The 48,087-nt window shown below is 69.1% G+C and carries 44 protein-coding genes, 1 tRNA gene and 1 other RNA gene; 16 read left to right on the top strand and 30 right to left on the bottom strand.

Annotation, left to right across the window (positions count from 1 at the left end; translation table 11 throughout):
- Positions 1 to 99: 99 nt before the first annotated feature.
- Complete coding sequence (locus ABZV91_RS22625; RefSeq protein WP_355245006.1) at positions 100 to 279, bottom strand: hypothetical protein; 180 nt, start codon at positions 277 to 279, stop codon at positions 100 to 102.
- Positions 280 to 806: 527 nt separating this feature from the next.
- On the opposite strand from ABZV91_RS22625, the gene ABZV91_RS22620 reads away from it, so the two are divergent.
- Entirely contained in the window at positions 807 to 1,538 is a 732-nt protein-coding gene (locus tag ABZV91_RS22620; RefSeq protein WP_355245003.1) for a TetR/AcrR family transcriptional regulator, read from the top strand.
- A 54-nt stretch (positions 1,539 to 1,592) separates the two neighbouring features.
- On the opposite strand, the gene ABZV91_RS22615 is transcribed toward ABZV91_RS22620, so the two are convergent.
- Positions 1,593 to 2,594, bottom strand: a complete 1,002-nt coding sequence (locus ABZV91_RS22615; RefSeq protein ID WP_355245000.1) for a diiron oxygenase — start codon at positions 2,592 to 2,594, stop codon at positions 1,593 to 1,595.
- Positions 2,595 to 2,781: 187 nt separating this feature from the next.
- Positions 2,782 to 3,597: a nuclear transport factor 2 family protein gene (locus ABZV91_RS22610; protein ID WP_355244997.1), complete on the bottom strand. Its 816-nt coding sequence runs from the start codon at positions 3,595 to 3,597 to the stop codon at positions 2,782 to 2,784.
- A 162-nt stretch (positions 3,598 to 3,759) separates the two neighbouring features.
- On the opposite strand from ABZV91_RS22610, the gene ABZV91_RS22605 reads away from it, so the two are divergent.
- Positions 3,760 to 4,512 carry a DUF6319 family protein gene (locus tag ABZV91_RS22605; RefSeq protein ID WP_355244994.1) on the top strand — a complete coding sequence of 251 codons (753 nt, stop codon included), beginning with the start codon at positions 3,760 to 3,762 and terminating at the stop codon, positions 4,510 to 4,512.
- Between the two features lie 186 nt (positions 4,513 to 4,698).
- Here ABZV91_RS22605 and ABZV91_RS22600 read toward each other — a convergent pair whose 3' ends face one another.
- The gene (locus tag ABZV91_RS22600) at positions 4,699 to 6,219 is read right to left on the bottom strand and encodes a GGDEF domain-containing protein (RefSeq protein WP_355244991.1); all 1,521 of its coding nucleotides are present in this window, start codon (positions 6,217 to 6,219) and stop codon (positions 4,699 to 4,701) included.
- Positions 6,220 to 6,524: 305 nt separating this feature from the next.
- Here ABZV91_RS22600 and galK point away from each other — a divergent pair, with 305 nt between their 5' ends.
- Positions 6,525 to 7,670 (top strand): galactokinase, encoded by a 1,146-nt coding sequence (galK, locus tag ABZV91_RS22595; RefSeq protein WP_355244988.1) that lies wholly within the window; start codon positions 6,525 to 6,527, stop codon positions 7,668 to 7,670.
- A gap of 45 nt (positions 7,671 to 7,715) precedes the next feature.
- On the opposite strand, the gene ABZV91_RS22590 is transcribed toward galK, so the two are convergent.
- The 6 genes from ABZV91_RS22590 to ABZV91_RS22565 form a co-directional block, all read right to left on the bottom strand.
- Complete coding sequence (locus tag ABZV91_RS22590) at positions 7,716 to 9,158, bottom strand: PepSY domain-containing protein (protein WP_355244986.1); 1,443 nt, start codon at positions 9,156 to 9,158, stop codon at positions 7,716 to 7,718.
- A 184-nt stretch (positions 9,159 to 9,342) separates the two neighbouring features.
- Complete coding sequence (locus tag ABZV91_RS22585; RefSeq protein WP_355244983.1) at positions 9,343 to 9,906, bottom strand: hypothetical protein; 564 nt, start codon at positions 9,904 to 9,906, stop codon at positions 9,343 to 9,345.
- Positions 9,907 to 9,959: 53 nt separating this feature from the next.
- Complete coding sequence (locus ABZV91_RS22580) at positions 9,960 to 11,606, bottom strand: acyl-CoA synthetase (RefSeq protein ID WP_355244981.1); 1,647 nt, start codon at positions 11,604 to 11,606, stop codon at positions 9,960 to 9,962.
- A gap of 170 nt (positions 11,607 to 11,776) precedes the next feature.
- Positions 11,777 to 13,396 (bottom strand): acyl-CoA synthetase, encoded by a 1,620-nt coding sequence (locus ABZV91_RS22575; protein WP_355244978.1) that lies wholly within the window; start codon positions 13,394 to 13,396, stop codon positions 11,777 to 11,779.
- A gap of 201 nt (positions 13,397 to 13,597) precedes the next feature.
- Positions 13,598 to 14,233, bottom strand: a complete 636-nt coding sequence (locus ABZV91_RS22570; RefSeq protein WP_355244975.1) for a hypothetical protein — start codon at positions 14,231 to 14,233, stop codon at positions 13,598 to 13,600.
- A 224-nt stretch (positions 14,234 to 14,457) separates the two neighbouring features.
- On the bottom strand, positions 14,458 to 14,898 hold the full coding sequence (locus ABZV91_RS22565) for a MarR family transcriptional regulator (protein ID WP_355244972.1): 441 nt from the start codon (positions 14,896 to 14,898) through the stop codon (positions 14,458 to 14,460).
- 116 nt (positions 14,899 to 15,014) lie between these two features.
- On the opposite strand from ABZV91_RS22565, the gene ABZV91_RS22560 reads away from it, so the two are divergent.
- On the top strand, positions 15,015 to 15,947 hold the full coding sequence (locus ABZV91_RS22560; RefSeq protein ID WP_355244969.1) for an MBL fold metallo-hydrolase: 933 nt from the start codon (positions 15,015 to 15,017) through the stop codon (positions 15,945 to 15,947).
- Positions 15,948 to 16,029: 82 nt separating this feature from the next.
- Here ABZV91_RS22560 and ABZV91_RS22555 read toward each other — a convergent pair whose 3' ends face one another.
- The 8 genes from ABZV91_RS22555 to ABZV91_RS22520 form a co-directional block, all read right to left on the bottom strand.
- A complete protein-coding gene (locus tag ABZV91_RS22555; RefSeq protein ID WP_355244966.1) occupies positions 16,030 to 17,250 on the bottom strand; it encodes an acyl-CoA dehydrogenase family protein in 1,221 nt (406 codons plus the stop codon).
- A 40-nt stretch (positions 17,251 to 17,290) separates the two neighbouring features.
- Positions 17,291 to 18,697 (bottom strand): acyl-CoA dehydrogenase family protein, encoded by a 1,407-nt coding sequence (locus ABZV91_RS22550; RefSeq protein WP_355244964.1) that lies wholly within the window; start codon positions 18,695 to 18,697, stop codon positions 17,291 to 17,293.
- Positions 18,698 to 18,939: 242 nt separating this feature from the next.
- Positions 18,940 to 19,845: a permease-like cell division protein FtsX gene (gene ftsX, locus ABZV91_RS22545; protein ID WP_355244961.1), complete on the bottom strand. Its 906-nt coding sequence runs from the start codon at positions 19,843 to 19,845 to the stop codon at positions 18,940 to 18,942.
- Entirely contained in the window at positions 19,845 to 20,534 is a 690-nt protein-coding gene (gene ftsE, locus ABZV91_RS22540) for a cell division ATP-binding protein FtsE (protein ID WP_355244959.1), read from the bottom strand. Before ftsE ends, ftsX begins: the two co-directional genes overlap by 1 nt.
- A 56-nt stretch (positions 20,535 to 20,590) precedes the next feature.
- A complete protein-coding gene (locus ABZV91_RS22535) occupies positions 20,591 to 20,746 on the bottom strand; it encodes a hypothetical protein (protein WP_157181814.1) in 156 nt (51 codons plus the stop codon).
- Entirely contained in the window at positions 20,733 to 21,608 is an 876-nt protein-coding gene (locus ABZV91_RS22530; protein WP_355244955.1) for a mechanosensitive ion channel family protein, read from the bottom strand. The genes ABZV91_RS22535 and ABZV91_RS22530 overlap by 14 nt, the downstream gene beginning before the upstream one ends.
- 58 nt (positions 21,609 to 21,666) lie before the next feature.
- A complete protein-coding gene (prfB, locus tag ABZV91_RS22525; protein ID WP_355244952.1) occupies positions 21,667 to 22,788 on the bottom strand; it encodes a peptide chain release factor 2 in 1,122 nt (373 codons plus the stop codon).
- Between the two features lie 75 nt (positions 22,789 to 22,863).
- The gene (locus ABZV91_RS22520; protein WP_355244949.1) at positions 22,864 to 23,718 is read right to left on the bottom strand and encodes a helix-turn-helix domain-containing protein; all 855 of its coding nucleotides are present in this window, start codon (positions 23,716 to 23,718) and stop codon (positions 22,864 to 22,866) included.
- Positions 23,719 to 23,858: 140 nt separating this feature from the next.
- On the opposite strand from ABZV91_RS22520, the gene ABZV91_RS22515 reads away from it, so the two are divergent.
- From ABZV91_RS22515 to sigJ, 3 genes are all read left to right on the top strand, one after another.
- Positions 23,859 to 24,449 carry an NAD(P)H-dependent oxidoreductase gene (locus ABZV91_RS22515; protein WP_355244946.1) on the top strand — a complete coding sequence of 197 codons (591 nt, stop codon included), beginning with the start codon at positions 23,859 to 23,861 and terminating at the stop codon, positions 24,447 to 24,449.
- A 71-nt stretch (positions 24,450 to 24,520) separates the two neighbouring features.
- Complete coding sequence (hisN, locus tag ABZV91_RS22510; protein WP_355244943.1) at positions 24,521 to 25,306, top strand: histidinol-phosphatase; 786 nt, start codon at positions 24,521 to 24,523, stop codon at positions 25,304 to 25,306.
- Positions 25,307 to 25,402: 96 nt separating this feature from the next.
- Complete coding sequence (gene sigJ / locus ABZV91_RS22505; RefSeq protein ID WP_355244940.1) at positions 25,403 to 26,362, top strand: RNA polymerase sigma factor SigJ; 960 nt, start codon at positions 25,403 to 25,405, stop codon at positions 26,360 to 26,362.
- Positions 26,363 to 26,585: 223 nt separating this feature from the next.
- Here sigJ and ABZV91_RS22500 read toward each other — a convergent pair whose 3' ends face one another.
- Together ABZV91_RS22500 and ABZV91_RS22495 are read right to left on the bottom strand one after the other, a co-directional pair.
- Positions 26,586 to 27,137, bottom strand: coding sequence for a DinB family protein (locus ABZV91_RS22500; protein WP_355244937.1), 552 nt, complete (start codon positions 27,135 to 27,137; stop codon positions 26,586 to 26,588).
- Between the two features lie 133 nt (positions 27,138 to 27,270).
- The gene (locus ABZV91_RS22495; RefSeq protein WP_355244934.1) at positions 27,271 to 28,242 is read right to left on the bottom strand and encodes an SMP-30/gluconolactonase/LRE family protein; all 972 of its coding nucleotides are present in this window, start codon (positions 28,240 to 28,242) and stop codon (positions 27,271 to 27,273) included.
- Between the two features lie 175 nt (positions 28,243 to 28,417).
- Here ABZV91_RS22495 and recQ point away from each other — a divergent pair, with 175 nt between their 5' ends.
- The 3 genes from recQ to ABZV91_RS22480 all read left to right on the top strand — a co-directional run bounded on the left by recQ (position 28,418) and on the right by ABZV91_RS22480 (position 32,475).
- Complete coding sequence (gene recQ / locus ABZV91_RS22490; protein WP_355244931.1) at positions 28,418 to 30,286, top strand: DNA helicase RecQ; 1,869 nt, start codon at positions 28,418 to 28,420, stop codon at positions 30,284 to 30,286.
- Positions 30,287 to 30,387: 101 nt separating this feature from the next.
- Positions 30,388 to 31,383: a hypothetical protein gene (locus ABZV91_RS22485; protein ID WP_355244929.1), complete on the top strand. Its 996-nt coding sequence runs from the start codon at positions 30,388 to 30,390 to the stop codon at positions 31,381 to 31,383.
- Between the two features lie 102 nt (positions 31,384 to 31,485).
- Positions 31,486 to 32,475 carry a YafY family protein gene (locus ABZV91_RS22480; RefSeq protein WP_355244926.1) on the top strand — a complete coding sequence of 330 codons (990 nt, stop codon included), beginning with the start codon at positions 31,486 to 31,488 and terminating at the stop codon, positions 32,473 to 32,475.
- A gap of 15 nt (positions 32,476 to 32,490) precedes the next feature.
- Here ABZV91_RS22480 and ABZV91_RS22475 read toward each other — a convergent pair whose 3' ends face one another.
- The 4 genes from ABZV91_RS22475 to ABZV91_RS22460 all read right to left on the bottom strand — a co-directional run bounded on the left by ABZV91_RS22475 (position 32,491) and on the right by ABZV91_RS22460 (position 36,019).
- Positions 32,491 to 33,489, bottom strand: a complete 999-nt coding sequence (locus ABZV91_RS22475) for an alpha/beta fold hydrolase (protein ID WP_355244924.1) — start codon at positions 33,487 to 33,489, stop codon at positions 32,491 to 32,493.
- 25 nt (positions 33,490 to 33,514) lie between these two features.
- Complete coding sequence (locus tag ABZV91_RS22470) at positions 33,515 to 34,513, bottom strand: PDR/VanB family oxidoreductase (protein WP_355245012.1); 999 nt, start codon at positions 34,511 to 34,513, stop codon at positions 33,515 to 33,517.
- Between the two features lie 110 nt (positions 34,514 to 34,623).
- Entirely contained in the window at positions 34,624 to 35,526 is a 903-nt protein-coding gene (locus ABZV91_RS22465; protein WP_355244921.1) for a metal-dependent hydrolase, read from the bottom strand.
- A gap of 133 nt (positions 35,527 to 35,659) precedes the next feature.
- Positions 35,660 to 36,019, bottom strand: coding sequence for a helix-turn-helix domain-containing protein (locus ABZV91_RS22460; RefSeq protein WP_355244918.1), 360 nt, complete (start codon positions 36,017 to 36,019; stop codon positions 35,660 to 35,662).
- Between the two features lie 108 nt (positions 36,020 to 36,127).
- Between ABZV91_RS22460 and ABZV91_RS22455 the strand changes: the two genes are divergently transcribed.
- Positions 36,128 to 37,345: an MFS transporter gene (locus ABZV91_RS22455; protein WP_355244915.1), complete on the top strand. Its 1,218-nt coding sequence runs from the start codon at positions 36,128 to 36,130 to the stop codon at positions 37,343 to 37,345.
- Positions 37,346 to 37,439: 94 nt separating this feature from the next.
- On the opposite strand, the gene ssrA is transcribed toward ABZV91_RS22455, so the two are convergent.
- The 4 genes from ssrA to ABZV91_RS22435 all read right to left on the bottom strand — a co-directional run bounded on the left by ssrA (position 37,440) and on the right by ABZV91_RS22435 (position 38,904).
- Positions 37,440 to 37,808, bottom strand: a transfer-messenger RNA (tmRNA) gene (gene ssrA, locus ABZV91_RS22450).
- Between the two features lie 86 nt (positions 37,809 to 37,894).
- A complete protein-coding gene (smpB, locus tag ABZV91_RS22445) occupies positions 37,895 to 38,368 on the bottom strand; it encodes an SsrA-binding protein SmpB (protein ID WP_280399546.1) in 474 nt (157 codons plus the stop codon).
- 49 nt (positions 38,369 to 38,417) lie between these two features.
- Entirely contained in the window at positions 38,418 to 38,651 is a 234-nt protein-coding gene (locus ABZV91_RS22440) for a hypothetical protein (protein ID WP_355244911.1), read from the bottom strand.
- Positions 38,652 to 38,715: 64 nt separating this feature from the next.
- The gene (locus ABZV91_RS22435) at positions 38,716 to 38,904 is read right to left on the bottom strand and encodes a hypothetical protein (protein WP_355244908.1); all 189 of its coding nucleotides are present in this window, start codon (positions 38,902 to 38,904) and stop codon (positions 38,716 to 38,718) included.
- Positions 38,905 to 39,404: 500 nt separating this feature from the next.
- Between ABZV91_RS22435 and ABZV91_RS22430 the strand changes: the two genes are divergently transcribed.
- A complete protein-coding gene (locus ABZV91_RS22430; RefSeq protein WP_355244905.1) occupies positions 39,405 to 40,148 on the top strand; it encodes a Sir2 family NAD-dependent protein deacetylase in 744 nt (247 codons plus the stop codon).
- On the opposite strand, the gene ABZV91_RS22425 is transcribed toward ABZV91_RS22430, so the two are convergent.
- Together ABZV91_RS22425 and ABZV91_RS22420 are read right to left on the bottom strand one after the other, a co-directional pair.
- On the bottom strand, positions 40,113 to 41,441 hold the full coding sequence (locus ABZV91_RS22425; protein ID WP_355244902.1) for a D-arabinono-1,4-lactone oxidase: 1,329 nt from the start codon (positions 41,439 to 41,441) through the stop codon (positions 40,113 to 40,115). The genes ABZV91_RS22430 and ABZV91_RS22425 overlap by 36 nt on opposite strands.
- Positions 41,442 to 41,506: 65 nt before the next feature.
- Positions 41,507 to 41,995 carry a TetR family transcriptional regulator gene (locus ABZV91_RS22420; RefSeq protein WP_355244899.1) on the bottom strand — a complete coding sequence of 163 codons (489 nt, stop codon included), beginning with the start codon at positions 41,993 to 41,995 and terminating at the stop codon, positions 41,507 to 41,509.
- A gap of 1,331 nt (positions 41,996 to 43,326) precedes the next feature.
- Here ABZV91_RS22420 and pgm point away from each other — a divergent pair.
- From pgm to ABZV91_RS22400, 4 genes are all read left to right on the top strand, one after another.
- Positions 43,327 to 44,964 (top strand): phosphoglucomutase (alpha-D-glucose-1,6-bisphosphate-dependent), encoded by a 1,638-nt coding sequence (pgm, locus tag ABZV91_RS22415; RefSeq protein WP_355244896.1) that lies wholly within the window; start codon positions 43,327 to 43,329, stop codon positions 44,962 to 44,964.
- Between the two features lie 532 nt (positions 44,965 to 45,496).
- Complete coding sequence (locus ABZV91_RS22410) at positions 45,497 to 46,855, top strand: MFS transporter (protein ID WP_355245009.1); 1,359 nt, start codon at positions 45,497 to 45,499, stop codon at positions 46,853 to 46,855.
- An 80-nt stretch (positions 46,856 to 46,935) separates the two neighbouring features.
- The gene (locus tag ABZV91_RS22405) at positions 46,936 to 47,673 is read left to right on the top strand and encodes a thioredoxin domain-containing protein (protein ID WP_355244893.1); all 738 of its coding nucleotides are present in this window, start codon (positions 46,936 to 46,938) and stop codon (positions 47,671 to 47,673) included.
- A gap of 94 nt (positions 47,674 to 47,767) precedes the next feature.
- Positions 47,768 to 47,840 (top strand) — tRNA-Ala (locus tag ABZV91_RS22400).
- The last annotated feature ends 247 nt before the right edge of the window (positions 47,841 to 48,087 follow it).

Genomic DNA, 48,087 nt, shown 5'->3' with positions numbered 1-48,087 from the left:
CCCCTGATCCTTGCGTCAGCGTGCCCGAACACACTGTTGTTCGCGTGCGGATCCAGCCGCCTTCCGGCGCCGGGTCCCGGCCGGTGGCCGGTAGGCGGATCAGCCGTTGCGGGTGAGGCTCGGCGGCACCGGTTCGGCGTCCGCGGCCGGGGCGACGGCCGGATCGGTCATGATGTCGCGCCACCAGGAGTCCAACCGGCTGGGCTCCGGCCAGATCACGGGTGCGTGCTCGGCGGTCGATTCCACGTCGTTCTCCTCGGGGCCGGTGTTGTCGGGCATCCTTGCCTCCTGTACGCGTGGTGCGCCGGCGGGTCGCTGCGCGTATTCGTACGCTGCTCCAATTGCGCCGCCCCCGTCACCGCTGTCGCCGGAATTCCCGCGACCGAGCAACGTAGTGACAGCAGATCGCCGGACCCGCCCGGTACCAATGTGCCGCAATTCTAGCGTTTTTCGTTCCGACTGCCCACGGATTGGAATCCGGGGGCTGCCGGGGACTTATTCGTGGTGGAACCCACTGTTCGCGCGGTATTCTGGATGTGTCTGTGCGAGAACATCTTCCGATGCTACGCGACGCCGCGGCGCACCCGGGTCGACAAAACGACCGGTTTGTAATATATGGCGAATGTATTGCGCAATGTACGGGCGCAATCCCGAATTAATGCCGGTGTAAATGTACTTTCATTTGATCGTGCAGAACGGGTCGGCATATGAAATCTCGGTGAAGAAATCCCCGGTCGGACGGCCGGTGGAGCGGAACGGCGCGGGAGTGAGCGCTCCCGGCGGCGGTGCTGAGTACACTGCCAGGCATGTCGGTGGCGTCGTCGCGATCGCGGATTCCGGGGGAGATCAACGGATACGAGGCGCGCTGGGAGCAGCACAATACCGAGCGCCAGTTGCGCATCCTGCGGGCCGCGGTCGAACTGCTGGAGGAAAAACCCCTGGGCGCCGATGTGCCCGTGCGGCAGATCGCCGAGCGGGCGGGGGTGGCCAAATCCGTGGTGTATCGGCAGTTCAGCGGCCGCGAGGATCTGGACCGGCGCATCCGCTCGTACCTGATCGACGAGCTGGGGGCCGTGCTGGACGCGCAGCTGGACGTGTCGTCCGGCTCGGTGCGCGAGATCATCACCCGAACGGTCCGCGCGGTCGCGGACTGGATGGGCGACCACCCCAATCTCGCCGCGTTCGCGCGGACCGGCCCGCCGGTCGGCGGGCCCGACAGTGTGGACGCGATCTCCAGTCTGAAGATCCGGATCACCGAGCGGTCACGCGAGCTGATCGAGGCGATCGCCCGCATCGTCGAGGTCGACTCGGCCGCGCTGGAGCCGGTGCCCTTCGCCGTGGTGACCATGGTCGAAGGGGTACTGGCCGCATGGGTCGCCGACCCGGAGCCGAGCCGGACGCGGGCGGAGATGGTCGCGGATCTCTCCGGCTACGCCTGGTACATCCTCGACGGAGCGGCCCGGAGGGTCGGTGTGACGGTGGACCCGGACCGTGAGCTGGCGCAGGTGGTCGCCGGACTGCATAGTTCGGCCCACTGAGGGTGCGGGTAGCCGACCGGGCCGAACGTCATCGGTCGGCCCGGCCGTCCGGGGTCAGGCCACGGAGGCCCGGACCCGGCGTTCCGGTTCGCTGCGGTAGCGCGAGCGGTCGCCGTCGATTCCGAGTGCCCGCCACAGCCGCGAGGTGACCGGGTTCATCAGGCCGAGCTCGTCGGCGAGGGCGCGCATATCGCCGAAGTAGCCGGACAGGATCCGCCGCGAGTGCGGGCTCCGCCAGAACGCTTCCTCGATGACCTCGCGTGGCACGTCGAAACGGCGGGCGAACTCCGGCGGCGGCGCCATGATCTCCCCGGCCAGCCAGCGCAGCGCCAGTGGGAAGGACAGCCCGCACAGCGCGGTCGAGACCGGTCCGAGTTTCGCGATATGTGCGCGCAGGAATTCGCCCGCGAAGGAGATGTGCCGCGCTTCCTCGGCGATATGGATCTCCATCGTCCGCACCACCAGCGGCGGCAGATTCGCGCCGTTGCGGATCATCGCCTTCTGGTAGTGGTCGATCGGCTCCTCACCGCCGAGGATGCCCAGGAACAGCACCACATGCGCATAGCCCCCGGCGACACCGATGAACGGGGAGAGCGCCCGGAAGATCGGGCGCATGCCGGGGACATCGTCGCCGATCCGGTTCACCAGCTCCTGGAACATCTGGATGTGGTTGCACTCTTCGGTCATCTCGTGCAGGCAGTAGCGGAACTCCGGTGACCCGTTGGGCAGTTTCGCGATGTACTGCATCATCCCGCGGATGAGGACGGTCTCGAAGGCGGCTCCGACCTTGATGGCATTGGCGATCCGCCACCGGCCGATCTCGATCTGCTTCGCCTGCGGCAGTTCGCGATACCAGCGGGTGGCGCCGAGCGGATCGTATTCGGGGGAGAGGATCCAGCGGGGGTCGTCGCGATCGAGGGCGAGTTCGGGCGAATCCCAGTCGATATCCAGGTACGGGTCGAACCGGCGGTGCACCGAGCCCTCCGACAGTGTTTCCAGCGTCTCGCGATACCGGGCGTCCAGCTCGGGAACCCGCGGCAGAGTCGACGGCGTCATCGGTGCCTCCTCGTGCGTATGGCGTACATCTCTCTACGGACGAATTTACCGGGACTCCGCGTCTCAGTAAATAGAGTGTGCGGAGCCGGTGCGCGATCGTGCCCTGCGAAGAGATCTGTCCCGGGCCGCGAGACGGAGGCCGCCTACCGGATTCCGCGACTACGCCCGGGTCGGGGCGGTGCGGCCGCTATCGGGCGGTGACGGTATGCGTGTGCACCCGCAGCGTTTCGATCCGGTCCCGGGTGGGGTGGAAGTCCAGGATCAGCAGTGCCGGACCCGACGGCAGATCAGCGCTGATCGTGACCGAACGACCCGCCGCCAACGTCTTGCCCTGCCGCAGGCCGCGCGCCCGTACGGCCAGCTCCGCGCTGCTGATCGACTCGCCCGACCACAACCGCACGGTGTCACGGTCGCCGGTCAGCGCCGTGACCGCCGCGGTATCGCCGGCGGCCGCCGCCGCACACAACCGTCGCGCGATCCGTTTCCCGGCGGCACCGATTCCGGTGCACGCCCGGGCCATGCCCGTGAGGCCGCGCAGGCCCTGGTTTCGCACCAGCAGGCCGCCGAGCCGGGCACCGGCCCGCCATCCTTTCGGGCCGGTGCCCATGAGCTGCCCCACCATGGGCACGAGTTCCCAGTAGGCGGCCAGGTGTCCGATCCGAAGTGCGCCGTCCTGCTCGACCACTTCGTAGCGCAGATGCATCGGTACCCGGACGCGCGCGCCGGTCGACATCGTGATGGTGATGGTGAGATCGCGCAATACGGTCGCCGGACCGGCGAAATCGTGGGCCACATCGAACACGATGTGGTTGGGGGCGATGAAGGTGTCGTAGAACCGGCCGATCGCGTCGTATCCGGTGTGCGGGTCCGAGCCGACCGGATCGTTGACCACCGCACCGGTCGCGAACAGGCCCACCCACGCAGCCCGGTCGTGGGCCGCGACGGCGCGGGGGGAAGCGAGCACCGCCTCGCGCAGATCCGCGGCGGTCGGGTCCAGCGGCACGGTGACTCCCTTCGGATGGCCGGAATTCGCTCCCACAATAGAACACGTTCTATGGGTGGCGGAGTGACGTAGCCGTCCCTGCTTGTGAAAATGTCGGTGCGGTGCGGCATCATCTGTGCACGCAGCTATTCGACGAACAAGTGAGATTGTCCGGAGTGCCCCATGCCGTCGCGAACACCATCGAGCGCGAAACCGAAACCCCTGTCCGACAACGACCTCGAGGAGATCGCCGCGGAGATCGACGCGGGGCGCCCGCCGATGGTCTGGTTCACCGCCGCGGCGGTGGGGGTCACCGAGGGACGGTCGGGCAAGGTGGTCTCGCTCGGCGACCCCGCCGACGGCGACTTCCTGCAGATCCGGCCCACCGGGTCCAAGGATGTGCTGTCCTTCGGTCCCACCGAGGTCACGCTGGTGAAACCCCAGCGTGACAAGCCGGCCGCCGCGCCGCCGGCACCACAACCCGCCCCCGAGAAGAAGGAACCGCCCGTGACTCCCGCCGCGTCCCCGACCACCTCCGCCCCCTCGGCCGCGGATCGGAAACCGGCGCCCGCCCCCGCGAAGAGCGCTGCCGCCGAGTCGAAGCCGGCCGCGGCGCCGCGAACCCCGTCCCCGGCCAAGGCGGCCAAGGCACCGGCCGCGCGTAAGGCCAAGGCGCCGGAGGTCACCGTCACCATCAACGGCACCGCCGACGGTGAGTGGACCGTCGATGTCATCGCGGGCAAGAAGCGGACCGCGCGCGCGGTCCCGGTGACCGGTACCGCCGTGGCCCAGGCGGCGAAACTGTTCCCGCCCGAGGTGTCCGAGGTGGTGGACGGTCTGCTGGATTCGGTGCGGGGCGCCCAGGAGGCCAAGGTCCAGCAGCTGCAGGCCGAACTCGAGCAGGCACGCAAACTCCTCGAAGAGCTGACGGACTGAGCCGCGTCCGCGAGTGTGTTCCCCCGAGCCGTCTCGGCGGTCGGGGGTCGCGCCCATCGTGGAACAACGGTGTGACCGGGCTGCGGCCGAGACGTCGGCACTTGTCGCGCGTCAGGGCCGTTGCGAACCCACCGGGGCGCGTGGCCGCGTAGGAATTCTGGGTTCTTTCCGAGTGTTCGGACGTGCTCAGACAGCTGTTTCCCGCGGCCGCCAGCCATGGCGGCTCGGTTCGGCCGGGGTGTACCGGATCGAGTCGTGGAACATGTAGCCGAAGCCGCGTCGTTTCGCCTGGTACATGGCGGCGTCCGCATCGCGGATGAGGTCGTAGATACTGGCGTCGATATCGCGGGGGCCGCCGCAGGCCAGCCCGATACTGGCCGTCAGTGGTACTTCGCCGGTACTGAGCTGGAACGGCTTCATGAACACCCCGAGTAGGCGTTCGGCCATTTTGGTCGCTTCCATCCGCTCCAGCGGAGCCAGGACGACGAATTCGTCCCCGCCGTAGCGTGCCACCACGTCGTCGCGGCGTACGGTGGAGCGGATCCGGGTGGCGGCCTCGGCGATCAGCTCGTCGCCGACGGTGTGCCCGTAGCTGTCGTTGATCGCCTTGAACTCGTCGAGATCGATGAACAGCAGACAGAGCGCGCGTTCGGCCCAATCCCGGTGCTCCCGGTGCAGGACCCGCAGCAGTGCGGAGCGGTTGAGCAACCCGGTGAGGGGATCGTGATCGGCCTGGTACTGGGCGCGTCGTTCGCTGCGGGTGCTGTGGCCGATCGCGCGTTCGCTGCGGATCAGCAATCCGATGAGCAGCAGAGCGAGCACCGAGGACACGATGACCTGGTCGAGCGGGCTCAGCGGGGCCCGGGCCACCGGCACCAGCGAGGAAAGCACCAGGGCGACGGCGATGACGCTGGCCCGCTGGCGGGAATGGTTGATCCGGATCGCCCGCGGCGCACCCAGTGTCGCCATGGTGGGGTGCAGGGCCGCCGCCCCGGCCGCCATGTACGCGCCGATCAACGGAAGCACCAGCACATCCGGCGCCGTGTTCAGGGTGCCGGCCGCGACCAGACGGAACCCGAGATCGGCCGCCAGCACACCCGCCAGGGCGGTGTGCAACAGGCGCAGCGATGTTTCCGAGCGGCTCGAGGTGGCCAGCGAATGCGCCAGCAAGGTGAGCAGCAGCGCATCGCAGACCGGCAGAGCCACCGCCGTGACCGTATTCACGCCCGGAGTCTCGGAGTGCAGGACGGGAGCGATCAGAAAGATCCAGGACGCCAGCAGCGCGCCCAGCCCGATCAGTCCCGAGTCCAGGACGATGTCGGGGTGCGCCCGGGCCTGGCGCGGCCGCAGCCACATCAGGGCCGCCAGGCCGGAACCGATATAACCGGCGAGCGTGCAGATCTCGTCGAGAGGGGTGGACGCGTAGCCGGTGAGCTCCCGCAGCACGGTTCCGGTCGCGAAGGGGAGTGCCGACCCGGCCAGCAGATACCACGGCAGCGGATGTGACGGACGGTGCCGGCGCAGGCCGAAGCCGATCATGACAACGGTGCCGACGGCCGCGAACAGAGTGACAGCCACCGCCAGCGGACGGGACCCGAGTATCAGATGCACCACGAGTGGCGCGCCCACCATCACGGAAAACGCTGCGCCGTAACGCATCCGGTGGAGACCGTGCCGCCCTGCTCCCTGTGGTTCGCTGATGATCATCAGCCCCCCTTTGATCGCTCCGATCCCGGTGAAATCGAGCCGCGTCGCAGGCCTGGGTCCTTATCTGTCTGTCGTGCGCTACCTGTCCATCGAGCGGCGGCTGACGTAAACCGAGTGTTCCTGTACGAGGGGATGTCCGAGCCGTCCGCGGTGCGTCCGGCCCACCAAACCTGGACTATGGATCCGATGATGACACGCAGTGTCGAATTTGTCGCTCTCTTGACACAACAACGTCGTAACAGGTGGCGCGATGGTGGCGGCGCGGCGGATCTCGGTCACCGGCGGGCGGCTCGTACGGTGGTTCGGTGACAGAACGTGAGGAGAGCACCGGCGGGCGTGGTCGATGGTCGGCGCCGGGCCGAGTCAACCTGATCGGTGAGCACACCGACTACAACGACGGCCTCGTGCTGCCGATAGCGATACCCCTGGTGGTCACCTGCGAAGGTGTTCGGCACGGTGACGATCTGGTCCGGGTGGGCTCGCGTCAGCGGCCGGGAGAACCGGTACGGCTGCCGGCCGCGGCGCTGACCACCGAACGGGACCTGCTGCCGGGCTGGGCGCGGTACCCGCTGGGCGTCGTCGCGGAATTCGGGCGCCGGGGGTACGGGATCGAGGGTCTGGAGCTGGATTTCGACGGCGCGGTGCCCGCCGGGGCCGGGCTGTCCTCGTCCGCGGCGCTGTGCTGCGCCGCCGCGGTGGCGGTCCGCGATCTGTGCGCGCCCGAAGTCGGCGACCGGGAACTGATCGATATCGCCCGGGCCGCCGAAAACGATTACGTGGGGGCGCCGACCGGGATCCTGGACCAGGCGGCGTCCATCCTGTGCACCGCGGGACACGCCCTGTACCTGGATGTTCGTGCCTTCGGTGCGTCCGGATCAGGCGGTTTCGAACAGATACCGTTCGATCTCGCGGCCACCGGCCTGCGGCTGCTGGTGATCGATACGGGGCAGACCCATGAGCACGCGGCGGGCGGGTACGGCGCCCGCCGCGCCGAATGCGCCGCCGCCGCGGCCGCTCTCGGGGTCGATTCGCTGCGCGATATCGACGATGCCGGGCAGCTGGCGGGGCTCACCGATCCGGTGCTGTACCGGCGGGCGCGACATGTACTCGGCGAGAACGATCGGGTGCGCGGGGTCGCGGACCTGCTGCGCTCGGGCGCCGATCCGCGCGAGATCGGCCCCCTTCTCGATGCGGGACACGATTCGTTGCGTGACGATTTCGAAGTATCCACCGAGGTGCTGGACGCGGCGGTGGACGCGGCCCGCACGGCCGGCGCCCACGGGTCGCGGATGGTCGGTGGTGGGTTCGGCGGCAGCATCATCGCCCTGGTCGATACCGGCGCCGCCGGCCGAGTCGAGGGAGCGGTCCGAGAACGACTCGCGGACAAGGGTTTTCCCGACGCACGGGCCATCGAGGCCGTGGCCGGTCCAGGAGCCGGCCCGGTCGGGTGAGGAGATCCGGTGCCGTGGCCGCCACGGCGCCGGACCTCCCTCCCCTCAGGTCGCCGGGCGAACGCGGCGCACCGCGCCGACGGCGAGGTCGACCAGGAGGAAGCCCAGCAGACTCAGGCCGAATACCGGAGCGAACCAGCCGATCAGCGCTGCCGCGCCCAACACCGGCACCGCCAGGAGGGCCGACCGCCGCAGGGCGCCGCGGCGCGGCGGCCTACCCACTGCGAAGCGGTGTGCGGTTCCGGTCGGCCGCCGCTGCCACCACATGAGGTATCCGCGCACGATCACCGTGACCAGCCCGATCGCCGCCGCCAGCAGCAGCAACTGGTTGAGCGGGCCGAACATCAGGCCCATATGCAGCTGGATGCCCCAGTTCGCCATCTTGGCCATGAACGGCCACTCGGAGTAGGGGAGCCACTCGGTCACGGTGCCGGTGAACCCGTCGACGGCCGCGGCGTCGGCGGTCAAGGTGCCCGGTAACCGCCGTTCTTTCACTGTGAACGCGGTCGCGTCGGTCGCGGGGATCGTGATCTCCGCCGGGCGGGTGACTCCGGCAGCACGTGCCGCGGCGAGGACCCTGTCCAGTTGCCGGATCCGCTCCACCGGAACGGCGTGGCCGGCCGGATGACCGCTGTGATGGTCGCCGTGCCCGGTGTCGGCGGGCGCCGCGTTCCCGGGCAAAGCGGTCGCGACGGCGGGGGTGGTCCAGCGGAGATTCTCGCGGAGTGTCTCGATATTGGCGCCCGCGTAGGTCGACCAGGTCAGACCGGTGGCCGAGAGCAGCAGCGCCAGCGGGAGAATCCACACCCCGACCACCGCATGCCAATTCAGCCGGCGTTCCCGCATGTTCGCGAGATTCGGGACGAACAGCCACCGCGCGGTATCGCGCCGGCGTCGGTTGCGTACGCGGCGGAACCACAGGACGAGACCGGCGAGAGCGATCAGCCACAGCCAGGAGGCCGCCAGTTCGGAATACAACCGGCCGGGTTCGCCGAGATGCAGGTGGCGGTGTACCTGCGACACCCACGCCCGGAACGGCAGCGCGCCGGAACTGCCGTACACCACCGATTCGCCCACCGGACGCGCGGTCACCGGATCGACGAAGACGGCGCGGCGCTCGGATTCGCCGAGGGCGGGATCGCTGAACAGGACCCGGGTGGTCTCGCCCGGTGCCGGCGCGGGCGCGACTGCCACCAGGGTGAGGTCCGGACGGACCGCGGTTCCGGCGGCCACCTGTTCGGCCAGCGGCCGTTCGGGTCCGCGGGAATCCACGGAGAGCAGATCCCGGTTCACGAAGGATTCGATACCGGGCGCGACGGCGTAGAGACCGCCGGTGACCGCCGCTATCAGGAGAAACGGCCCCACGAAGAGGCCGGCGTAGAAATGCAGCCGCAGCGCGAGCGCGCGGAACGCGCCCCTGCCCGGACTGGGTGAACCGGTCGCCGGGGCGGCGCTGTCGGGCGCCGCGGGGACCTCGGTGGTACTCATCGGTATTACCTGCGTCCTGTGCTGGCCCGGCACCCGCCGGAGACGGGCGGGTGCACGGGGACGCGGCGCGCACTGTGGGGGCGGGCCGCCGCGTTGAGGGAAACCGGCAGGGCGCGGGCGCGAGGCGCGTGCGGGAGTCACCGCAGCACGAGACAGCGCCCGGCCGGGACAGCCGGGTGGGAGGTCAGAGCAGGACGGTTCGGGGCGGTGCTCGGGTGCGGCCGGTATCGGCCGCGAGAATCCAGGCGACGACGCGGTCACGATGGAGGAGCCGCAGCGGGGGCGGGTCCGGGAGGACCGGCGGCCGGGGTGCGACCGGTACCAGGCGCGCCAGAGCGGTCGCGGCGGCCCGGTAGGCGAATTCCGCGCCCCGTACGACCACCGCCGCGGCGCAGGCGACGACGAAGTGGGCCGCGAGCATGGTGGGGGTGAGCTGGAGGTCGCCGTGGTGCAGATGGCCGGAACCCCAGCCGAGGCTGAGATGGCCGAGCAGCTGCCCGGCGGTCAAGGCCACGGCGAGTCCGGCGGTTCCGGTGCGCAGCGGGCGTACGCCGGCGACCAGGGCCCCGACCGCCGCCGACGCCAGCGCCAGCAGTACTACCGCCGTCCCGCCGGGCCGGCTCGTCTCGGCCGCCCACCCGTGCGCGGCCACCGAGACGGCCCCGGAGATCAGGCCGGCCGCCGCACCGCGAAAGCGAGCGGCGCCGAGATGGCCCACCACATGGGTGGAACCGAACCTGATACGCACCAGAGGATGATATCCGACCACCCCGCCTGCCCGGGGCGGACCGGGCCCGGGGCTCAGTCGCCGGGTTCGAGTTCCGTCAGTGGCTTGCGCAGCAGTTTCCCGGTGGCGTTGCGTGGCAGTTCGTCGAGGAACAGCACTTCGCGCGGAACTTTGTAGCGGGCCAGATTCGCCTTCACGTAGTCCTTGATCTCCTGGGCATCCCGGGACGAATCCGGCCCCGGGACCACGACGGCGCGCAGTCGTTTGCCGAACTCGCGATCGTCCACGCCCACCACCGCGGCCTCGAGCACATCGGGCCGCTCGGCGATGAGGTGTTCGACCTCCTGCGGGAACACGTTCTCGCCACCCGAGACGATCATGTCGTCGTCGCGGCCGTCGATGAACAGCAGGCCGTCGGAATCGAAATGCCCGACATCGCCGCTGGACATCATGCCGTCGACGGTCTCCTTGGTACGCCCGTCGGTGTAGGCCTTGAAGGCGTGCGGGTTGTCGATGAAGATCGTCCCGGTGACATTCGGCGCGGTGATCCGCTGACGGTTCTCGTCGTAGAGGGCGATCCGCACCCCGACCGGTGCCCGGCCCGCGGTGGTCGGCGACTTCTTCAGTTCCTGCGGTGTCGCCACGGTGATCACCGCGCATTCGGTGGAGCCGTACAGGTTGTACAGCACATCGCCGAAGTGTTCGCCCGTGCGCACCACCACATCGGGCTGGATGGCCGAACCCGCCGCGAAGATCACCCGGAGCGAGGAGACGTCGTAGCGGTCGAGCACCTCTTTCGGCTGGTCCAGGATTCGTTGCAGCATGGTGGGCACCACGACCAGCGAATCCGCCCGGTAACGGGCGATATTGGCCAGAGTGAGTTCGGGGTCGAAGCGGCGCTGCTGGAACACCACCCGGTTGCCCAGCGCCAGGCCGAGAGAGAACTGGGACAGTCCGGTGCCGTGGAAGATGGGCGCGGCCATCACCATGGTGCCGTCGGTCGGCAGCGGTACGCGGTCGATGAACTGGGCGGTGATGAACGGGCTGACCTTGTCGCGTGGAGCGCCCTTGGGTGTGCCGGTGGTACCGCTGGTGAGGATGACCGTCCCACCCGGTTTGCCGGGGGCCGCCAGCGGTGCGGTGGACTGCCCGGCCGAGACGGATTCGACCGTCGGGATCGCGGGGTCGGCATCGTCGGATTCGTCGACCCAGGTGAGGATTCGCGGGATCTCGGCGGGGATGGCGCTCATCAGGTCGAAGAACTCGCTGTCGTGCAGCACCGCTTTGATCTTCTCGCGTTCGGCCACGTCGGCGAACTGCGGTGTGGCGAAGCCGGTGTTCATCAGGACCGCGCGCAGGCCGAGTTTTCCTGCGGTCAGCATGCTCAGCACCATGCCGCGGTGGTCGCGGGCCAGGACCGCGACCACGTCACCGGGCCGGAGCCCGTGTTCGGTGAGGCCGCGGCCGAAGGCGTTCGAGCGGTCGTCGAGTTCGCGGAAGGTGAGTTCGCCCTTCTCGTCGACGATGGCCGGGGAGTCGGGGCGGGTCTGCACGGCGTGCATGACCACACCGGCGAACGGGCCGTATCTGGTCGCGTTGCTCATCGACCGGACGGCGTGGTCGAGCCGCAGCGGATCGAAGAGGCCGCGTTTGCGCATCACGTTCACGGCCAGGGCGATATCACCGGCTCTACGAACCGGGCCGGGCAGCGACAATGTCATCGGCGACAACCTTCCGCGGTGTACCGCCGGGAACCGGCGGTTACCTCCTCGAACTCCTGTGCACCGTCAACCCTAGCAACCGCCGCGGGGACTTCCATCCGATTGTCTCGGACAGTAGGGAAACCGGGACATTACTGTGAGAATTCCCGGTTTCCCGTCGAGAAAGGTTGTCAGACCTCGTATTCCACCAGCACCCGGCGCAGCAGTTTGCCGGTGGGGTTGCGGGGCAGATCGTCGAGGAATACGACCTCGCGCGGCACCTTGTATCGGGCCAGGTTCTCCTTGACGTAGGTCTTGATCTCGGCCTCGTCCGGGGTGTGGCCGGGTTCGGGGACGACGAACGCGCGCAGCCGCTTTCCGAACTCCACATCGTCCACGCCGACCACTGCGGCGTCGAAGATGTCGTCGCGTTCGAGCAGCAGGTTCTCGACCTCCTGCGGGAACACGTTCTCCCCGCCGGAGACGATCATGTCGTCGTCGCGGCCGTCCACCATGAGCAGGCCGTCCTCGGTGAAATGGCCGACGTCGCCGCTGGACATGTAGCCGTCGATGATCTGCTTGTGCCGGCCGTCGGTGTAGCCCTCGAAGGGCGCGCCGCTGCGGACGAAGATCCGGGCGGTGACGTTGTCGGCGGTCACGGCCTTGTCGTTGTCGTCGTAGAGGCGGACATCGCAGGTGAGTGGCGGGCGGCCGACCGTACCGGGGGCCTTGGCCAGGTCGGCGGGCTGGGCCACGGTGGCGATGGCGACCTCGGTGGAGCCGTAGAGGTTGTACAGCACGTGCCCGAATGCCTCGGTCGCCTTGACGCACAATTCGGGGGACAGCGCCGAACCCGCGAGGATGATCCCCTTCAGCGAGGACGTGTCGTACTTCGCCCGGACCTCGGCGGGCAGTTCCACCATCCGGTGCAGCATGGTCGGCACCGCGACCAGCAGTTCGGCCTTGTGATCGGAGATCATCTTCAGGGTGGCCTCGGCATCGAACCGGCGCCGCATGACGATCTTGTTGGTGAGGCCGATGCTCACCAGGTACGTACCCAGACCCGTGCTGTGGAAGATCGGCGAGACGATGACGACGGTGCCGCGCTTGGGGAACGGCATCCGGTCCAGGAACTGGGCGGTCGCCACCGGGCTGGCCTTCTCGCGCGGCGCGCCCTTCGGGAGACCGGTGGTGCCGCTGGTGAGGATGATGAAACCGCCGGGCTTGGCCGGGACGGGCAATGCCCCGGTGCCGTTCTCGGCGATCAGATCGTCCAGCGTCCGGGCGCCCGCGGGGATTTCGGTGCCCTCATCCACCCAGGTGAGGAAGCGCGGCATATCCGCGGGCAGGGCGTCGAGCAGGCCGAGGAATTCGCTGTCGTGCAGGACCGCCTTGACCTTCTCCCGTTCGCACACCTCGGCGAACTGCGGTTTGGCGAACCCGGTATTCATCAGCGCGATCTTCACGCCGAGCTTGCCCGCGGCGGCCATGGATAGGATCAGTCCGCGATGGTCCCGGGCGAGGATGCCGATCACGGTGCCCTCGGTGATTCCCGCGTCGCGCAGCCCGTGCGCGATCTTGGTGGATTGCTCGTCCAGTTCGCGGTAGGTCAGTTCGCCGCGTTCGTCGGCCAGACCGGGCGCGTCCGGCGCGATGCGCGCGGAGTGCATGATCAGGGTGGCCTGTGGGATGTAGGTCTTGGAATCCTTCAGTGTCCGCAGCGTTTCCCCCGGATTCTTCAGATCGATGAATCCGCTGGACTGCAGCAGCCCGTATGCCTTGACGACTTCCAGCGTGTGCGCCAGGTTCACCTTCGAACACCTCCACAGATCCTCGCGTCGGCACTCGACCTAGCGATTCCGAACGGCATATCGGTCGCCACCGTAGCAGTGAAAGTGTAATCGCTCACAACGTACGCACCGGACAAAAAAGACATCCGTGAGCGCCCCCCGAGGTGGCCGGTGCGCACGGGTGTCGGATATTCGACGCACTCGCGCACACCGGCTCGCGGGTCAGTGGTACACCGAGCCCATCGACGGGAAGGTGATGTCGCCGCGCACGTACTGGAAGCCGTCCGGGTGCTCCGGGCTCACCGGCACCGGCCAGCGGTGCCACAGGTTGCCGTACACCGCGGCGACGATCATGCCCGGGCCGGGATCGATCGTCCGGGTGCGGATGGTGGTGTCGGCGATGATGTCGCGGTGCTCGGTCAGCTGCTCGATACCGCTGCGGCCGTTGTTGAGATTGAGCCATACCACGTCCAGCCGGGCGCCCGTCTGGTTCGGGGCGATCGTGCCCGGTCCGCCGAAGAACGCGAACCGGAAGCCGTCGATGTTCAGCGACAGGCCCGAGCCGTACATGCCGGGGCCGCCGCCGCGGCCCACGGTGGATTCGGCCGGGATCTGGAACGGTTGTGCGGGCAGCGCGGCGTCCCGGGAGGCGGCGGCGACCCGCGCGTCGCCGAGCAGCCGGGACACCGCCTGTTCGGCGGCCGGATCTCCCGCCGCGGCGGTGTGCAGGGCCTGGGTGGCCGAAGCCCAATCGACCTGGGCGGGTTCGGCGGTCGCGTGCCCGGTGAACAGAACCGTGGCTGCGGCGGTCCCCACGGCGGAGGTGAGGAGCCGACGGGTCAAGGCCGATATACGCATAACCAGTCTCCTTGCAGAGGCGATGTCCGGGGTGCTGCTCAGTGACTCGGTAGTGGTGTAGCGGGTGGAACCCGTCCGGGCGCGGGTCCGGAACCGGAAGCGGTCCGGCGTCGCCGATCGGACGGTTCGATCGAACAAACCCTGTCACTCGCTTCCGACGGTGTCCAGGACCGCCGCGCGGCCGGTCGGTCGCGGTTTCGTATCCGGCGCGACGGCGGCCCGGGTCAGCCGGCGGTGACCGCGCGCTGGAGCAGCTGCCGCAGCGTTCGCTGTTCCTGCTGGGTGAGGGGTTGTAAAGGGGAATCGGCAGCGAGCAGGTCGAGCAGGCGCGCGCGCAGTTCGCTACCCGCCGTCGTGAGGACGAGTTGTTTGGCGCGCCGGTCCGTGGGGTGGGCGCGGCGTTCGACATAGCCGTTCGCCTCGAGTCGGTCGACGATGAACGTCGCGTTCGAGGGTTCGCAGCTCATGCGCTCGGCCAGTTCGCGCATGGTCATCGGCCCGGTCAGCTCGCGCAGCGCGACCGCCTGCGGCGCACTGAGGCCCAGCGGGGTGGCCCGCAGGCGCACATGGTTCTCGATGCGGTGGTTGAGCGCGTTGACCAGCCCGCACAGTTCGCGCTCCGCGGCTGCGAGGCTTTCGGCGTGCGTCCTGGGTGAATCGCTCATGGTCACGATCCTAGCGAAGTTCATTCAACTTCAATAGTTGCAACTAGAACCATTCTAACTTTAATCTTATGGCGAGTGGCCGACAGCCACGCCGCACCCGAGCCAGGAGTCCCACCATGACCACAGTCCATCCGGCCACCGAACTCATCGATCCGTTTGCCGGAACCACCGGCCCCGATGCCGGGCAACGCCTGCGCCGCCCGGGACTCCTCCGGTCGATCCGATTGGGTGAGCTGACCGTCACCTACGTCCCCGACGGGGCGGTGGGCCTGGCACCGCGCGGCTGGCTGCCCGACACCACCGCCGAGGACTGGGTGGCGCACGCCGATCACCTCGACGAGAAGGGGTACCTGGTAGCCGCTATCGGCGGCCTGCTCGTCGAGCTCGGGGACCGCGCGCTGCTGATCGATAGCGGCGTCGGGCCGGTTACGGTGCCGGACGACCCGGGCAACCCGCTGATCGGCGCTCTCGGTGGCGGCGCGCTGCTGGACAATCTGGCCCGGGCCGGCCGGGCGCCGCACACCATCGAGGCGGTGGCATTCACTCATCTGCACGGCGACCACATCGGCTGGGCAGCACATCCGGCCGACACCGGCGGCCCGGTGTTCACCGCAGCCGACTACCTGGTCGCCGAAACCGAATGGGCGCACCGGCACCCGTCGCCCGAACATGCGGTGACGCCGGGCATGCTCGAGGTGATGAGCTCCAAGGTCCGCACGATCGCCGACGGCGAAGAGATCTTCCCCGGCGTGCGGGCGATGGTGGCGGCGGGTCATACCGCCGGGCATACGAGCTATTCGATAACTTCCGGCGGCCGGCGTCTGCTCGCCTTCGGCGACGCGCTGCACACGCCGCTACAGGTCCGATATCCGCACTGGTCCTCGGGTGTGGACCACGATCGGGTCGCGTCGGCACAGGCGAGAAACCGGCTGGTCGACGAACTCGCCGCCACCGGCGACCTGGCCTTCGGCAATCATTTCGCCGACGTCGTGTTCGGTACGGTCGCCCGCGACGACGCCGGCCGTACCTCCTGGGTGCCGTTGCCCTGACGTCCGGACGCCCCCGGCGTCGCCCGGACGCGGGGGACCGGTGCGGGTCCGCTGGGCGAGCCCGCACCGGTCCGTCCGTCGCCTACTTCAGTTCGGCGCTGGTCTTGCCCAGGACCCGGCGGGCGACAATGAGCTGCTGGATCTGCTGGGTGCCCTCGAAGATGTCCAGGATCTTCGAGTCCCGGCCCCACTTCTCCAGCAGCAGCCGCTGCGAGTAGCCGACCGCGCCGGCCAGTTCCACCGACTTCAGCGTCACATCGGTGCCGGTGCGGCCCGCCTTCGCCTTGGACATCGATGCCTCGAGCGAATTGGGTTTCTTGTTGTCGGCCATCCAGGCCGCTCGCAAGGCCAGCAGATAGGCGGATTCGTAGTCGGCTTCCATCCGCAGGAATTCGGCCGCCGCCGCGTGCTGATTGTTGGGCGGGGTGTCGTAGGAGATCTCGATACCCGCGTCGGTGAGGATGGCGCGCAATTCCTCCAGCGCGGCGCGGGTGACACCGATGGCCATGGCGGCGACCAGCGGGCGGGTGTTGTCGAAGGTCTGCATGACCCCCGCGAATCCCTTCTCCGCGTGTACTTCCGGGCTGCCGAGGATATTGTCCTTCGGGATCCGGCAGTCCTGCAGCAGCAAGACCGCGGTATCGGAGGCCTTGATACCGAGCTTGTGCTCGAGCCGGGCCACCGACAGCCCGGGAGCGTCGCGCGGGACCACGAACGATTTGATGGCGGCGCGGCCGAGACTGCGGTCCACCGACGCCCACACCACGATATGGGTGGACCGCTGGCCCGCGGTGACGAAGATCTTCTCGCCGTTGAGCACCCACTCGTCGCCGTCGAGGACGGCGGTGGTGGTGACCGCGGCCGAATCGGAGCCGAAGCTCGGCTCGGTGATCGCCATCGAGGCCCACACCTTGCCGAATCGTTCCAGCTGTTCGTCGGTGGCCACGGCGGCGATCGCGGCGTTGCCCAGCCCCTGATAGGGGATGGAGAGCATCAGCCCGACATCGCCCCACGAGGTTTCCAGGGCGTTGAGCAGCGCCGACATATTGCCGCCGTTGGCGTTGACGAGCACATCGGTGGAGGGCGGCTCGTCATCGGAGCGGCCGCCGCTGGCCCCGCTGATCTTCTGCGTGCCCGAATCGCTGAGCCCGTCGACCATGGCGGCCATGGTGTCGAGTTCCACCGGATATTCGTGTTCGCCGAGATCGTATTTGCGCGAGATGGGCCGGAAGATCTGCGCGGCGACCTGATGCGCCTGGTTGGCGCTGGCCCGCAGCTTCTTGGGAAGTTCGAGATTGATCATGAAAGTCTCCTGGGAAAAGAGCTGTGACGACGCCGCGAACTCAGACCAACACCACGCCCTCGGCGACCGCGATACCCCTCAGATCGCGGTACCAGCGTTCGACCGGGTGCTCCTTGGTGAAACCGTGGCCGCCGAGCAACTGGACGCCGTCCAGCCCGAAGCGCATCCCCTTGTCCGCCGCCAGCTTCTTGGCCAGCGCCGCTTCGCGGGCGAAGGTGAGGCCCTGTTCGGCGCGGGCGGCGCCGCGCAGCGTGACCAGCCGCAGTCCGTCGAGTTCGATGGCGATATCGGCGACCATGAACGCGACCGCCTGCCGGTGGCTGATCGGTTCGCCGAAGGCTTCCCGCTCGTTGACGTAGGGGATCACGTAGTCCAGGACGGCCTGTCCGGTGCCGGTGGCCAGCGCGGCCCAGCCGAGGCGGGCGAGCTGGACGGCGTCGCGGTAGTCGGCCGCGTGCTGTGCGGCGTCGCCTTCGCCGAGGATCGCGTCGGCGGCTACAGCGACATTGTCCAAGACCAGCCGGCCCAACCCGGCCGCGCGCAGGCCCATGCTCGGATCGGCTTCCACCGACAGGCCCTTGGCATCGGATTCCACCACGAACAGGGCCGGGCGTCCGTCCAGTTCGGCGCCCACGACGAAGATCTCCGCGTCGGCGGCCGCGGGGACCAGGCTCTTGACGCCGTTCAACCGGTACCCGCTGGGTGAACGCACGGCCTTGGTCTGCAACACGAACGGATCGAACAGCGCGCGCGGCTCGCTGATCACCACCGAGGCCTGGGGCACGTTCTCCCCGGTGAAGGCCGGCAGGTAGGTCTGCTGCTGGGCGTCGGTACCCCACTGGGACAGCGCGACCGCGACACCGCTCGGCGCGAGCAGCGGTAGCGCGAGCCCCATATCGCCGTGCGCGAGGGCCTCGGCGACCATCGTGTTGGTGACGGCGCCGCGTTCGGTGGCCGCGCCCTCGAGTTCCTCGGGGACGTTGATGAGGGTGATACCCAGTTCCGCGGCCCGGCCGAGCAGATCCGCCGGCGCGGCGGCCGCCTCGTCGGCGTCGTGCGCGGCCGGGCGCAGGATCTCGGCCGCGAACTCGCGCACCGTCTCGACGATCATCTGCTGTTCGTCGGTGGGGGTGAGGTCGAAGTAGTCCTTGGTCTTCGACTCGTTGTCCGGTAGTCGCTTGGGCGCTCCGCCACCGGCGACCTTGTTGAAGGCCCGGGTGGCGGCGCCGAGGGTGCGGAATCCGGTTTTGGTGCTCTGGTAGGTGACCCGGTCGATCGGCTTGCGCAGGTTGTACTTCTCGGCCAGCTCCGATCCGGTGATGGTCGACATGACCCGCATGGCGGCGCCCATCCAGTCCCGTTTGGGTTGGTGCAGGCCCACCCCGTTCTCCTGGCGGGCGCCGTGGTGCGACCGCCGCTCGGTAGCGCTGTCTCGAATGCTCATCATCACCTGTTTCTCGCGCGGGGGTGAGGGTCGGACCCCGGGGATCTTACTGCGGAGTAAGGCTATCTTACTGCGGAGTAAGAAAGGCGTCGAGTGGTCGCTACGTCCTGCTGAACGGACGCGCGCGCAGAACGGTGGCCGATGAACCCCAGAACGCCCGCCCCAGGGCCGGGGCGGGCGTTCTCGGTCGCCGGAGCTGCCGCGGGTGGGAATTGTCGTCACCCGGGGCCGCGGCCTCCGGCCGGCTATTCCCGCACGTACCAGCGCAGGGTCGCGTAGGCGGTGAGACCGGCGAACAGTACGCCGACCGGCATCACCATGAGCGCGGTGGTGAAGATGTCGTCGAAGGTGATCTGCGGGAAGACATTGCTGGCGAACAGATCGCCCAGGGCCCGGTCGATGACCAGTGGGCGGGCCACGAACAGGCCCACCGTGGCCAGCAGCCCACCCGCCAGCGCGGCGGCCACCGCTTCCAGCAGGAACGGCAGCTGGGTGTACCAGCGAGTGGCGCCCACCAGGCGCATGATGCTCACCTCCGTACGCCGAGTGAAGGCCGCGATCTGCACCATGTTCGCGATCAGCAGCAGAGCCGCCACCGCCTGCAGCAGCGCCATACCGAACGCCGCGTTGCGCAGGCCGTCGAACAGGCTGACCAGCCGGTCCACGATGTCCTTGTCGTTGCGGACCATGCCGACGCCGGGCCGCTCGTAGAACTGCTCGTAGATCGTCGGGTACAACGACGCGTCGGTCATCTTCACCCGCAGCGAGGCCGGCAGCGGTGTCTCGCTCACATATTCGGCGAGTTCGGGCTGGTCCTTGAAGGTCTTTTCCTTCGCCTCCCGGATCGCCGCGTCCCGGTTGAGATACTGCACGTTCTCCACGCCGTCGACGGCCTCGAGATCGGCCATCAGCGTCCGGCACGGATCGTTCACACAATCCGGATCGGTCGCGGACACGTCCTCGGTGAGGTATAGCCGCACCTCGAGCCGGTCCAGGAAATACTGCTCGGTCTTGTCGGCGATCCGCACCGCCAGCAGGCCGCCGCCGAGCATGGTCAGCGAGACCGCGGTGGTCAGGATCATCGCGATGGTCATGGTGACATTGCGGCGCAGCCCCTCGGAGACCTCGCCGAACAGGAATCCCGCCCGCATTACCGGCGCACCTCGTAACCGCCGTCGGCCTGATCGCGGACCAGATGGCCCTCGTAGAGTTCCACCACTCGCCGGCGCATACCGTCCACGATCAGCGGATCATGGGTGGCCATGAGCACGGTGGTGCCCATCCGGTTGATGTGTTCGAGCAGCAGCATGATCTCGTAACTCGTCTCGGGGTCGAGGTTGCCGGTGGGTTCGTCGGCCAGCAGCACCAGCGGCCGGTTGACGAAGGCCCGCGCGATCGCGACCCGCTGCTGTTCGCCGCCGGACAGTTCGGTGGGGAGCCGGTCGGCTTTACCGCCCAGCCCGACCAGTTCCAGCACTTCGGGCACCGTCCGGTCGATGAACTGTCGTCGCTTGCCGATCACCTCCAGCGCGAAGGCCACGTTCTGGGCGACGGTGCGCTGCTGCAGCAGCCGGAAATCCTGGAAAACACACCCGATCCGCTGCCGCAGTCGCGGCACCCTCCGCCCCGGCAGCCGGTCGACCCGGAAGTCCGCGACCGAGATCTCGCCCGCGGTCGGCGTCTCCTCTTTGAGCAGCAACCGCATGAAGGTCGATTTACCCGAACCCGACGGACCGATGAGGAAGACGAACTCACCCTTGTCGATATGGACGGTGATGTTTTCCAGCGCTGGCCGCGTAGCGGTCGGATACGACTTGCTGACGTTGCGCAGGGTGATCACGAGGAGACAGTGTAACCATTCGATAACGAAGCGGCCCGCGGGCCGTGTCGTACCCGCTACCGGACGGGAATCACCTGGACAGGGACCTGATGGACGGCGGGGGCGGGCGCCGGTTTCGCGGGTGCGATCTGATCCGGTTTGACGAACAGGTACAGCACGAACGTCGCCACCCAGCCGCCCGCCAGGATCAGGGTCGATCTACGGGCGCGCATTCAAGCCCTCCCGGCGCATGGCCGCGGCCACGCGTACCCGTAGCTCGCGACTCACCTCGAACTGTTTACCCGGCAGCGTCCGGGCGACCATCCGGATGTTCATCTGGTCCACGGTCAGGTCCTCCACACCCATCACCGTCGGCTCGTCGAGCAGTAGCGGTTCGAGGCGGGGGTCCTGGTAGGCCTGGCCACCCACCTCGTGCAGCACTTCGTTGATCCGGGTGATATCGGCACTGGCCGAGACCGGGACATCGATCGCCGCGCGGGCCCAATCCTTGGACAGATTGGTGACTTTCACGATCTGGCCGTTCGGGACGGTGATCACCTCACCGTCCGGGTTACGCAATTTGGTGACCCGCAGCGTCACATCCTCGACGGTGCCCTCGGCCGGATCCTGGATACCGGTCACCGCGATCCGCACCACATCACCGAACCCGTACTGCCGTTCGGTGATGAGGAAGAAGCCGGCCAGGATGTCCTGCACGATGCGCTGCGCGCCGAAACCGAGCGCGGCACCCAGCACCGCGGCCGGTGCGACCAGGCCCGACATCGAGAATCCGATCCGCCCCAGGACCTCCATGGCGACGAGCACGTAGGCCACGGTGAGCACCACCCAGGTGAGCACCTGCGCCAGCGCGTGCCGGTGCTTGGCCTCCTCGGAGCGGACCAGGGCGTCACCGCCGCGGAAGCCGGAATCGATCTTCTGGGTGACCCGGTCGCGAACGTAGGTGGCGAAGCGGGCGAACAGCATCGCCCCGAGGATCAGCAGCACGATCTCCAGGCCGGACGACCGCAGCCACGACGTGACCTCCGAAGACGCCGCCAGCGACAGCGCCAGGGCCTCGGACCCGTCCGAATGCATCAGACCACCTGCTCTCGCACCACCGAAACAGCCTGCGGAGCCCCGGATCCCGGGACCGCTAGCTCTCCTGCAGCACTGTACTCATCCGCCAGCGGATCCCGGATTCGATGAATCCGTCGATATCGCCGTCGAGTACCGCCGAGGGATTGTTGACCTCGAAGTTCGTGCGCAGGTCCTTGACCATCTGGTACGGGTGCAGCACGTAGGACCGCATCTGGTTGCCCCAGGACGCGCCCTCGTTGGTCTTGAGCGCATCCATCTGGGCGCGCTCCTCCTGCCGTTTGCGTTCGAGCAGCTTGGCCTGCAATACGCGCATGGCCGACACCTTGTTCTGCAGCTGCGATTTCTCGTTCTGGCAGGTGACGACGATCCCGGTGGGGATATGGGTGATCCGCACCGCCGAGTCGGTGGTGTTGACGCTCTGGCCACCGGGGCCCGAGGACCGATAGACATCGACCCGGATATCGGTTTCCGGAACCTCGATATGGTCGGTGGTCTCCACCACCGGCAGCACCTCGACCTCGGCGAAGGAGGTCTGGCGGCGGCCCTGGTTGTCGAACGGGCTGATCCGGACCAGCCGGTGCGTGCCCATCTCCACCGAGAGGGTGCCGTAGGCGTAGGGCGTCTTCACCGCGAAGGTGGCGCTCTTGATACCGGCTTCTTCGGCGTAGGAGGTGTCGTAGACCTCGACCGAGTACTTGTGCCGGTCGGCCCAGCGGATGTACATGCGCATGAGCATCTCGGCCCAGTCGGCCGCGTCCACGCCGCCGGCACCGGAGCGGATATTGACCAGCGCGTCACGTTTGTCGTACTCGCCCGAGAGCAGGGTGCGGACCTCGAGCGCCTCCACATCGCTGTGCAGCGCGGCCCGCTCGGCGTCGGCGTCGGCCAGCGCGCTGGTCTTCGCCTCGCCTTCTTCCTCCTCGGCCAGCTCGTAGAGCACCGGCAGATCCTCGAGCCGCTGCCGTAACTCCTCGACCCGGCGCAGTTCACCCTGGGCGTGCGAGAGCTCGCTGGTGACCCGCTGCGCGTGATCCTGGTCGTTCCAGAGCTCGGGATCGGCGGCCTGGTGCTCCAACTCGTCGATACGGCGGCGCAGCTCCTCGATATCGAGGACCGATTCGACGGTCTCGAGGGTCGCGTCGAGTTCGGCGAGGTCGGCGGTCACGTCTGGATGCACGGTGTTCAAGGCTACTAGGAGTGTCCATCGCGGTGCACCGCGCGGCCCGCGGAGGGCACCGGCGGTGGCCGCGGGTCAGCTCGGGACGGCCCGCAGGTTGCCGGGGCGGTGGCCGGCGAGCCGGTCCAGGGCAGCGGCTGTCGCCGGGTCGGCGGGGAGATGGACGATCAGCTGCTGATCGTCGTCGGCGAAAAGGTCCAGGGTCTCGAAGGCCAGCCGCAAGGTCCCGGCCGTGGGGTGCGCCATCCGGGTCACCCCGGTGGCGGCGGGCAGATTGGGCACCGTGGCGACCCGGTCGGTGAACGCCGCACCCGCGGTGATGGTGAGCTGGTCGGCCAGCGCCGCGATCTCCGGATCGGCGCGGAAGGGGCCTTGTTTGAGGGTGGCGACGAGGTGGTCGGCCAGATGACCCCAATCCGGGTAGATCTCGCGGGCCCGCGGATCGGTGAAAGCGAAATGAGCGAGATTCGACCAGTGCTCACCGTCGAGCGCCCCGGTCGGCTCCATCAACCTGCGGTAGCCCTCGGTGCAGGCCAGCACCTCGGTGAGCCGGTTGACCACGACCGCCGCTGCGGGTTCGAGCTGGTCGAGCAACGCCCGGATCGTCGGCCGGATCTCCCGACCCGGCCGGGCCCGGCCCATGCAGTTGAACCCGGTATCGGCCTTGGTCAGCCGGTACAGGTGCACCCGTTCGGCGGAGGTGAGGCCCAGCGCGTCGGCCAGCGCGGCGAGGACCTGGGGCGAGGGGTTGCGGTCCCGGCCCTGCTCGAGCCGGGTGATGTACTCCACGCTGACCCCCGCCAGCGTGGCCAGTTCCGCCCGCCGCAGTCCGGGCGCCCGGCGGCGCGCCCCGGTGGGCAGCCCCACCTGGGCCGGTGTCACCGCGTCGCGCCTGCTGCGCAGGAACAGGCCCATCTCGTTCTCGCTCACGGTCCCACGGTAGCGGCGGACCGCACGCTCAGGGTGGCCGTGGCAGTACCACTCTCGGCGCGGTCTCCCACCGCGGCACCCGGCGCGGCAGATTCGATCTCGGGCAGCCACCGGGCCGCCCGAGCAGAACGGAGCACACCATGACCACAACGCCCCTCCGTCTCGCGGTGATCGTCGGCAGCGTCCGCGAGGGCCGCTTCGGACCGGTCGTCGCCTCGTGGATCGCCGCGCAGGCCGCCCGTCACGACGGATTCGAGATCGACGTGATCGATCTGGCCGAGGCCGAGATCCCGCTGGCGCTGCCGGCCGTCCCGCCGGCGCTGGAACCGAACCCGCCCCGCCCCGCCGGTATGCGGGACCTCTCCGAGCGGCTCGGCGCCGCCGACGCGTTCATCATCGTGACCCCCGACTACAACCGCAGCTTCCCGGCCTCGCTGAAGGCCGTGATCGACTGGCATTTCACCCAGTGGCAGGGCAAGGCCATCGCGTTCGTCGGTTACAGCGGGGCCAGCGGCGGCCTGCTGGCCATCGAACAACTGCGCCAGGTGTTCAACGAACTCGACGCGCACACGGTGCGCGAGTACGTGTCGTTCCCCCGCTACTACCTGCTGTTCGGGGAGGACGGACAGCTGCACGCGCCCGCGGAACCCGAAGCGCAGGCACAGGCGATGCTCGGCCGGCTGCGGTGGTGGGCCGAGGCGCTGACGGCGGCCCGGGCGGTGGTGGCCTGAGCCGGGTGCGCCCGGCGAGTGGGACGGCACGGCGCGCGGGCGCACCCGGACCGACTCGATAGTGTTCGGGTGTGGCTGCTCACTCCTCTGACCTCGAACTCGCATTGCGGCTGGCCGACGAAGCGGACGCGATCACCCGGGACCGGTTCCGCGCGCTGGATCTGAAGGTCGACGCAAAACCGGACCTCACGCCGGTATCGGATGCCGATCTGGCCGTGGAGGAGGCGATCCGCCGGATGCTGCGGCACGGCCGCCCCGAGGACGCGGTCCTCGGCGAGGAGTTCGGTGGCACGGCCGAGTTCACCGGCCGGCAATGGGTGGTCGATCCGATCGACGGCACCAAGAATTTCGTGCGCGGCGTCCCGGTGTGGGCCACTCTCATCGCCCTGCTGGAAGACGGTGTGCCGGTGGTCGGTGTGGTGAGCGCCCCGGCGCTGGCCCGCCGCTGGTGGGCCGCGGTCGGGCAGGGCGCGTGGTCGAGTTTCCATCCCGGCGCGCCCCAGCCGATCACGGTCAGCGCCGTCTCCGATCTCGGTTCGGCCAGCCTCGCGTTCTCCAGTCTGTCCGGCTGGCGGGACCGGGGCCTGCGTGAGCAGTTCGTCGACCTCACCGACGATGTCTGGCGGGTCCGCGGTTACGGCGACTTCTTCAGTTACTGCCTGGTCGCCGAGGGGGCGGTGGATATCGCGGCCGAACCCGAAGTCTCGCTGTGGGATCTGGCCGCGCTGGACATCCTGATCCGTGAGGCCGGCGGCACCTTCACCTCCCTGGACGGCCGCGACGGTCCGCACGGTGGGGACGCGGTGGCCTCCAACGGGCGGCTGCATCAACAGGTCCTGCTCCGTCTCCGTGGCTGACCCGGGGGCGGCGCCGTCGCGGCCGGCTGGCGGCGCGGTCACGGCGGTCACCGCCTTCCCCGCTGCGACCGGTGCCGGTGGACGCACCCTGCGCGGATGGCCGACTATGGGCTGATGACGCTCAGCACGCACGAGGCCGATCTCTTCGAGGGCGCCCGCGGCCGTCTGCAGGCGATCGCCTACCGGCTGCTGGGGTCGGCCGGTGACGCCGAGGACGCGGTACAGGAAACCTTCCTGCGGTGGCACGCAGCGGATCGGGAGCGGATCGAGACGCCCGAGGCCTGGTTGACGAAGGTGCTCACCAACCTGTGCCTCAACCAGCTCACCTCGGCGCGGGCCCGGCGGGAGACCTATGTCGGGGAGTGGCTTCCGGAGCCGGTCCTCGCCGGCGACCCGATGCTGGGTCCCGCCGAGACCGCCGAGCAGCGTGAGTCGGTCTCGCTCGCCATGCTCACCGTGATGGAGCGGCTCACGCCCAACGAGCGCGCGGTGTATGTGCTGCGCGAGGCGTTCGGGTATCCGCATCGGGAGATCGCGGAGATCCTCGAGCTCAGCGAAGCGAACTGCCAGCAGATCTACCGCCGGGCTGCACAGCATCTCGGCGGCCGGTCCCGGATCGAGGTCGACGCGGCGGCCGCGCGCCGGATCGCCGAAGAGTTCATCGCCGCCGCCCTCAGCGGCGAGACCGACCCGCTGATCCGGCTGCTCACCGGCGATGTGGTCAGCGTGGCCGACGGCGGCGGCGTGGTCCGGGCCCGCAGGACCCCGGTGGTGGGGGCGGACGCGGTGGCCCGCTACCTGCGCCACCTGTTCCGGCCGACGGCCGCCAAACGCGCCTTCGTCGGTGCCGACCTCACGTTCTACGCGGCCGTGCTGAACGGCGATCCCGCGGTCGTGATCGAGGCCGGCGGACGGGTCCACGGCGCGCTCGTCCTCGAGCTGTCTCCCGCGGGTATCGCGGCGCTGCACGTGCAGGTGGCGCCCGACAAACTGGCCCGTCTCACCCGCGAGTGGGCGGCCGAGGGCCCCCATCGCCCGCTCGACGCGCAGTGGTGACCCACGTCATACGTTCGTCTGCGCGGGCGCGGGCCGGAGTGTCGCCCACCCCACCGTGCTGTTGCCGAGCCGACGACGGCGCCTCACGGTGCAGGAGCCGGTGGTACCCGGGCTGGTCGCCTCCTGATACCGGGTCCGTCCGCCGATCGCGACGCACCGGAACGCGGGCACACCTTCGGCGCGGCGGCGGATGAATCGCGCACGGGCGCCGGAGTCCGGGCTGTCAGCCCATGGTCTTGGCGCCGTCGATCGCCTCGCGGATGATGTCCGCGTGACCGGCGTGCTGCGTGGTCTCGGCGATGATGTGCAGCAGTACCCGGCGCGTGGACCAGTGGCTCTCCTGGAACCAGGGCGCCTTCGGCAACGGCCACTTCGCATCCAGGTCGGGCAGCGATACGACCATCTCGTCGGTGCGCCGTGCCACCTCGTCATAGGCCGCGAGCACCCCGGCCAGCGTCTCGCCGGGCAGCATCCGGAACTCGTTCTCCCGGGCGGCGAAGTCCTCGGCGGTCAGCTCGTCGAAATCCTTCGAGGTCGAGGTTCCGTCGACGATGAAATCCACCCAGCCGCGCTCGACACCGGTCACATGTTTGATCAGGCCGCCCAGGCACAGCTCGCTGGGCGTCGGGCGCGCCGCCGCCTGTTCTTCGGTCAGTTCGCGGGTGGTGAAACGCAGGAAGAACCGCGCCGCGCGCAGCTCGGCCAGCAGGTCGGCCCGTTCGCCGGAGAGGGCCGCGCCGGTGTCGGTCCGGGGGAGGGTGGAGTTGTCGCTCAAGGTCATCGCCTTCCGTCAGGGTCCGGTGGATTCCGTGTTCAGAAGCACCGTATGACCCCTAGCGGCCACTTTCCGACCTCAATCGGCCGAAGCCCGGAAATTTCCGGAACAATCCCCGACCAGCCGTTATGACTCAGCGTCGGGTCGCGTCGGCCGGTGTCAGATCGATACCCGGCGGCGGGCGCAGCCGCCGCAGCGCCCCGTCCATCCCGGTCACGAACAGGGCCCACGACTCGCCGTCACGGGCGATCCGGACCGAGGTGGTGCCGTCGGGCACTGTCCGGACCGGGTCGGGCCGTTTGATCAGGCCCGTGACGATCGCGCAGCCGGCCCCCGTGGCCGGGTCCACCCGGTAGATCGCGCCGACTCCGTGATCGGCGACATACAGGTCGCCGGCGCGGGTGGCCTCCATATCGTCGGGAACGGTCAGCAGGTTCGGTGGCCCCGCGACCACCTGGGCATCGGCGGGCGAACGCAGGGGAACACGGAAGATCCGCATGGTCAGATTGTCCGTGTAGATCGACTCCCCGTCGGGAGCCAGGGCCAGGCCGTTGGTCAGCGGAAGCGGCGACCACGATTCGGTGAACTCGCCGGTCGACGGCCGGTACCGGGCGATTCCGGTGGGCGGCCGGGACAGTCCGATCGTGCTGATCAGCAGGTCCCCGTCGGGGAGCAGTAGCAGGCCGTTCGGTCCGTTGAGCCCGGTGCGGAGCACGGTCACCGCGCCGGTGTCGAGGTCGTAGCGTCGCAGCGTACCCGGCGGGTCGGTGACACCGTCGCCGGTCAGGAAGTACACCGAGCGACCGGCCACCCGGACGCCCGCCGGATGTTCCAGACCGGTGACCAGCTTCTCGAACGCTCCGTCGGCCGATACGTGGGCGAGGTAGCCGTCGACGATCCCGGTGACATAGAAACCACCGGCGCCGTCGGAATCCAGGTTCTCCAGATTGCCGACCCCCTCGACGATCGTGGTCGCCTGCCAGCCGTCGGCACACATGGCCGGGAAGCTCTGTGCCTGCGCGGGCGCCGCGCTCACACAGGCCGCCGCTGCCGTAGCGGCGATGACCATCGCCCATCGCGCCCGCGATCGTGTCCTGGATGCCATATCGGACAACCTAAGTGATCCGTCGCGGTACCGCGGGATGCGCGCGGCCCGCGGTCACGGTGTCGGCGGCCGCACCGGTTCCGGTTCATCCACCTGTGCGCAATACGTGGGGGACCTCGGCGATCCACGCCGGACGCCCCGCCGGCTGTCCGGCGGTGCTCGTAGGATGGGCCGCGTGGAAGCCCCCGAAGCCCCGACCGTGCCCGCTGTCGAGTCCGGTGCCGGTTCCGATGCGGCACAGCGGATTCTGAATCGGGTCTTCGGTTACGACAGTTTCCGGGGTGAACAGCGCGCGATCGTCGACCAGGTGATCAACGGCGGCGACGCACTGGTCCTCATGCCCACCGGGGGCGGTAAATCGCTGTGCTACCAGATTCCCGCGCTGGTCCGCGAGGGCGTGGGGGTGGTGGTCTCCCCGCTGATCGCGCTCATGCAGGACCAGGTGGACGCACTCAGCGCGCTCGGAGTCCGGGCCGGCTTCCTGAACTCCACCCAGTTCCCGGACGAGCGCCGCACCGTGGAAGCCCGGTTCGCGGCCGGCGAACTCGATCTGCTGTATCTCGCCCCGGAGCGGTTGCGGATGGAATCCACCGCCCAGCTGCTCGACCGGGGCCGGATCGCGCTGTTCGCGATCGACGAGGCGCACTGCGTCTCGCAGTGGGGTCACGACTTCCGCCCCGACTATCTGGCGCTGTCGGTGCTGCACGAACGCTGGCCCGACGTGCCCCGGATCGCGCTCACCGCGACGGCTACCGAGAAGACCCGCGACGAGATCATCACCCGGCTCGACCTCGGGGGTGCCCGGCGTTTCGTGGCCAGTTTCGATCGGCCCAATATCCAGTACCGCATCGAACCGAAGAACCGGCCCGATCGGCAGCTGCTCGAGTTCCTACGCGCCGAGCATCCCGGCGACGCCGGCATCGTCTACTGCCTGTCCCGCAACTCCGTCGAGAAGACCTCCGCGTTCCTCACCGAGAACGGTATCCGGGCGGTCCCGTACCACGCGGGCCTGGACAATCGCACCCGAGCCGAGAACCAGGCGCGCTTCCTGCGGGAGGAAGGGCTGGTGGTCGTCGCGACCATCGCCTTCGGGATGGGTATCGACAAACCCGATGTGCGTTTCGTCGCACACCTCGATCTGCCCAAATCCGTCGAGGGCTACTACCAGGAGACCGGGCGGGCCGGGCGGGACGGGCTGCCGTCCACGGCGTGGATGGTCTACGGCCTGCAGGACGTGGTGCAGCAGCGCAAACTCATCGACACCTCCGAGGGCGATGCCGCGCACCGCCGTCAGCTCCAGCTGCATCTGGACGCGATGCTCGCCCTGTGCGAGACGGTCGACTGCCGCCGGGCCCAGCTGCTGGCCTACTTCGGTCAGTCGCCGCAGCCATGCGGGAACTGCGACACCTGCCTGAACCCACCCGAATCGTGGGACGGCACCGTCGCCGCGCAGAAACTGCTCTCCACGGTACTGCGCCTGAAACGGGAGCGCGGGCAGAGTTTCGGCGCGGGTCATCTCATCGACATCCTGCTCGGCAAGAAGAACCAGAAGGTCCAGCAGTACGACCACCACGAACTCAGCGTGTTCGGTGTGGGCACCGATCTGCGGGACACCCAATGGCGCGGGGTGGTCCGGCAGCTGCTGGCGCAGGGGTTGCTCGCGGTCCACGGCGACTACGGGGTACTCACCCTGACCGAGGCCAGCGAAGCTGTCCTCTTCGACGGCCGCACCGTCGCGCTGCGCCGGGAACCGGAACGGCCCACTCCCGCGCGGGCGGCGCGCAGCGCGAAATCCGGACGGGCCGCGCCCGTCGATCTCGACACCGCCGACGTCGCGCTGTTCGAGAAGCTGCGGCAGTGGCGGGCCGATACCGCCAAGGAGCAGGGTGTCCCCGCGTATGTGGTGTTCCACGACGCCACCCTCCGCGATATCGCCGCCCGTAAGCCCACCGATCTGCGAGAACTGGGCACGGTGAACGGTGTCGGGGAGAACAAGCTGGCACGTTACGGAGAGCAGGTCCTGGAGGTACTGGCGAACGGATGAGCCATGGACGGACGGAAGCGCCTGGGCCAGAACTGCTTTCATCCGATGATTCCTCCCGCCAGTGACGATAGAGGCATGAACGGAGGGCCTAGCCTGGCAGTATGTCCAACAAGCGCACTCCGTGGTCGCGGTCACGCCACCGCGCGGGCTTGTCCGCCGAACAGTTCGGCGGCGTGGATCCGAGGATCATCCGGCCCGCGACCGTCCGCCGGCCGGAGGATCGCCCGGAGGTTGCGGGGTCCCTCGAATCGGTTCGGCTACTCGGAACCGCCGCGTACGACGCGGGCCTCGGGGCCGATATGTGGTCCGAGGGAATCGTGTCGGACAGCGAGGGCGATTTCTCCGAGGGGGCGCCCGGCCGTGTGCAGGTCCCCGGGCCGAGCGGATCACCCCCGGTACCCGCGCGGCCGGAACCGGATACGGAAGAATATGGGTTCACGGATCTTCCCGCCGGGCCCCCGCCGCAGGGATATCAGCCCGCGGAACCCATTGTCGACGACGGCGGGCGGCGGTGGGTGGCGCCCGATCCGCCGGTGGTGCGCCCGGCCCGCACCCCGGTCACTCCGGTGGCGAGCGCGCAGGGCGCCGCATACGCGGGCCCGCCTCCCGAGCCCGCGAATCCGGCGTGGACCGTACCGGAGACCGAAGCGCTGGAATTGCTTCCCGGCGGTGGTCATGCGCTGCTGGGCCTGTGTCTCGGGCTGGCTGTGCTGCTCGTGATCGGGTACTTCTACACCGGCCGGGTGACCGATTCCAACCAGGCCGCCGCCCCGACCGCGGCCATCGCCGCGTCGACCATGGCGCCCCGCGAGAGCGAACCGCCGGCCGCCGAATCCCCCGATATCGGAGTCGGTTTCGTATGGGGGAAGGTGCTGACCAACGACGGCACCACTCTCACTGTGAAGAGCGAGATCAACCATGCCGAGATCGTGGTGCACACCGACGACCACACCAAGATCTACGTGTTGATCGCCACCACCATCGCGGCGATCGCCGAGGGTGCCCCGATCATCGTCTACGGCCGTAAGCACGCCGACGGCTCGGTTTTCGCCGACACCATCACCGGCGTCTCACTGCGGGCGCTGGGAACGCATTAGCCGGTGCGCGGGCGGCCGGAACCACGGCGCCTCCGAATCCTCCGGCCGATCACCCGGGGCCAGCGGTCACATATCGACCGCAATTCGAGAACAATCGACGGTATGGCCGATACGAGCATGCGGACGTTGCGCCTGCTGTCACTCTTGCAGACCCACAAATACTGGCCCGGTACCGAGCTGGCACAGCGGCTGGAGGTCTCGCCGCGGACGCTGCGGCGCGATATCGACCGGTTGCGCGGCCTGGGATACCCGGTGGAAGCGCAACGCGGTGTCGACGGTGGCTATCAGCTCGCCGCCGGGGCGGCCCTGCCGCCGCTGATGGTCGACGACGACGAGGCCGTGGCGCTGGTGGTCGGACTCCAATTCGCGATGCAGGGCATGGTGGAGGACGTCGCGGAGTCCTCGGTCCGCGCCCTGGCGAAAGTGGTGCAGGTGATGCCGCCCCGGCTGCGCAAGCGGGTCGAGGCGATCCGGGCCATGACCGTGCCCGCGGACTGGGGCGGCGGCCGCTCGGCGGCCGCCCCCGATCCGGCGGCCCTCGCCGCGGTGGCCCTGACCTGCCGCGACAGCGAGCGGTTGCGTTTCACCTACACCGCCGCCGACGGCCGGCAAAGCGTTCGGCACGTCGAACCGCACCGCCTGGTCGCCCTGGGCCGGCGCTGGTATCTGGTGGCGTTCGACCTGACCCGCCACGATTGGCGCAGCTTCCGGGTCGATCGCCTCACCGATCCCGCGGGTGACGGCTCACGTTTCCGTTCCCGGGAACTGCCCACCGCGGACGCCGCGGAATTCGTCCGTTCCGGCGTGGACAATATGCCGCATCTGCAGCGGATAGTGGCGCTGGTCGACGCCCCGGCGGAGTCGGTCCGGCAGCGTCTCGGGCGCTGGGGCAGCGTAGAGGAGGTCGACGCGGGCCGCTGCCGGGTCTCGATGACCACCGACTCGCTGGACTGGCCCACTCTGTCGCTGGGATCACTCGACGCCGAATTCCAGGTTCTCGAACCCCCGGAACTGATCGAGCACATCCGGGTCTGGGGAGAACGCTTCCGGCGCGCCGCCCCCGGTCCCGCCGTACCGCCGGCCGCGTCGTGAGCGGTCCGGCGCGGATCAGTCGGTGCCGGTGGGCCCGACCGCGCGCAATCGACGGGAGGGCTGTCTGCGGGCCTTCGGCTCGGTGACCCCCGCGGCGACCTCGCCGTCACGGAGCGCGTCCACGAATTCCGTGGTGGCGGTGGCCAATAACGCCGGATGGGAGAAGGGCATCCAGTGGCCGGCGGGAACGTCGCGGCGCCACAACCGCGAGACCCATCGGCTCGTATCGTCGTAACCGGCCGGTCGCACCGCGATATCGCGACCGGCGACGATGAGCTGGACCGGTACATCGGTGGTTCGTTCGCGCGGGTTCAGCAGGTGCGGGAGGATATTCGCGCGATAGATGAGCAGGCCGTCGACCATATCCCGCTTCAACGTCGGGCCGAAGAAGATCGTCGAGGCGGCGGTGTCGTTCATCAGCTGGATGACCCGGCGCCAGCGCTGCTCGGTGGCGAGCAGGCCGAACGCCAGCCGCGGCAGGCCGGGGGTCATGAAGAATCCGGTGTAGGCCGAGGACAGCAGCTGGGTGAACGGCTGCCAGATATTGCGCGGGCCGGGCCGGCCGAGCCGGTCGCGCACCCATTTACCCAGGTGGTCGAGGTTGGGGCCGGAGACCGAGGTGAACGAGGCGATGCGCCCGACCGCCCGCGGTTCGCAGACCGCCTCCCAGACCTGGACCGAACCCCAGTCGTGCGCGAGCACGTGGACCGGCCGCTCGGGGCTGACCGCGTCGGCGACCGCGAAGAAATCCGCGGCCAGTTCCGCGAGCCGGAAATCGGCGACCCGGCCGGTGCGGGTCGAGGCCCCGTGGCCGCGGGTATCGTAGGCGACCACATGGAAACGCCCGGCCAGCAGCGGGATCACGCTGTGCCACAGGTGGTTCGAATCGGGCCAGCCGTGGACCAGCACCACGGTGTCTGCGGCGGGGTCGCCGTATTCGTAGACCGCGAGGTCGAAGGCGCCGTTGCGCACCGTGCGCCGGGTCGCGACGGGTTCGTTGCCGGTTTCGGTCACGCTTGCTCCTCGGTTCTCGGGATTGCTAGAGGTCTAGTAACAGACGGTCACCCGCACCGCGCGATACGCACGCGAGCAGGTCACCGGCGGCACGCTCGGCGGGGGACAGGACGGAATCGCGGTGGTCGGGGGCACCGGAGAGGACCCGTACCCGGCAGGTGCGGCAGAAACCCTGGCGGCACGAGTACGGCTGGTCGGGACGGTGCGCCAGCAGTACGTCCAGAGCGGAGCGGTCGGCCGGGACAGCGAGCACCTCACCGCTGCGGGCCAATTCGATCTCGAACGGCGCACCGTCCACGATCGGCGGTGCCGAGAACCGCTCGGAATGCAGTTCCACACCGGGTATCCCGCGCAGGGCGGCGGCGACGGCGCCGACCATCGGTGCCGGACCGCAGCAGTACACCGCGGTGCCCCGGCGTACCCCGTCCACCAGTTCGGCGCCCGTGGGCAGCCCGGACCGGTCGTCGGTGCGCACGGTGACCCGGCCGCCGAAGCGTTCGACCTCGTCGAGGAAGGGCAGGGTCTCGCGGGCGCGTCCGGTGTACACCATGGTCCAGTCGATGCCGAGCGAATCCGCCAGCCGCATCATCGGCAGAATCGGGGTGATACCGATACCCCCGGCCACGAAACGCAGCCGGCCGGCCGGAGATCCGTGACCGGGTACCGCGAACGGAAACGCGTTACGCGGGCCCCGCACCACCAGCGCGGCCCCGGCCGCTATCGCCCGGTGCACCTCCTCGGAGCCGCCGCCGGGGATGCGCCGGACCGCGATCCGGTAGGTCCGGGTATCGGCCGGGTCCCCGCACAGCGAGTACTGGCGCAGCCGGCCGGAGGGCAGTTCCACGTCCAGATGTGCGCCGGGCCGCCACCTGGGCAGATCCCGGCCGTCGGCGGCGGCCAGCCGCAGACTCACCACATCGTTGTCGTGCGCGCGGATCTGCCGCTCGACGACGCGGACCCTGATCCGCCCGTCGTCGGCTCGCGGCGTCAGCTCGCGCCGATTGGTGAGAGCGGTCCAGCGCATGCGTGCGTCCACCACGGCGTCGAGCAGGCGCAGGGTCCGGTCGCGACGCGGCCTGCCGTACAGATCGGCCGGCAGCGGAAGCGCTGTCGCCGGATGCGGGTCGGCGAGGGTCACGAGGCCGCCCGGGCGGCCGGGGATTGCGCCAGATAGGCGATCGCCTGCGCAGTGGAGCCGACCGATTCCGGGCTGTATCCCGGCCGGAACGTCGACAGGGCACTGATCAGCAGCGCGGGGATGCCGGGCAGAGCATCGCGCCGCATCGCGCCGAAGATACCCAGCAGCAGCCGCGGATAGCCCAGGTCGGGCAGGGACGGGTCCCGCCGCACCAGATATTTCGTGCCGCGCACCAGCAGCACCAGGAACGACGGGAAGACCAGCAGCATCAGTGCGCCGCGCCGGAAATAGCCCACGCCGAAATATTCGGCGACGTCGTGGGCCACATTGCGGTGTTCCACCTCTTCGGCACCGTGCCAGCGGTACAGATCGAGCATGCGCGGGTCGGCGTCGAATCGTTCCAGATCGCTGTTGAGCACCCAGTCGCCGAGGAACGCGAAGAAGTGTTCCAGTGACGCGATGACCCCGAGCCGGTCGACCAGTTGCTGGCGCCCGGCCCGTGTGCGGGTGCTCTGCCGGGGGCCGACGGTCTTACGGAAGAGGTACTCCGCCTGCTGCAGGAACGGCCGCGGATCGATACCGTTGGCGGTGAGCAGCATGTCGTGGGAGCCCGCGTGGGTTTCGGCGTGCATCGACTCCTGGCCGATGAAGCCGAGCATGTCCTCGCGCAGTTTCTCGTCCCGCACGAACGGCAGGGCTTCGCCGAAAGTGGTCAGGAAGCTGCGTTCGCCCTCGGGCAGCAGGAGGTTGAGCGAGTTCATCACATGGGAGGCGATGGGTTCGGCGGCCATCCAGTGCAGCGGGATCTCGGCCCAGTCGAAGCGCACATCCCGCGCGTGCAACGCGACGTCTCCCGGGTCGGTCGCCCGGGTGGGGGCGTCTCTGCCGAACAGCCTCATCGATCCTCCTCGATCGTCACCGGTATCAGCGGCGACGCGTCGCGACGGATTCACCGGCACTTGCGATGATACACATTAGTGCAACGATGAGTTACAGAAAAGATGGGTAACGGGAATACCTTCGCGCCGAGGGTCAGTCCGACGGCTTCCAGTCGGCGACCAGGTTCAGCAGGCCCGGGAATCGCGCCTCGAGATCCTCGACGCGCACCACATTGCGACGTTCCAGTCCGTGCTGCCACTGCCGGATGAGCCCCGCCTCCCGCAGTACCCGCCAGTGGTGCGTGCGCGTCGATTTCGGCCGATCGATCTCGAGCCAGCCGCAGGCCTGCGGTACGCCGCCCGAGTCGAGGTAGTACGCGCGCACAATGCCGAGTCGGAGCGGGTCGCTCAGTGCGGCCAGCACGGTCTCCAGCCGTAGTTCCGCGCGCGTGGGCTCGGGAAGCAGCTCGCCGGGTGTCTCGGTGCGGCCCGATGGGGTGGTGGTATCCGGCACGGTGCTCCTCTGCTCGGCATCAAGTACGACAATTATCGTACTGGATGCTACAGTTCGACTCTGTTCGTACTTGTTCGAGAAAACTCGTACATGAGTCAGGAGCGCACCATGGCCGTCACCGCCGTCCTCGATGCCCGCGCGCCGGAGGAGCGCCGCGTGCGTCTGCGTATCTGGTCGGCCGCCTGGCCGATCGCCGCGGTCTTCGTCCTCGCCAATGCGGCGACCCCGCTGTATGTGCTCTGGCAGGATGAATTCGGTTTCGGCAAAAGCACTCTCACCGCGGTGTTCTGCTGCTACATGGCCGCGATGGCCGTCGCCCTCATGGTCGCCGGAGTCGCCTCGGACCGGCTGGGCCGAAAGGCGGTGCTGGTGCCCGCCCTCGTGCTGGCGATCACCGCCGGGTTGATCTTCGCCGCCGCGCCGAGCATCTCGGCCCTGTTCGTGGCACGCACGCTGACCGGTATCGCCAGCGGCGCCATGGTTTCCGCGGGTGTGGCCGCGGTGACCGATATCGCGGGCCCGGCCCGCACCCGATCCGCGGCGCTGGCCGGCGCTGTCGGAATCGCGGTGGGTACCGGGCTGGGCCCGCTGCTGGGCGGGATCCTCTCCGAGACCCTGCCGGGCCCGACGGTCACCGTCTTCCTGCTCGAAACCCTGTTTCTGGTGGTGGCCCTGGCCATCGTCGCGCTGGTGCCGATTCCCCGCGCCGGCGCCGGGGACGGCGCGGCGTGGATCCGGCTGCCCCGGGTGCCGCGTCCGAACCGGCGGCAGCTGCTCGTCGCCGTCACCGTGGCGGGATCCGCGCTGTCCACGACGGCGTTCATGCTCTCGCTGGCACCGTCGCTGCTGTCGGAGCTGCTCGGCACGACCAACCGGATCGTCGCCGGGGCACTGGCCTGCCTGTCCTTCGCCGTCGCCACCGGCAGTCAGTTCGCGCTGCGCGGCCTCCCGGTGCGCCGGCTGCTGCTGATCTCGGTGACCGGCACGATCGTCTGCGTCGCCGCGCTGGTCGTCGCGGTCGACACCTCCTCGGTGGCCGGGTTGACCGTCGCCGCGGCCCTGGCCGGGGCCGCCTACGGTCCGGGAATGCTCGGCGGATTGGCCCTGCTCAATGCCGATATCCAGCCCGGGCGGCTGGCCGAGGCCAACGCGGCACTCAATATCGGCGCCTACGCCTTCGCCGGTCTGCTGATCCTGGCCCTGGGCTTCCTCAGCGACCGTCTCGGTTTCGCCGCGGGCGTGACCCTTTTCGCGCTGGTCGCCGCGACCGTCGCGCTGGCCGGAGGGGTGCTCGTGGTGGCCGGGCCGCGGGCCGTGCCCGAGTAGCCGCCGGATTCCGACCGCGGCGACGCGGCCGGGCGGGCGGTCCCGGAATCCACCGGAAAGACAAAGGCCCGCAGGTCTGTGACCTGCGGGCCTTTCGTGGAGCTGCCGGGAATCGAACCCGGGTCCTCCGCCGCTTCATCAAGGCTTCTCCGTGTGCAGTTCGCTGTGCCTCTACTCGGATCTCCCGGTCTCGCGAACAAGCCGGGATGACGATCCCAGTCGCTGTTGGATGTCCCGCACTACTCCGCGACCGAGTCGCGCGGTGAGCCCTCTAGCTGATGCCGGCACCGAAGCCGAGGGCGAACCTCGGGCCGACAGAGACGCTATCGCTTAGGCAGCGAGAGCGTACTCGCGCTGATTGGAATCGGCGCTTAATTGGTTGCAACGACGCTTACGGTGGTCTCTTGCCTGCACCGACACGCTTCCCCTGAATCTACGTACGCAGTCGAAACCGTTCAGCCCCGTACGTCCCGGCACCTTGCCGGGCTAGTCATGTTAACACCTGACCCACCGTGGTTCATTCCCGTTTTCCGGCCGCGCCCCGGCTGCTCAGCGCATGCCCTTGATTCGGCGGCCGATCTCCCGGGTGACCTCGCGTTCGGCGGTCCTGCGGGCCAGATCCTGCCGTTTGTCGTAATCCTGCTTGCCCTTGGCGAGGGCGAGCTCCACCTTCACCTTGCCGTCGGAGAAGTACATCGACAGTGGGACGAGGGTCTGGTTGCCCTCGCGCGATTTGCCCACCAGGCGTTCGATCTCCCGCTTGTGCAGCAGCAGTTTCCGGACCCGGCGCGGTGCGTGGTTGGTCCAGGTGCCGTGGCTGAACTCGGGAATGTGCAGGCCTCGCAGCCATACTTCGCCGTTGTCCACGGTCGCGAAGGCGTCCACCAATGAGGCCTTGCCCTCACGCAGACTCTTGACCTCGGTACCGACCAACGCGATCCCGGCCTCGTAGGTGTCCAGGATCGTGTAGTTGTGCCGTGCCCGGCGGTTGGTCGCGATGACCTTGCGCCCCTTCTCCTTCATAACGACCACCTTAAGCGGCCGCGGCAACCGGATTATTCCCGGCCGCTGGTCAGCCGGGTTGCAGGATCAGGTACAGAACCAGCACGGCGACGAAGGCGATGACCAGCAGGACGGTGGAGAGTCGCGGCCTACCGGTGGGGTGCGGGCGGGCTCGGCGATCGAGCCAGCTGCTCTCGACCGCCGGGTCCGCGCTCCGGCCCCGCTGCGGCCCATCGGCGGCTTCGCCGGGGGAACCGCCGCCGTCTCCGCCGATGGTGTCGTCGGACCCGTCCCCGGATACCATGCTCGCAGACTAGCCGTGCGGGCAGATATTCGCGGGCGGGGCACGCGATTTCGGGGCAGTGAGCTTATCTCAGGATCCGCAGCGTGATGCCGAGGCCGACGAGAATACTGGCCGTGGCGATCAGGGCGGTGGGGAGGGATTGGGTGATGGCGGCGATGCTGGTGCTGAAGATGAGGCACGTGGCGAGGGCCAGCAGTGCGGTGCCCCATTCCATGCCGGCGATCCGGGTGGGTCGGTTACGCAGTGCTGTCATGTCTTCCGAGTACCCGGCGGCGTGGGTTACCAAACCGTGACTGCCGTAATCGCTCGGTATGTGGTATCCGACCCGCGGGTCCGCCGGACGGGGAATGCGGTGGCGAGCCATGGCAGAACCTCCGTTTCGGTGGCGGTGTGGATGGGTTAACAGTAACGGAGAAATCTCCTGCTGGATACCGCTCAGCAAATCAAGAGATGGCCGTCACAGCGTGGCCGGTGACAGCGTCGAAAAGTGCGATGAGCTCGTGATCTTCCGGTAAAAACCACTGATAAAAGACCCGAGGTCGGTTTACTGTCGATTATCGCAACCAGGGGGCTCTCTGGGGTCGGGAGGCCGAATCGGAATGCAGCAAACTGTTTGCTAATGATTAGCCAGGGATGCTTCGCCGACCGTCCCGTGCCGGGCGCGGCGACGGCTGCCTAAGCTCGGGACATGGATGAACCAACCCCTCGGGTGACGCTGTCCCGCGCGATGCGCGGCGGGCCGGAGGCGGAGCGGTGACCGAGTGGTACGCGCGCACCGGACGGATCGCGGCGTTGACCGGCGCCGGGATCTCCACCGACAGCGGTATCCCCGATTTCCGCGGGCCTCGCGGAGTCTGGACCGAAGACCCCATCGCCGAACTGCTGTCGACCTACGACCACTATCTGGCCGATCCGGCGCTGCGTGAGAAGTCCTGGCTCGCCCGCCGAGACAATCCCGCGTGGGCGGCGGAACCGAACGGCGCCCACCGCGCGCTGGTGGACCTCGAACGGGCCGGCCGGGCACTCACCATCGTCACCCAGAACATCGACAGACTGCATCAGCGCGCCGGTTCCGCCCCGCAGCGGGTGGTGGAGATCCACGGCAACATGTTCGACGTGGTCTGTGTGCAGTGCGACTACACCGCCACCATGGCCACCACGCTCGAGCGGGTGGCCGCCGGTGAGGCGGATCCGCCCTGCCCGATATGCGGCGGCATCCTCAAGGCCGATGTCATCATGTTCGGCCAGGCGCTCGATCACCGCACGCTGATCAAAGCGACGCTGGCCGCCGAGACGGCCGAGATCTTCCTGGCGGTCGGTACCTCGTTGCAGGTGGAGCCGGCGGCCTCGCTGTGCGGACGGGCGGTATCGGCCGGCGCCGATCTCGTCATCGTCAACGCCGAACCCACGCCCTACGATTCGCTCGCGAGCGAGGTCGTCCGCGAACCCATCGGCACCGCGCTACCGGCGCTGGTCGATCGCATCCTCGGTCGCTGAAACCGGCCCGAGGACCCGGTCCAGATAGGCGTTGGCGAACCGGCCGTCGGGATCGTAGCGGCGGCGCACCGCCGCGAAGCGGTCCCAGTCGGGGTAGCGGTCGCGCAGTGTCTCCGCTGTCTGGTAGTGGCGTTTGCCCCAGTGCGGACGGCCGTCGTAGCGGTCGAAGATCGCCTCGCAGGCGCGGAAGAACGGCTCGTGGTCCATGCCCTGGTACTGGTGGACAGCGATATAGCAGGTGGCGCGGCCGCCCGCGGGCGAGAGGAACGCGTCGTCCCCCGCCACCCAGCGCACCTCGATCGGCATCGGGCTGTCGAACCGCCGCGCGGTCTCTTTGATCTCCCGGATCGCCGTGACCGAGTGCTCACGGGGGATCGCGTATTCCATCTCGGTGAAGCGGAACAACCGGGGACTGGTGAACACCCGGTAGGACCGATCGACCTGGCGGCGGTAGCTGCCCGCGTAGGCGGCGCCGCGCTGGATCCACGGAATGAGCCCGGGCCGGCGGCGGGCGAGCCGGCACAGCGCGTCGAAGGCGTGGTTGGACAACAGGATATCGGCGAACCAGTCCACCGGTCCGGGTCGCGGCGCGGCGGGGAGATCGACGCGGTTGTTGCGTTTGGTCATGGCGATCGGGCTGTGCGCGAACATGTAGAACTCGAAATGGTCGTTAGCGTCGATATAGGCGTCCAGATCGGCCATTACTTCGTCGACCGGGACCGGGCGTTCGACGCCTTCGAGGACGAAGGAGGGGACGAGTTCCAGGGTGAACGCGGTGACCACGCCCAGCGCGCCCAGTCCCACCCGGGCGGCGCGCCAGGCCTGTGGGTCGGACGCCTCGCTCAGTTCGACGATACGGCCGTCGGCCGTCATCAGTTCCACCGCGTGCAGGGCGGCGGAGATATTGGGTAGCCGGCCGCCGGTGCCGTGGGTTCCGGTGGCGGTGGCGCCGGCGATGGTCTGGACATCGATATCGCCCAGGTTGGGGAAGGCCAGGCCGTACTCGTCGAGCCGGGCGTTCAGTGCCGCCAGGGTCGTCCCCGCCTGCACCCGGGCCAGGCCGGTCGCCGGGTCCGCCTCGAGAACGCGGTTCATCCGGGACAGGTCGAGCAGCAGGCCGTCGGTGAGGCAGGTGTCGGTGAACGAGTGACCCGAACCCGCCACGCGGACCCGGTGCCCGGCCTCCGCCGCGCGGGCGAGTTCGGCGGACAGTTCCGCGTGATCGCGCGGCGCGCACAGGCGAGCCGGTGTGCACTGCTGATCACCGGCCCAGTTCACCCATAACTTGGTCACCCGTCCAACTCTAGGGGAAGAGTGCGGTCGATGGGGAGAAAGCGCGGAGAAATCGAAACGCGGGGTCAGCGCCGGCGGATCGGCAGCGGGCCCGGTCCGGCGGCCTTGGCCTGCTCGACCTCGGCCAGACTGAGCGCGTTCACCGTCAGCGGCTGCGGTGGCGAACTCCCGGCCCGGATACCGTTCAGGGCGATCTCCATATAACGCCGCCAGATATCGGAATCTACGGGCCGGGCGAACTCGGCCAGCGCATCGACCATATAGATCAGCGCGAAGAGATCGGTCGCCTCGATATCCGGCTGCACCACCCCGGCCGCCCGGGCGCGCTCCATCACCGCCGCGACCGCCGGGCCCAGCTCCTCGCCCGCGCAGCCGAAACGGGCCGGCCCGTCGACCGAATCGAGCACGACCTCGCTGAGGCCGCGATTGGTCGCCATCCGGCGGCAGGCGTACTCGAACAACCGCACCAGCCCCTCCCACGGGTCCCGGGCGGTGAGCGCCTCCTCGGTGGCCGCGGCGAATTCGCGGATGTGTCCGGCGAAGACCTCGGCCACAGTTCCCGCTTGTTGGCGAATCTCCGATAGACCGTCCCCACTCCGACTCCGGCGCGTCCGGCCACATCGTCGAGCGTGATGTCCAGGCCGCGGTCGGCGAACAACTCGCGTGCGGCCTCGACGATCCGCTGCTGGTTTCGCGCCGCATCGATCCGGAGCCGGCGCGTCCGGGGACCGGTGGTGGCGAGATTCACATCCGGAATGGTAGCAAGTTACGAATTAACCGAAATCGGTTTCGATCCGGGCGATTCGACTCCCGCGCAATCCGTGGGCACCGGTGTCCGGCGACCGGAAGGTCACGCGGATGCCGTCCGAACACGCCGCCACCGCACCCCGGTTCGCGGGGCGACCGCCGAAACGCGGGTACACCGCGGCATCGCCATCGATACATCCACGAGAACGCCGGTGCCGGCCCCGACCCCGGGATCGCGGAACGCATCGCGCGAACGCGCGCGGTGCGTTCCCGCCGCCGGGCCGGCCTGCCCGGAACCCGGCCCGGACATCCGGCGGCATGCGCGGGAGCGGTTGCGGGCCCGCCTATTCGGCCGTTCCTCGGCGGCCGGCTCCCTTTCCCTATAGGACGGTACGTGCTGGTCATCGGTATCGAGGCCCGCATCGGACCGACTGTGGGATTAGCGGTGCCGCACTGTCGGCAGGGTTCACCACCCTTTCCGGCCACCCCGGCCGGGTTCGTACACTGCTCGGACCGGGAGCCGCCGGTGTCGGGTCCGCGCCGAGTGGTGGCGTGCCGACCCTGCTGTCGTCGCGGCCCGGTGCGGCCACCGGTGCGGCGGCCGGAAGGCACGGCGTGGCAACGCAGTACGGCACGAGCGGAACGCAGTACGGTACGAGCGAGAGGGGTCGGGTCATGAGGGTGTCGGGAAGGTCCGGATCGCCGGTCGGGGTGGCGCGCCCGGGATGCGCGCGATGACCGGGGGGTCGGCGGTCGCCGGTGGGACAGCCGGTACTCCGGTTCGGTCCGCACCGGTTCGCACGGGTATCGCGAGCACCGATTCCCCTCTGCCCCAGGGGTCATCGACGGTTAACATTGTGTGCTCGGCGGTACCGGGTGCCCGCGACGAGGCGGAGGTGATGCGAACGGCGGCAGGTGCGGGTCTCGGATCCCGTGCTGCGCTCGCCGCTTCGGACCGCCCGGTCCACGAGAGGATCGGGCTCGCCACCGGTCACGCCCGCACACAGGGGCTCGGTAACACTGTGCGCGCCGGCGGGATCGGTCTCGGCGCGGTATCTCTCGCCACCGCGGCCGCGGGGCCGTTCCGGTGATCACGATGACCAGCCGCGTGCGGCCGACCACGAAGGGAGACCCGAGCATGGCCCACAATCGAGCCGGACGGCCCGCCCGCCCCGGCGATCTGGTGGATGTTCCGGGGCTGGTGACCGCGTACTACAGCCGGGTGCCCGACCCGGCCGAACCCACTCAGCGAGTGATCTTCGGTACCTCCGGACACCGCGGTTCGAGTCTGGACGGCACCTTCAACGAGGCGCATATCCTGGCCATCACCCAGGCGGTGGTCGAATACCGGGCGACCCGGGGCATCACCGGACCGGTCTATCTCGCCCGCGACACCCACGCGCTATCCGAACCCGCGTGGACCACGGTCCTGGAAGTGCTGGCCGGCAATGACATCGGCGCCGTGGTCGATGCCCGCGGCCGCTACACGCCGACGCCGGCGCTCAGCCATGCGGTGGTGCGCCACAACCGGGACGGCGCCCGGGCCCAGGCCGACGGCATCGTGGTGACCCCGTCCCACAACCCGCCGCGCGACGGCGGTATCAAATACAACCCCCCGCACGGCGGCCCCGCCGATACCGGCGCCACCGACAGCATCGCCGAACGCGCCAACGAACTACTGCGCGGCGGCCTGGCCGGGGTGAAGCGTGCCCCGCTCATCCGGGCGATGGACTCGGTACAGCGCTACGACTACCTCGATCACTACATCGCCGACCTCCCGGCGGTACTGAACCTCGACGCCGTCCGGGGCGCGGGGATCCGGCTCGGCGCCGACCCCATGGGCGGCGCCAGTGTCGACTACTGGGAGGAGATCGGTCAGCGCTACGACCTCGACCTCGAAGTGGTGAACCCGAGCGTGGACCCCACCTGGCGGTTCATGACGCTCGACAGCGACGGTCAGATCCGGATGGACCCCTCGTCCCCGCACGCCATGGCCTCGCTGGTGGCGATTCGCGACGATTACGACATCTCCACCGGCAACGACGCCGACGCCGACCGGCACGGCATCGTCACCCCCGACGGCGGCCTGATGAACCCGAACCATTTCCTCGCGGTGGCCATCGAATACCTGGTGGCCAACCGGCGGGGCTGGGACGCGCTCACCAAGATCGGAAAGACCGCCGTCACCTCCTCGATGATCGACCGGGTGGTGAGCGTGCTGGGCCGTGATGTGTACGAGGTGCCGGTCGGGTTCAAATGGTTCGTTCCGGGGTTGTTCAGCGGAAGCCTCGCGTTCGGTGGTGAGGAGAGCGCGGGCGCGTCGTTCCTGCGAATGGACGGAACCGTGTGGACCACCGAGAAGGACGGCATCCTGCTTGCCCTGCTGGCCGCCGAGATCGCCGCGGTCACCGGGCAGAGTCCCTCGACCCGCTACCACGAACTGGAACGCCGCTACGGCAGTCCCGCCTACGCCCGGATCGATGCTCCGGCCGACCCCGCCCAGAAGAAACTGCTCGCCGGTCTCAGCCCCGACCAGGTGACCGGCGACGAAATCGCGGGCGAGCCCATCACCGAGGTCGCCACCCGGGCCCGCGGCAACGGCGCGGCGCTGGGCGGACTCAAGGTGAGCACCGAGAACGCCTGGTTCGCCGCGCGACCCTCGGGCACCGAGAACAAGTACAAGATCTACGCCGAGTCCTTCCACGGCGCCGAACACCTCACGCAAGTCCAGGAAGCGGCCCGGGAGATGGTCGGGCGGGTTCTGGCCGACGGGTAGCGGCCGGTCCCTCGAGAGGCCGGCGCGGGAGGGGTTCCCGGTGCCGAGGCGGAGGGGAGCGGGGGCGAGAGATCGGCGAACGGGCCGACGCCCGCGCTCGGGACCCGCGCCGACCGGTGAGGGGCCGGCCCCGAAGCTGGACTGGTCGGGGCCGGTTGCGGGTGTTGGATGGGTCGGGGCCGGTTGCCGGAGTTGGTCGGGTCCGGTCGACGGGGCGGGTCCGAGAACGGGGGTGTGACCGGGCGGAGGGTGCGGGTTCGCCGAATCCGGGCCGTCGAGGAATGGTCTCCCGCAACCGCGGGGCCGGCCGAGGGGGGCCCGAGGGCCGGGACCGGCCACCACGCCCCGCGGTGCGCCCGGTTCGCGCCGATCCGGTCTCCTGATCCCCGCTCCGGCGCGGGGAATTGTGGCGTCCTCCCCGGTGTTGACTGCCGGGGTGAGTGGTGAGGCCCTGGCAGATGATCGACCCGACTCCGGGAACGCGTACGGAACGGGTGGACAGGCCGCGGTGCGAACCTCGCGACTCCGGCGTCTGCTCCCGGCCCGCCGCCGCGCGAACACCTCGGGCAAACCGCCGCTACCCAGCGAGATATGGGTCCTGATCGGCGCCGCCTTCTGTATCGCGATGGGGTTCGGCCTGGTATCGCCGGTGCTGCCGCAGTTCGCGCTCAGCTTCGGTGTGGGGGTCGCGGCCGCCTCCGCCATCGTGAGCGCCTTCGCCGCCATGCGGTTGCTGTTCGCGCCGGTCAGCGGCCGGCTCGTGCAGCTGCTGGGGGAGCGGCGGATCTACCTGGTCGGCCTGCTCATCGTGGCGCTCTCCACCGGCGCGAGCGCCTTCGCTCAGACCTACTGGCAGCTGATGGTGCTGCGCTCGCTGGGCGGGGTCGGCTCGACCATGTTCACTGTCTCGTCGATGGCCCTGGTGATCCGGCTGTCCCCGCCTACCGAACGGGGTCGGGTCACCGGACTGTGGTCCACCTGTTTCCTCATCGGCGGCCTGTCCGGGCCGCTGATCGGCGGTGCGCTCGCCGGCTTCGGTCTGCGCGCCCCGTTCCTCATCTATGCCGTGGCGCTGCTGCTCGCCGTCGCGGTCGTCTACTTCAACCTGCGCGATTCCCACCTCGCCGAATCCGGTACCGGGCGTCAGGCGGTCACCGTCAGTTTCCGGCAGGGGCTCGCGCGCCCCGAATACCGGGCGGCCCTGTTCTCCAACTTCGCCAGCGGTGCCGCGGTGTTCGGTGTCCGGATGGCGCTCGTCCCGCTGCTCGTGGTCGAGGTCCTGGGCCAGACGCCCGGGATGGCCGGTGTCGCGCTCACTGTGTTCGCGGCCGGTAACGCGACCGTGCTGTTCTTCTCCGGACGGCTGTCCGACCGCTACGGCCGCCGCCCGCTGTTGATCTCCGGCGCGCTGGTGTGCGCGGTCGGTACCACCGGCCTGGGCCTGGCCCCGGATCTGACCTGGCTGCTGGTCACCTCGTTCGCCGCCGGGATCGGATCGGGCTTGCTCACCCCCGCTCAGCAGGCCGCCGTCGGCGATATCATCGGCAATCGCGCGCGCGGCGGCACCATGCTCGCCGGTTTCCAGATGTCGCAGGACCTGGGGACGGTCCTGGGCCCGATCGTGGTCGGTGCCATCGCGCAGCGGCTGTCCTACGGCGCCGGCCTGGCCGTCACCGGTTCGCTGCTCGCCGTCGCCGCGCTGGTCTGGCTGATCGTGCCCGAGCCGATGGATCGCGCTCCCGCTGCGCCGGAGCCCGGCAACGCCTCCGCGCCCTCCGGCATCTCTGTGTCGAAGACCTCGGCCGACGGTCCCACCACAGGCCCGGCCGGCCGCGCAACCGCGGTGAGCAGCCCGGAAACCGCAGGCCCAGCGGCCCCTCAACCGCGGTGAGCGGCCCGTAGAACCGCATCTGACCGCGGCGCGAGTGGTTCGTGCGTGACCGGTTCGCCCGGATACGGCAGAGTGGTCGGGTGAGCAACTCGCCGTCCGATTACACCCCCCGGCCGATGTCCAACCGGACCACCTACGCCCTCGGTGCGCTGGCCTTGGTCCTCATCGCGCTGATCGTCGTATTCGCCTACCGCTGGGGCGGCGATCAGGAGGCCGAGGTGCGCAACGAGGGATACGGCACGGTCCGCACCGAAGCCGTCACCGCCGCCCTGCAGAGCGACGGCGGCGTCCGGCTCGGCCGCCCCGAGGCGCCCAAGACGATCGAGATCTACGAAGACCCCATGTGCCCGTCCTGCGGCACCCTGGAAACCCTCTACGGCCAGGAAATCGCACAGAAGCTGGACGAGGGAAAACTCGCCGTCCACTACCGCTTCGTCAACTTCCTCGACCCCAAATCGTCCAGCGGCGACTACTCCACCCGCGCCATCGCCGCCCTCCAGTGCGTCGCCGATACCAGTTCCGGCGTCACCTACTCCAAATTCCACGACACTCTGTTCACCACCCGCCAGCCGGACGAAGGCTCCGAACTCACCGACGACGAACTGCTCACCATCGCGACCGAATCCGGCGCCACCGGCCCCGCCCGCGACTGCCTCACCGGCGGCGCCCGCCGCGGCCAGGTGACCGACCAGGCCGTCGCCACCCTCGACACCCTGAGCGCGGCCCTCGACGGTGCCGCCGCCACCCCGAGTGTGTTCGACGGCACCACCAAGATCGATGTCAACGAGCCGGAATGGGTCCAGCAGCTGGCGCCGTGACCTCGACGTTCACCCGAAATCCAGGCGATTTGGCTACCGGCGTCCCCGTGGTGTAGCTTCGTTCAGGCAGCCGGGGAACCGGCGGCAGACATCCGGGGCTATGGCGCAGCTGGTAGCGCACCACACTGGCAGTGTGGGGGTCAGGGGTTCGAGTCCCCTTAGCTCCACCGGAAATGTGCTGGTTATGGCAATATTTGGGCAGTCGCCCGAACGCCATCAACAAGCACGATCAACACAGGCCGGAAACGGCATCACGCCAGCCGCAGTAGTCGGCAGTCGTAGGTAGTCGTCGGCAGTAGTTGATCGGCCCCGAGAAGAGGGTGACTGGGCCCCGATGGCGGATCCACCGATCATGCGAGTTGCGGTTGGTTGAACTCGGTCGGTGTCCATCGCTGCCGGAACGCTTCGGGAGTG

This window comes from Nocardia sp. NPDC004568 (genome assembly GCF_040609955.1).
Classification (GTDB): domain Bacteria; phylum Actinomycetota; class Actinomycetes; order Mycobacteriales; family Mycobacteriaceae; genus Nocardia.
This window is presented reverse-complemented; position numbering and strand designations above follow the sequence as displayed.

What these genes read in the sequence shown, in the direction of transcription:
- ABZV91_RS22620 (WP_355245003.1), top strand. Translation starts at nt 807, where the DNA reads ATGTCGGTGGCGTCGTCGCGATCGCGGATTCCGGGGGAGATCAACGGA.
- sigJ (WP_355244940.1), top strand. Translation starts at nt 25,403, where the DNA reads ATGGCCGACTATGGGCTGATGACGCTCAGCACGCACGAGGCCGATCTC.
- ABZV91_RS22495 (WP_355244934.1), bottom strand. Translation starts at nt 28,242, where the DNA reads ATGGCATCCAGGACACGATCGCGGGCGCGATGGGCGATGGTCATCGCC.
- ABZV91_RS22570 (WP_355244975.1), bottom strand. Translation starts at nt 14,233, where the DNA reads ATGCGTATATCGGCCTTGACCCGTCGGCTCCTCACCTCCGCCGTGGGG.
- ABZV91_RS22600 (WP_355244991.1), bottom strand. Translation starts at nt 6,219, where the DNA reads ATGATCATCAGCGAACCACAGGGAGCAGGGCGGCACGGTCTCCACCGG.
- ABZV91_RS22590 (WP_355244986.1), bottom strand. Translation starts at nt 9,158, where the DNA reads ATGAGTACCACCGAGGTCCCCGCGGCGCCCGACAGCGCCGCCCCGGCG.
- ABZV91_RS22625 (WP_355245006.1), bottom strand. Translation starts at nt 279, where the DNA reads ATGCCCGACAACACCGGCCCCGAGGAGAACGACGTGGAATCGACCGCC.
- pgm (WP_355244896.1), top strand. Translation starts at nt 43,327, where the DNA reads ATGGCCCACAATCGAGCCGGACGGCCCGCCCGCCCCGGCGATCTGGTG.
- ABZV91_RS22580 (WP_355244981.1), bottom strand. Translation starts at nt 11,606, where the DNA reads ATGACATTGTCGCTGCCCGGCCCGGTTCGTAGAGCCGGTGATATCGCC.
- ABZV91_RS22560 (WP_355244969.1), top strand. Translation starts at nt 15,015, where the DNA reads ATGACCACAGTCCATCCGGCCACCGAACTCATCGATCCGTTTGCCGGA.
- ABZV91_RS22465 (WP_355244921.1), bottom strand. Translation starts at nt 35,526, where the DNA reads ATGAGGCTGTTCGGCAGAGACGCCCCCACCCGGGCGACCGACCCGGGA.
- ABZV91_RS22455 (WP_355244915.1), top strand. Translation starts at nt 36,128, where the DNA reads ATGGCCGTCACCGCCGTCCTCGATGCCCGCGCGCCGGAGGAGCGCCGC.
- ABZV91_RS22530 (WP_355244955.1), bottom strand. Translation starts at nt 21,608, where the DNA reads ATGCATTCGGACGGGTCCGAGGCCCTGGCGCTGTCGCTGGCGGCGTCT.
- ABZV91_RS22555 (WP_355244966.1), bottom strand. Translation starts at nt 17,250, where the DNA reads ATGATCAATCTCGAACTTCCCAAGAAGCTGCGGGCCAGCGCCAACCAG.
- ABZV91_RS22440 (WP_355244911.1), bottom strand. Translation starts at nt 38,651, where the DNA reads ATGGTATCCGGGGACGGGTCCGACGACACCATCGGCGGAGACGGCGGC.
- ABZV91_RS22615 (WP_355245000.1), bottom strand. Translation starts at nt 2,594, where the DNA reads ATGACGCCGTCGACTCTGCCGCGGGTTCCCGAGCTGGACGCCCGGTAT.
- ABZV91_RS22535 (WP_157181814.1), bottom strand. Translation starts at nt 20,746, where the DNA reads ATGCGCGCCCGTAGATCGACCCTGATCCTGGCGGGCGGCTGGGTGGCG.
- smpB (WP_280399546.1), bottom strand. Translation starts at nt 38,368, where the DNA reads ATGAAGGAGAAGGGGCGCAAGGTCATCGCGACCAACCGCCGGGCACGG.
- ABZV91_RS22435 (WP_355244908.1), bottom strand. Translation starts at nt 38,904, where the DNA reads ATGACAGCACTGCGTAACCGACCCACCCGGATCGCCGGCATGGAATGG.
- ABZV91_RS22480 (WP_355244926.1), top strand. Translation starts at nt 31,486, where the DNA reads ATGGCCGATACGAGCATGCGGACGTTGCGCCTGCTGTCACTCTTGCAG.
- ABZV91_RS22605 (WP_355244994.1), top strand. Translation starts at nt 3,760, where the DNA reads ATGCCGTCGCGAACACCATCGAGCGCGAAACCGAAACCCCTGTCCGAC.
- ABZV91_RS22470 (WP_355245012.1), bottom strand. Translation starts at nt 34,513, where the DNA reads ATGCGCTGGACCGCTCTCACCAATCGGCGCGAGCTGACGCCGCGAGCC.
- ABZV91_RS22515 (WP_355244946.1), top strand. Translation starts at nt 23,859, where the DNA reads ATGACCACAACGCCCCTCCGTCTCGCGGTGATCGTCGGCAGCGTCCGC.
- ABZV91_RS22565 (WP_355244972.1), bottom strand. Translation starts at nt 14,898, where the DNA reads ATGAGCGATTCACCCAGGACGCACGCCGAAAGCCTCGCAGCCGCGGAG.
- ABZV91_RS22550 (WP_355244964.1), bottom strand. Translation starts at nt 18,697, where the DNA reads ATGATGAGCATTCGAGACAGCGCTACCGAGCGGCGGTCGCACCACGGC.
- ABZV91_RS22485 (WP_355244929.1), top strand. Translation starts at nt 30,388, where the DNA reads ATGTCCAACAAGCGCACTCCGTGGTCGCGGTCACGCCACCGCGCGGGC.
- ftsX (WP_355244961.1), bottom strand. Translation starts at nt 19,845, where the DNA reads ATGCGGGCGGGATTCCTGTTCGGCGAGGTCTCCGAGGGGCTGCGCCGC.